The organism is Solwaraspora sp. WMMA2101 (genome assembly GCF_049179175.1).
GTDB lineage: Bacteria > Actinomycetota > Actinomycetes > Mycobacteriales > Micromonosporaceae > Micromonospora_E.
Map to the genome: position 1 here is coordinate 6,818,937 of NZ_JBMHMA010000006.1, position 55,362 is coordinate 6,874,298.

Below are 55,362 nucleotides of genomic sequence, written 5' to 3' on the forward strand. Positions count from 1 at the left end.
GCGGGTGCGGCAGTTGACGACGGGGCCGACGGTCCTGCTGTTCGGTGCCTCCGGGCTGCTCGGCCGCAGGGTGCACGCCGCGCTCGGTGTCGACCTGTGGGTGTGCGCACCGGCGCGGGCCGGCTGCGACCTTGCCGCCGCCGACCCGGTGGCCCTGGCCGACCTGCTGGCCACGGTCCGCCCCGACGTGGTGGTCAACTGCGCCGGCCGTACCGACGGTGGTGGCACCGACCTGCTGCGGATCCACGTTCTGGCGCTCGCCCGGCTGATCGAGGCGATGGCGACGACCGTACCCGGGGCGCGGTTGATCCGGCTCGGTTCGGCGGCCGAGTACGGCATCGTCGCATCCGCGACGCCGGTGGCCGAGGACCATCCGGCCCGTCCGGTCAGCGCCTACGGTCTCAGCCACCTGACCGCCACCCAGCTGGGGGAGCTGGCCGGCCGCGAGGCCGGGGTGGAGGTGGTGACCCTGCGGGTGTTCAACCCGGTCGGGCCGGGGCTGTCCCCGCAGAGCGTCCTGGGCCGAGCCGCGGCCCTGCTGCGGGTCGGCGACGGCGCGCCGCTGGAGATCGGGTTGACCGACAGCGTGCGGGACTTCGTCGACCTGCGCGACATCGCGTCCGCGGTACGGGCCGCCGTACTGGCCGGCGCGCTGCCGGTGCGACTGTTCAACGTCGGTTCCGGGCACGCCGTCGACGTCCGCGACGCCGTGGTCGCCCTGGCCCGTATCGCCGGCCACAGCGGTGAGCTGCGGCCCGGCGCGTTCACCGCGACGGCGGGCCGCTCAGCGGCGGTGCCGTGGATGTGCGCCGACACCAGCCGCATCCGGCAGGTGCTCGGCTGGTCACCCAGCTACGACCTGGCGGACTCGTTGAAGGCACTCTGGGTCGATCACCAGGACGCCGGCCCCCACAGTCGCAGGTAACGGCTGATCATCGCGTTGGTCTGCCGGGGCACTTCGAACTGGAAGAAGTGGCCGGAGCCGGCGACCTGGCCGATCACGGCGTCGGGCACCAACTGCCGCAGCCGGCCGTAGTCGCCGAACGGGGCCGGACCGCCGATGTAGAGCAGCCGCCGCCCCCATGCGGTCAGCGCCGCGTCACCACCTGCCTCCACGAAGCCGGCGAGCCCGTCGAGGGTCGCGGCGGCCACCGTGTCGCTGGGACGCAGCATCTGGTCGATCGTCCAGTCCACCAGCCGCGGGTCCGACTCCGGGATGAAGAACGACCGGATGATGTCGATGCGAGCCTGGCGGGGATCGTCGCCGCGGATCGACTCGGCCAGCGCCGCGACCTGTTCCGAGGTGCCGGGCGGCACCGCCACCGACGCGTCGAGCAGCAGCAGCGCGGCGACCCGGTCGGTCGCCTCGGCGGCGGCGGCCAGCGACCAGACCCCACCCATGCTGTGCCCGATCAGTACCACGTCTGTCATGTCCAGTTCGACCATCAGTTGCCGCAGGTCGGCCCCGAGCTCGGCGACGGTGAAGCCGCGGTCACCGGCCGGGCTCGCGCCGTGGCCGCGCATGTCGACGGAGATCACCCGGCGTCGCCAACTGGCCAGGTGGGCTGCGATCGGCTTCATGAACCGGTGGTTGCAGCACCATCCGTGCACCAGTAGGACGTCCTGACGGCCCCGGCCGGTCTGCCAGTAGCGCATCCCGGCGGCGGTACGGTCGTGAGTCACGTGGTCCTCCTCGCGTTGACGTCCAGGATTCGATGACTTTCAGTAGTCATTGTGCCGCATTTGGTGACGGTGGGCATCCGGGGTTCAGGTGGTGCGACATCCGATCGCCCCGCCGGGGCACGTTCACCCTGACCGGGTGATGACCGCTGCCCGTCGCGGCGGTGATGCTGTCGCCATGACCGACGCGCTCGACACCTTCTTCGACGCGATCGGCGACGACCGGCGGGTGCCGCCGCCGGCCAGCGGCACCATCCAGTTCAACCTCGTCGACGACGAGCAACGGGTACGTACCTGGGCGGTCACCTACCGCGAGGGCAGAGCGGTGGTCGACCATCGGCCGCCGCAGCGGGTCGACTGCACGATCGACGCGCCGCAGCGGACCTTCCAGGCACTCATCGAGGGCCGCGAGAACGTCATCTCGCTGTTGCTGCGCAACGGGGTGTCGGTCCGTGGCCACCTGCCGCTGTTCCTGATCTTCCGGCGACTGCTGCCGCCGCACGCCGACACCGCCGGCGCGCCGTCGCGGGCCAGGCCGATCGAGGCCGGCCAGCGGGCCGCCACCGCGGTCGACCGGCCGGTGAGCATTCTCTACGGCAACCTGTTCATGATCAGCGACCGACGGGGCGACATCGCGCCGACGCCGTACGCGCCGTTCGGCCTGTTCTTCTACGACACCCGGTTCCTGTCCCACTGGCGGCTGACCGTCGACGGGCAGCGGATGCACACCCTTTCCATCGACGATCTGCAGTACTTCGAGTCGCGGTTCTTCCAGGTGCCCGGCGAACCGACGCACTACGTCGACGCCGACCTGTCGGTGTTCCGCCACCGCTGGGTCGGCGACGCCTTCACCGAACAGATCGCGGTGTTCAACCACCGGGAGGAGCCGGTGCGGCTGCGGCTGCGGATCGAAGCCGCCGCCGACTTCGCCGAGGTGCTGGAGGTCAAGGACGGCTACCACACCGACCGGGAGATCGTCGTGACGGTCGAGCAGGACGCGCTGCGGTTCCGCTACGAACGGGACACGTTCTTCCGCGAGACGATCCTGTCCAGTAGTGTCGCCGCCCAGGTCGACCCGGGTGGGATGACCTTCGAGCTGTCCCTCGACGCCCACGACACCTGGTGCACCGACCTGACGGTGAAGACCTTCATCCGTGGGGCCGGCAACCGCGACCTGCGGGAAAGCCTGCGCAGCTACGCCGAGCGGCCCAAGCCGCAGGTGCACCAGGAACTCGACGAGTGGGTAGCCAGCGCGCCGACGCTCACCTGCGACTACCCGCCGCTGCGCGACGCGTACCGGCGCAGTGTGGTCGACCTCGGTGCGCTGCGTTATCCCGGAGTGAACTTCCGCGAGATGCTGCCGGCCGCCGGGATGCCCTGGTTCATGACCTTCTTCGGCCGCGACAGCCTGATCAGTTGTCTGCAGTCGTTGCCGTTCGTTCCCAGCTCGTCCGTTCCCGCGCTGCGCATCTGCGCCCTGGCGCAGGGCACCCGGGACGACCCGTTCCGTGCCGAGCAGCCGGGGAAGATCCCCCAGGAGAGCCGCTACGGCGAGTCCGCCCTGTTCGACGAGGTGTCCCACGCCGCGGACTTCTCCGCCGCCGACACCACCCCGCTGTTCGTCGTGCTGCTCGACGAGTACGAACGGTGGACCGGTGACACCGCGCTGGTGCGTAGCCTGGAGTTCGAGGCCCGGGCCGCGCTGGACTGGATCGACCGGCACGCCGACCTGGTCGGCACCGGCTACGTCTGGTACGGGCCCCGCGAGACCCGCACCGGGTTGCTCAACCAGAGTTGGAAGTGCTCACCCGGATCGGTCGCGTTCCAGGACGGGCGGGCGGCGACGTTCCCGCAGGCGACCTGCGAGATCCAGGGCTACGTCTACGACGCCCGGTTGCGCGGTGCCCGACTCGCCCGGACCTGCTGGGGCGATCCGGAGTTCGCCGAGCGGCTCGAACGTCAGGCGGCGCAGCTGCGGCAGCGGTTCAACCGGGACTTCTGGATCGCCGACCGTGGCTACTTCGCACATGCCCTGCAGGCCGACGGCGCCCAGGTGGACGCGCTCACCTCGAACATCGGCCACCTGCTGTGGAGTGGCATCGTCGAGCCGACCAAGGCCCGATCCGTGGTGCGCCATCTGATGAGCCCGCAGCTGTTCTCCGGCTGGGGGGTGCGGACCCTGGCCACCACTGCCCAGGGGTTCAACCCGGTCGGCTACCACACCGGTACGGTGTGGCCGTTCGACAACTCCCTGATCGCCTGGGGCCTGCGCCGCTACGGCTACCGTACGGAAGCCGCCCGGGTGGCCTGCGCGGTGCTGGAGGCGGCCCGGTACTTCGAGGCGCGGCTGCCGGAGACCTTCGCCGGCTACGACCGTTCCCTGACCAAGTATCCCGTACCGTACTCGGCCGCCGGCACCCCGCACGCGACGTCGGCCGGCGCGACGCTGCTGTTCCTGCGGGTCCTGCTCGGCCTGGAGCCCTACGAGGGGGACCTGATCGTCGACCCCGCCGTGCCGGAGGAGATGGGGCACATCGAACTGCACGACATCCCGGGCCGGTGGGGACTGGTGGACGCGCTCGGCCGGGGCCGGCACGACCTGGGCCGCCCCCGCCGGCGCAGCCGCCGGCCCGGTGATCCGCTGCGGGCGGCGTTGTGACAGCCGGTGCGACGACCACCCGGGCGACCTGGCGCAACTGGTCCGGGGGCCTGTGCTTCACACCGGACACCGTCGCCCGGCCGGAATCGGTGGCCGCGGTGAGTCGGACACTGCGTGCGGCGGCGGCCCGGGGCATGACGGTACGGCCGGTCGGGGCCGGGCACTCCTCCGCCCCGTTGGTGCGCACCGACGACGTGCTGATCCGGGTCGACGGGCTGCCGACGGGGGTGCTGGCACCGCCGGTCGACGGCCAGGTCTGGGTGGGTGCCGGTACCCGGCTGCACGAGCTGGAGGAGATACTGCGTCGGCACGGTCTGACCGTGCCGAACCTGGGTGACGTGGACACCCAGGCGATCGCCGGCGCGGTCGGCACCGCCACCCACGGCAGTGGTCTGGGGCTACCGAGCCTGTCGGCGCAGGTCACCGGGGTACGACTGGTGGGCGCCGACGGTGCGGTGCGGCAGATCGACGCCGCGAACGATCCGCACCTGCTGCGGGCCGTGCAGGTCTCGCTCGGCGCTCTCGGCGTGTTCACCGCCGTCCGCACCAGGGTGGTGCCCGCCTTCCACGCCCGGCGCCGTGAGTGGGGACTGCCGGTCGAGGAGTGCCTGGCCACCTTCGACGAACTGCTGAAGGTCAACCGCAACGTCGACTTCTACTGGTATCCCCGCCGCGACGACGCGCACCTGCGTACCGTGAACCCGGTGGCCGACGACCCTGGGCCGAGCCCGCCGCCGCCCAGCGGATGCAGTGAGGACCGGACCGGTTCCAGTGGCGCGGCGCTGATCAAACGGCGCTCGTTGCGGTTCCACGAGATGGAGTACTACGTCGCGGCGGAGGCGGGCCCGTCCTGTTTCCAGGAGGTCCGCGACCGGATTCGTGCCCGGCACCGCCAACACGCCGCCTGGCGGGTGCTGTACCGCTACGTCGCGGCGGACGACGCGTACCTCAGCCCGGCGTACCGGCGCGACTGCGTCACCATCTCGGTGCACCAGAACGAGACGGTGCCCTACCGTGAGTTCTTCGCCGACATCGAACCGATCTTTCTCGCCTACGGCGGCCGGCCGCACTGGGCGAAGATCCACCAGCTGCAGGGCTCCGAGCTGCGGGCACGGTACCCGCAGGCGGACCGGTTCCTGGCCGCGCGTGACCAGCTGGATCCGGACGGTCGATTCCTCAACGACTATCTGCGACGGTTGCTGGGCCTGTGACGGATGCCGCCACCCGCGACGGTCCGGCTCGTGACGGTCCGGAATAGGTGCCCCGGCCGGCCCGGGCACCTATGATTGCCCGGTCGCGCCGCCGGGTAGGACCGGTACGCGCGGTGCCACGCGCTGGTGTCGGACCGCGCTGGTCGACCGCCAACCGGGAACGAGGTATTCGTCGGTGTCGTCATCCATCGCCAGCCAGCCGGCCGGGTCGCAGTCCGTCTCCGGACCGGGCCGCAGGCCGTCGCGGCGTACGCTCTGGATCGTCGTCGCCGTGGTCGCGGCGCTGTTGGTGTCGGCGACGATCGTGGCGGTGGTGGTCGAGAGCCTGGGCTCGCGTACCGGCAGTGACGACGTCCGGGTGGTCCAGGTGCAGCGGGGCGACCGCGACCAGGCGCGACTGGAGGTGCTCGACGGCGCCACCGACCTGCGGATCGTCGCCGACGACCTGGGTGACCAGTTGGTCCGGGCCGAGACGCCGGCCGACGGCGCGGTGCTGCCGCAGCTGACCGAGGCCGACGGCGCGGTCCGGATCGGGCTGGTGGACAGTGGCGACGGTGGCGCCGCTGTCCTGGAGATCCGGGTGCACCGCGACGTGCTCTGGTCGATCCGGATCGCGGGCGGTGCGACCAGTCAGCGTGTGGATCTCGGTGCCGCGCGTGTCTCGGAAGTGGACCTCGCCGGTGGAGCAAGCACAATGGATCTTGTGCTGCCGGTCCCGGACGGCACGGTCGCCGTCCGGATGTCCGGTGGTGTCAGCACCTGGCGAGTGGCGGTGCCGGCCGACGTCGGAGTGCGGGTGCGGCTGGGCTCCGGCGCGGGTGGCGTCAGCCTGGACGGTGCCCGTCGCGACGGCGTCGCGGGCGGCGAGACGCTGACGACGACCGGGTGGGAGCAGTCGACCGACCGTTACGACATCGACGCGGTGGCCGGCGTCGCCGAACTGACCGTCACCAGCGGGCGGTAACGGGCCGACGGAGCCGTCACCCGGCGTGGGCGCCCTGGACGAGTGCCTCCGCCGGTTCGCCCCGCTGGGCCGGCTCCTCCGGCGCCGGGAAGGCCGGCAGGTGCCGGTCGGCCCGCCCGGCGAACAGCGCCACCTCGTAGGCGACGGCGTCCATGTCGGATCCGGCGTCGAAGACCGCGGCGATGATGGCCCCACCAGGCGTGGCGGCGATGAAGAGAAACGCCGTCCCCATCTGGATCACGATCTGCCGGACCCGGCCGGTGCCGGCGTGCTGACCCACCGCGACCGCCAGGGCGCGTAGTCCCGCCACGACACCGGACAGCTGTTCGCCCAGCTCGTGGTCCACCCCTTTGGACCAGGCCAGGAGGATGCCGTCGGGGGAGAGCGCCACCGCCTGCTGTGCCTGCGGCACCCGTTCCACCAGGTCGTCCAGCAGCCGGGAGACGTCACCAGTGGTGACCACGGGGTATGCCATGAAGGAACTCTCTTTCGGTTGGTGCCCGTTCCCGCGCAAACAGTACCCCCGACCGGACCTTCCGGGTGGTTACGGCACGGACCACCCGAGGAGATTTCTACTCCATGGTGGACGCGCGTGCGGCGCCGCCGGCGAGTGGGACGACCAGCGGCGTGCCGCTGGCCGGGTCATCGATCACCATGACACGCAGGCCGAACACCTCCTCGACCAGTTCGGCGGTCAGCATCTCTGCGGGCGCTCCGGCCGCCAGCACCCGGCCGTCCTTCATCGCGACCAGGTGCCGGGCGTACCGGGCGGCGAGGTTCAGATCGTGCAGCACCATGACCACCGTGCGGCCCCGTTCCCGGTGCAGCCGGTCGACCAGGTCGAGTACGTCGATCTGGTGGGCCAGGTCGAGGTAGGTGGTCGGCTCGTCGAGCAGCAGGATGTCGGTGCCCTGCGCCAGGGCCATCGAGATCCAGGCCCGCTGCCGCTGCCCACCGGAGAGGGTGTCGACCGGTCGTTCGGCCAGGTCGCTGAGCCCGGTCCAGGCCAGTGCCTGGGCGACGATCTTCTCATCGGCCCGGGACCATTGCCGCAGCCAGCTCTGATGCGGCTGACGGCCCCGGACGACCAGGTCGGCGACGGTGAGTCCGTCCGGTGCGCTGGGTGCCTGCGGCAGGATACCCAGCCGGCGGGCGACCTCCCGGGTCGGCATCCGCTGGATCTGTTCCCCGTCGAGCAGGACGTCACCGCCGGTCGGGCGCAGCAGCCGGCCGAGCGCCCGCAGCAGCGTCGACTTGCCGCAGCCGTTCGGGCCGACGATCGCGGTGACCGCGCCGTCGACGACGTCGAGGTCCAGCTGCGGTACGACGACCCGGTCGCCGTAGCCCAGACGCAGGGACCGCGCCCGCAGCCGGGTCGCGCCGGGTGGATCGTCCGCCCTGCTGCCCGCAGGGACGCTCACCGGTAGCTCGGCCAGGCTGGTCAACGCTGCTCCTCGGGTCGTGTGCCGTCGACGACGCTCGCATGAAGGGTAGCCTTACCAAACGGTGGGCTCCAGGTGGTAGGTGGATCCCGGGTGTTTTCTCCGGGTTGCCCCGCCGGCCACGACCGCCGTGCCGGCCATGACCGCCACCGGCCGCAGGCGCGGCGGGCATCGACGGATGGCCATGGTGCGGCAGGATGGTCCCGGGCGGTGCCGCCCGGGACCGACGACCACTGCCGGAGATTCCGTGACCATCGACGTTCACCCGTACGCCACTGGGACCGACCGGTTCGCCGTACCGGCCGGCCTGGAGACCCCGAACCTGCTGCTCGACCTCGACGTGCTGGAACGCAATCTCGACGAGATGGCCGGGCACTGCCGGCTGCACCAGGTCGCGCTGCGCCCGCACGCCAAGACGCACCGGGTGCCGCAGTTGGCCCGGCTGCAGCTCGACCATGGTGCCGACGGCATCTGTGTGGCCAAACTCGGCGAGGCGGAGGCGTTCGCCGCCGCCGGCGTGTCCCGGATGACGGTGGCGTACCCGCTGGTCGGCACGGACAAGGCGCAGCGTGCGGTACAGCTGGCCCGCCGGTGCGAGCTGACCGTCGGTACCGACAGCGTGGCCGGTGCGCGTACCCTCAGTGACGCCTTCGTGGCCGCCGGCCGGCTGTTGGACGTGTTGCTGATGGTCGACAGCGGCTTCGGTCGCTGCGGGGTGGCTCCGGCCGACGCGGCACGCGTGGCCTGGGACGTCGCCGAACTTCCCGGCGTACGACTGACCGGGGTGATGACCTTCGAAGGGTCGGTGTACGGGGCGGTCGACCGGGCCGACCTCGTCGCCCGGTCCCGCGCGGCGGCCGCCACCACGCTGGCGGCGGCCGAGGCGATCCGGGCCGCCGGGCTGAGCCTGTCGACGGTCTCGCTCGGTTCGTCCGCGGCGGCCCGTACCGTCGTCGCGGAGCCGGGGGTGACCGAGGTCCGGCCCGGTGTCTACGCCTTCAACGATCTCGGGCAGATCGCGCTCGGCAACGCCACGGTCGCCACCTGCGCGGTGCGGGTGCTGGCCACCGTGGTCAGCCATCCCGCGCCTGACCGGGCCTGCATCGACGCGGGGTCGAAGTCGCTGGGCCTCGACGGGCTGCCGGCGACGGGGCGGGCCGCCGACTACCCGGGGTACGGGCTGCTGGCCGACCTGCCGGGCTGGCGCATCGTGCGACTGTCCGAGGAGCACGGTTGGCTGCGGTGGGCCGGGTCGGGCGAGCCGGTCCCACTGGCGGTCGGTCAGCGGGTGCAGGTCGTCCCTAACCATGTCTGCATGGTCTTCGCCGGGTTGGGCGAGGTGACGGCGCTGCGTGGCGGCGAGGTGGCGGCCGTCTGGCCGACGATCGGGCCGGGGGCGTCGCGGTGACCGGCTGACCCTGTGCGCCGGCGTGCGTGCGCCGGTGCCAACGTTGTCGGATGGACGATCCCGTGGCGGCCACCCTGGTGCGGGTCCCGGCCGGCCGGGTCGCCCTGTCGGACCGTCGCACCCGGTCCCAATGGACCGTCGAGGTCGCCGACTTTCACCTCGGCGAGGCAGCGGTGACCGAAGGCCAGTACCGCGCCGTCGTCGGCACCGGTCCGGTCGGCACCGTCGGTGGCGGCGGGTCGAGCGACGCCGACAGCCGGTTGCCGATGGTCGAGGTCTCCTGGTGGGACGCGGTGCGGTTCTGCAACGCGCTGTCGGAGCGCGCCGGCCTGCCGCCGACCTACCGGGTCGACGTCGCCGCCGGGCGGATCGAGTGGGACACCGGTGCCGCCGGCTACCGGCTGCCGACCGAGGCCGAGTGGGAGTACGCCTGCCGGGCCGGCACCAGCGGCCCCCGGTACGGGCCGATCGACGAGATCGCCTGGTACCGGGACAACTCCGGGGACCGTCGCCGTCCGGTCGGTGGTCGGCGGCCCAACCCGTGGGGTCTGTACGACATGATCGGCAACGTCTGGGACTGGTGCTGGGACCACTACGACCCTCAGGTGTACGGCGACTACCGGGTGCTGCGCGGTGGCGGCTGGGCCGACCCACACTGGAGTTGCCGGGCCTCGGTCCGCCGGCGCAGCCACCCCGCGTACGCCATCGACGACGTCGGCTTCCGGGTGGCCCGCGCGGCGTGATCCGGCCCACTGCCGGCGTAGGCGTCGGTGCCGCCGGGTCGGCTACCCGGCGGCACCGACCCCGCTGTTCGTGCTCACCGACGCGCCCGGGTCCGCGTCGATGGCCGGTCCACCGGCCGGTCCGGCGCCGGTGCCGGCCCGGTGGACGGACCGACCCGCGCCGGTGGGCACCGGCGCGGGTGCGCAGAGCGCCGCGAGGTCGTCGACCAGGTCGTCGCTGCGCCCGTACGGGTCGAGCAGGTGCACGTGGACCGGGTCGAGGGCGGGCACGGCCACCTGGGAGATCAGCGGGTGCAGAGGTCGGGTGTCCTGCTCGCCGGCACCGAGCAGGTCCTCGTGCAGCTTCTCGCCGGGGCGCAGTCCGGTGTAAATGATCTTCACCGGGTTGTCGTACTGCTCGGCGATGGTCCGGGCGACGTCGGCGATGCGGACCGGCTCGCCCATGTCCAGCACCAGGGCCTCACCGCCCCGGCCGATCGCCGCTGCCTGGATGACCAGTTGCACGGCCTCCTGGATGGTCATGAAGTACCGGGTGACCTCGGGGTCGGTGACCGTGATCGGCTTGCCGGCGGCGGCCTGGGCCATGAAGGCGTGCAGGACCGACCCTCGGCTACCGAGCACGTTGCCGAACCTGACGCTGAGGAAGGTCCCCTCGTTGGCGCCGGCGGCGAACGCGGTCAGCCGTTCGGTGATCCGCTTGGAGTAGCCGAGGACACTGGTCGGGTCGGCGGCCTTGTCGGTGGAGATGTTGACGAACCGCTCCACCGAACGGCACGCCTCCAGCAACGTCTGGGTGCCCCAGACGTTGGTCTTCACCGCTTCGCCCGGATGACGCTCCAACAGGGTGAGGTGTTTGAGCGCGGCGGCGTGGAAGACCACCTCCGGGCGCCGGCTCCGCATGATCTGCCGGACGGTGTCGCTGTCGCGCAGGTCGGCCAGGATCAGGTCGGGGCTGTCCAGCAGGGCCCGGCCGCGCAGCGACAGCTGTACGGCGTGCAAGGCGGACTCGTCGCGGTCGAGCATCATCAGCTCGCCCGGCTGGAACCGCATGATCTGCCGGCACAGCTCGGAACCGATGGACCCACCGGCCCCGGTGACCAGCACCCGTTTGCCGGTCAGGTAGCCGGCGATGGTGTCCAGGTCGGTCTCGATCTGGTGCCGGCCGAGCAGGTCACGCAGGTCGGGATCGCGTAGGTCGGTGACGGCGGGCGCGTTCTCCAGCAGTTCGCTGACCGACGGGACCACCTTGAACCGCGCACCGGCCCGGTGGGCGAGCTGGCGGATCTCGCGGATGAGAGCGGCGTCGGCGTTGGCGACCGCGGAGACGACAGTGGTGGCACCGGTACGGGCGGCGACCGCCGGGATGTCGTGCCGGCCGCCGAGCACCGGTACGCCGTGCAGCCACAGCTGCCGTTTGGCCGGGTCGTCGTCGAGCAGCCCGACCGGCAGGTACCGCCCACCCGGCTCGTCGAGCATCGCCCGCAGCAGCGAGGCGCCGGCGGCACCGGCACCGAACAGCAGCACCCGCTGGGTGTGCCGCCCGACGGGCCGCCGGCGGCGTTCGTGGCGCAGCCGCCGCAGGTACCGCACGCCCAGCATCTGGGTCAGGGCCAGGCAGCCGCCGACCAGCGGCGCGCTGGCCGGTACCGGCCGTTGCGGTGCCGCCAGGTCGGCCAGGAGCAGCACCCCGATGGTGGCCAGCACGCAGCGCGACACGGCCCAGACCTCGTCGAAGCTGCCCAGCGGGTAGCGGTCGCGGTAGAGGTAGCTCAGGTGCGAGGCGGCGGTGTGCAGCACGACCGCCGCGAGGATCGCCAGCACGAGTCCGTTGAGGTGGATACCGGCGATGGCGAACTCGTAGCGGGTCCAGACGGCGACGACCAGCCCGATGCTCCAGGCGGCGAGGTCGGCCAGCCATAGTGGCGCGACGGCGCGGTCGCGAGGGCGCCGGGCCGTGGCGTCGTCGGTGAGTCGGGTCGATGGCTCCATTCCAGCCCCGTTCAGTCGGCAGCGCCCGTGGCGTCCGGCGGCGTGCTCTGGTCTCGTCCACTGACTACTGACAGCAGCAGCAATGCCACTATTTGACCAGAAATAGCCTGTTGACGCCGTAGATTGGTACAAGATGGTGCTGACTATGACGTAGCGGAATTTCGGGAGGCCGTACCGATGGAACTGCGGGACTACTTCGACGCGGTGCGGAAACGGTGGCTCTGGGTGATAGCGGCGATGACCGTCACGGTGGGCGTCGCGGTCGTCGTCAACGTGCGGGCGACCCCGCAGTACGCCACCTCCGTGACGTTCTTCGTCTCGACCTCCAGCGCCCAGGGGGTGACCGACGCCTACCAGGGCGGACTGTTCTCCCAGCAGCGCGTCAAGTCCTACAGCGGGCTACTGGCCAGCGACCGGCTCGCCGACACCGTGGTGAACCGGCACAGCCTCGGGCTGACCGCCGGGGAGGTGCAGGCCCGGATCAGCGCCCGCCCGGTGCCCGACACCGTCCTGTTGCAGGCGACCGTCACGGACAGTTCGCCGAACCGGTCGGAGCGCATCGCCACGGCGATCGCCGGAGAGTTCGTCGACCTGGTCCAGCGGCTGGAGACCTCACCCGGCGCCGACCGCCCGGCGGTCAAGGTCGAGGTCGTCTCCGGGCCGCTGCTCAATCCCACCCCGGTCTCGCCCCAACCGGTCCGCAACGTCGCACTGGGTCTGCTGCTGGGCCTGCTGGCCGGCGTCGGTCTCGCGCTGCTGCGCGGCCTGCTGGACAACACCGTACGCAGCGTCGAACAGATCCAGGAGGTGACCGCCGCACCGCTGCTGGGCACCATCCCGCTGGACAGCACCGCCCGTCGGGAACCGCTCATCATCGGCCGGCAGACCCACTCCCCGCGCGCGGAGTCGTTCCGCCAGCTGCGGACCAACCTGCAGTTCGCCGACGTCGACAAGCCGATCCGCAGCCTCCTGGTGACCAGCGCGATGCCGGAGGAGGGCAAGACCACCACCGCCACCAACCTGGCGCTGACCTTCGCCGAGGCAGGCAGCTCGGTGGTGCTCGTCGAAGCCGACCTGCGCCGGCCGCAGGCCACCTCCTACCTGGACATGGAGGGCGCCGTCGGTCTGACGAACGTCCTCGCCGGGCACGCCGAGCTCGACGACGTGCTGCAGCCCTGGGGCGACAGCGGGATGACCCTGCTGCCCAGTGGGTTCATCCCGCCGAATCCGAGCGAACTGCTCGGCTCCCAGCAGATGGCGGACCTGCTGACCAGTCTCCGGTCGCGGTTCGACATCGTGATCGTGGACACCGCGCCGCTGGTGCCGGTGACCGACGCGGCGCCGATCGCCGCGCAGGTCGACGGTGCCATCCTGGTGGGCCGCTGCGCCAAGACCACCGAGGCGCACCTGCGTGCCGCCACGGCCGCGTTGCGGGCGGTGGATGCCCGGCTGCTCGGCTGCGTACTGAACATGACGCCGCACCGCAGCGGCTCCCACCACTACTACTACAACGACCGCGGCCGCGGCCGGCGCGGCAGCCGTACGTCGGCTCCGGCCCGCCAGCGGCAGGCCGCCGTCGACACCGCCGTGCCGGTCGCCGATCAGCCGACGCCGACCGGTGGCGCCGCCGTCAAGGCTTCATGATGAGGTCCAACATCGTGTCGACCGTCAGACTGATCTGCCGGGCACAGCCCCGGAAGTCGTCGAGCGGTCGCCGCACCGGGTCGGCGAGGTCGTCGGCCTCCGCGGAGACCGGCTGGACCCGCCCACGTGCGGCGGCGGCGTCCCGCACCAGGGCGCGCGCCCGGTCGACCAGGTCCGGCTGCGCCGGCCCGGTCGCGGCGGGCACCGCGCGGGCCAGCCGGCCGAACTGGCGGACGGTGAAGGTCCGACCCACGGTACGTGGCGCCAACGCCACGCAGTGCGCCCGGTGCCGTCGACTCGCGGTCAGGATCAGATCCGCGTCCTCGAGCATGGCCGCCTCCACCTGCCGACTGACGAACCCGGTCGGATCGGCCTGGCGTTCCCGTAGCACGGTCTCGGTGTGTGGGTGCATCGGGTGGGCGACCAACGCATGGGTGCCGGCGCTGTGGGTGACGAAGACCGTCGCGTCGGGCCCCAACCGGGTGGCGAACTCGTGCCGGGCCAGCCGTTCGGCCATCGGCGACCGGCAGATGTTGGCCCGACACACGAACAGGGTGGTGAACCGGTTAGTGGACATTCTCGCAACCAGCCATTCTGATCGGCCGTCGACCGCCCGGACGGGCGGGTGGCCGCCGCCGTCCGTCCGGCCGCGACCCGGTCAGCCTAGCGTCCGATTGGCCCGGTTCGGTGGAGCACCACGATGACCGGGCAGATCCATCTGTCGGCGCCGGACGTCACCGGACTCGAGGAGGAGTTCCTGGTCGCGGCGGTGCGGTCCGGCTGGGTGGCACCGACCGGCCCGGACGTCGACGCCTTCGAGCGGGAAATGGCGCAGCGGGTCGGGGTGCGGGACGCGGTCGCCGTCAACGCCGCTACGTCCGGGCTGCACCTGGCGTTGCTGGCACTCGGCGTCGGCCCTGGTCACGCGGTCGTGGTGCCGACGATGACGTTCGCCGCCGCCGCGAACGCGGTCGCCTACACCGGGGCCGAGCCGGTCTTCGTCGACTGCGAGCCGTCGACCGGCAACATCGACGTCACGCTGCTGGCCGAGCTGCTCGCCCGGCGAACCCCGCACCGGCCGCCGGTCCGGGCGGTGATCGCGGTCGACATGTTCGGTCGCTGCGCCGACTACGACACCCTGCTGCCGTTGTGCGCGCGCCACGGGGTTCCGGTCGTGGAGGACGCGGCGGAGGCTGTCGGGGCGACCCTGGCGGGCCGTCCGGCGGGCGGGTTCGGCCGGGTCGGTGTCTTCTCCTTCAACGGCAACAAGATAATGACCACCTCGGGCGGTGGCATGGTACTCACCGACGACGTCGAGCTGGCCCGGCGCTGCCGGTACCTGGCCAGCCAGGCCCGCCAACCGGTGCCGCACTACGAACACACCGAGGTCGGCTACAACTACCGGCTCAGCAACCTGCTCGCCGCGTTGGGCCGGGCCCAGCTGCGTCGGTTGGACTCGATGATCGACCGCCGCCGGGAGACCCGGGCCCGGTACGCGAAGACCTTCGCCGACGTCGCCGGAGTGCGACTGCTCGGTGCCACCGGGGACGCGCCGGACCAGGGCAGCAACGCCTGGCTCACCGTTGTCGTGGTGGACCGGCCGACGGCCGGCTGGGCGGCTGCCGACCTCGGTCGCTACCTCGCCGACCACCGGATCGAGACCCGTCCGGTGTGGAAACCGATGCATCAGCAGCCGGTCTTCGCCGACGCCCGGCGGGTACTCACCGGGGCCGCCGACCGGCTGTTCGCCACCGGACTGGCACTGCCGAGTGGCTCGGCGCTCAGCGACGGCCAGATCGACCGCGTGCTGGCTGCCATCGACGCGTTCCTCGACGGCGACCGGAGCCCCCGGTGAGCGCCCGGGACCTGGTGATCGTCGGCTGTGGTGGGCACGGCCGGGAGGTGTTCGGCATCGTCGCGGCGATCAACGCCGCCGGCGCGACACCCCGCTGGCGCGTCGTCGGTTTCGTCGACGACGATCCGTCGCCGACGAACAAGGCCCGGGTGGATCGGCTCGGCGTACCACTGCTGGGCGCCCTCAACTGGCTCACCGCCCACGACGCGCCACCGGCGTACGTCCTGGGCGTCGGCGCGCCGACGTCCCGGCAGGCGCTCGATCGGCGGATCGCCGCCGCCACGGCGCGGCGGCTGCGCGCCGCGACCCTGATCCACCCGGGCGCCACCGTCGGCCCGGACAGCACGCTCGGTGCCGGCGTCGTGCTGTTCGCCGGCTCCCGGGTCACCACCAACGTCACCCTCGGCCGGCACGTACATCTGAACCAGAACAGTGTGGTCGGCCACGACACGACGGTGGGTGACCACTGTTCGGTCAATCCGCTGGCGGCGGTCTCCGGTGACTGCCAGGTGGCCGAGGCGGTCCTGATCGGGACGACGGCGGCGGTGCTGCAAGGGCTGCGCGTCGGCGCGGGCGCGACCGTCGGCGCCGGGGCCTGCGTCGTGCGCGACGTGCCGGCCGGCGCGGTCGTCAAAGGGGTCCCCGCGCGATGACGGACCCCGGGGTGGACAGTCAGCGAGTACGGAAGGGTCAGTGACTGTGCGGATCGTGGTGATGCTCAAGACGACGGAGGGCGGCCGGTGGATCGTGCCGCAGGTCGAGGAGCTGCGCCGGCGCGGCCACGAGGTGACGGTGGTGCTGCCGGCCGGGCCCGGCCGGCTGCGCGACCTCTTGCGGCGCGGCGGGGTGTCGATGGTGGACTCACCGTTCCGGTTCCGCTTCCGCCCGGGGATCGCGACGCTCGTGCAGCTGTGGCGACTGCGCCGGTTGATCCGACGGCTCCGCCCCGACGTACTGCAGTACCACCACTACCACGCCGCGCTGGCGGCCCGGCTGAGCACGCTGGGTCTCGGCGTCGCCCGGGTGTTCATGGTGCCGGGCCCACTGTTCCTGGAGTCCCGGCTGATCCGCGCGAGTGAACGGTTCCTGGTCCGTCTCGACGACGTGGTGATCGCCGGCAGCGGTTGCACCGCCGCGCGGTACCGGTCGCTCGGCCGCGCGGACCGGAGCCTGCCGGTCGTGCCGTACGGCGTTGACACCCGGACGTTCCGGCCGCCGGACGTCGCGACCCGGCTGGCGGCCCGCCGCCGCCTCGAGCTGCCGGACGACGTCTTCGTGGCGATCATGGTCGCCTACGTCTACGCGCCCAAGAACCTCGTGCACCGGGGCACCGGCATCAAGGGCCACGACGTACTGCTGCATGCCTGGCGGACGTTCCACCGGGACCGTCCGCAGTCCCGGCTGATCCTGGTGGGGGCGGGGTGGGACGCTGCCGGCGAGGAGCACCGCCAGGCGCTGATCCGGCGGTTCGACATCGCGGGCGATCCGAGCATCGACTGGTACGCCGGTGTCGTCGACGTCAGCCGGTACTACGCGGCCGCGAACGTCAGTGTGAGCCCGTCGCTGTCGGAGAACCACGGCGCGGCGTTGGAAGCGGGCGCCGTGGCCGTACCGTCGATCGTCTCCGACGCCGGTGGGCTGCCGGAGACCGTCGTCCCCGACAGCGGCTGGATCGTCCCGGCCGGGGATGTCGACAGCCTCGTCGCCGCGCTGCACACCGCGTACGCGGAGTTCCGCTCCGGCGGGCTGCGGCGACGCGGGTTGGCAGCCCGTGAACTGGTCGAACAGCGCTTCGACAGCGGTGACTGCGCGCGGGCCGTCGCAGACGTGATCGAGGTGACCGGCGGGCTCCATCCGGTGCCCCGTCGGCACCGGCGGTTGGCGGGCTCGGCCACCGGCTGAGCATCCGGCAGCGTACCGGGACATTCAGTGACAGCGACCTTTCCCGACAACGGTGTTGACGACGGTAGATGGGGGCACGGTGGACAGATGGTCAGGCTCCGCTACGGGCACGATCGCGGTCAGTACGGAAGCACGGTTGCTCCGCACGCCCGACGGCGCGGTTTGGACGGTGTCCGGACCGGCCCACTCGTTCTGGACCCGGTACCTGTCCGCGTTCGAACGGGTGCGGGTGATCGCCCGGACCTGTTCGGTGACACAGCCGCCACCCGGTGCGGCCAGGGTGGACGGGACCGGTGTCGAGGTCTGGCCGTTGCCGTACTACGTCGGACCGGTCCGGTACCTGCTGCGCCGTCGGGCCCTGCGCCGGTCGCTGTCCGACGCGGTCCGTGACGTCGAGGGTGTTCTGCTGCGGGTGCCGTCGCCGCTGGCCAACCTCCTGGTGCCGGTGCTGCGCCGGCAGCGCCGGGGCTACGCACTCGAGGTCGTGGGTGACCCACAGGACGTGTTCGCCGCCGGGGTGGTGCGCCATCCCGGCCGGCTGCTGATGCGTTTCTGGGCGGTTCGCGCGCTGCGCGAACAGTGCCGGCGGGCCGTCGGCGCGGCCTACGTCACCGAGACCCACCTGCAGCGCCGCTATCCGCCCGGACCCAACACGACCGCCACCTGGTACTCCAGCGCCGACCTGCCGGCCGCGGCGTTCGTCGACCAGGCGCGGACCCCACCGCCCCGTACCGCACCGGTGACCCTGATCTCGGTCGGCGCGCTGGAGCAGATGTACAAGGGCGTAGACGTCCTGCTGTTGGCGATGTGCCGGCTCAACGGCCGCGGAGTCGCGGTCCGTCTCGTGCACGTGGGTGACGGTCGGCTCCGCCCCCGCCTCGAACGCCTCGCGGCGCAGCACAACCTGACCGACCAGGTCACCTTCACCGGTGCCCTGCCCGCTTCGGCGGTGTTCGAGCAGCTCGACCGGGCCGACCTGTTCGTCATGCCGTCGCGTACCGAGGGGTTGCCCCGCGCGATGATCGAGGCGATGGCGCGTGGCCTGCCGGTGATCGGGACATCGGTCGGTGGCGTCCCGGAGCTGATCGGTCCCGACTGTCTGGCTCTGGCGGGCGACCCGGCGGCCCTGGCGGAGGCGATCGCGGCGCTGCTGGCGGATCCGCAGCGGATGGCCGATGTCGCGTCGGGGAACCTGGCCAGGGCGCGCGACTACCGCGTCGAGGCGTTGGCCCCGCGCCGGGCGGCCTTCTACCGGACGTTCCGGGTCGCCTGCCGACCGGCCACGGTGTCGCCAGCGGTGACCCCGCGGGAACCTGCCGCCACCCGCTGAGGCACGTACCGGCGTGGGCTGACCTGACGTGGCTGATCTACGGGCCCGGGTACCCGGGCGGGGCGTGACACGTCCCGCGCGGCCCGGAAGTCAGAGCAGACCGGCCCGGAAGTCAGAGCAGTTCGGTGCCGGCGGTGGCGGTGAGCCGCCGCCGGGTGTCGAGCACCAGCGGCGCGGTGGCCAGCAGGTCGTAGTCGATCCCGTCGTGGTCGGTCAGCACGATCACCGCGTCAGCGGCGGCGACCTCGTCGGCGGTGAGCGGCGCGGCGTGGACGAACGGCGGCAGCTGCGCCGGCTGCAGGTACGGGTCGACCACCCGGACCCGCGCACCGGCCAGGTGCAGCAGTTCGGCGACCCGTACGGCTGGTGACTCCCGGCAGTCGCCGCTGTTGGGCTTGTACGCCAGCCCGATCAGCAGCACGGTGGCGCCCCGGACCGCCCGGCTGCGCCGGTTCATCGCGCTGGTCAGCCGTTCCACGACGTACGTCGGCATGTAGTTGTTGACGTCGTTGGCCAGTTCGACGAACCGGAAGCTGCGGCCGAGGCTGCGCTTGACCTCCCACGACAGGTACGACGGATCGACCGGCAGGCAGTGTCCGCCGACGCCCGGCCCGGGGGTGAACCGCATGAACCCGAACGGTTTCGTGCTGGCCGCGTCGATCGCGTCCCAGATGTCGATGCCGAGCATGTGCGCGTACATCGCCAGTTCGTTGACCAGGGCGATGTTGACGTGCCGGAAGGTGTTCTCCAGCAGTTTGGTGGTCTCTGCCTCCCGGGTGCCCCGGACCGCGATGGTGCGTTCCACCAGGCCGTCGTAGAAGGCCTGCACGGCCCGCAGCGACTCGGTGGTGATCCCGGAGACGACCTTGGGGGTGTTGACGAACGTCCACTCCCGGTTGCCCGGGTCGATGCGTTCCGGGCTGTACCCCAGGTGGAAGTCGAGGCCGGCCTGCAGCCCGCTGCCTTTTTCCAGCAACGGGCGCAGCAGTTCGTCGGTGGTTCCCGGGTAGGTGGTCGACTCCAGTACGACCGTCGCGCCGGGGGTCAGACGCGTGGCGAGTGACCGTGCGGCGTCCTCGATGTAGCGCAGGTCGGGTGCCCCGTCGCGCAGCGGAGTGGGGACGGTGATGACCGCCGTGCCGAAGCCGGCCGTGTCGGCGTAGTCGGTGGTGGCGGTGTACCGGCCGGTGGCCAACGCCACGCGTACCTGGTCGTCGGGGATGTCCTCGACGTACGACGTGCCGCAGCGCAGCATGGCGACGCGCTCGACGTTGGTGTCCACCCCGATGACGTGGTGGCCGACCTGTACGGCCCGCATGGCCACGGGCAGACCGACGTATCCCTGGCCGACGACGACTACCGGAGCGCTCTCCATGGCCTCGTACCCCCGCACAATAGTGCAATAACTGGACAAATGATATCTAAGCACTCGATCTCAGACGGGGAGGCCTGTTTGCCGATCACCGTCGACGACGCGGCCGAATCCAGTGGCACCGGTGACCGGCCACGCCCGACAATCGGTCGGTGTCCACCACCACCGACGCTCCGACCCTGCCGGCGGGCTACGTAGCACGTCCGCCAACGGCTGCCGACGCCCCCGAGATATTCGCCCTGATCGCGGCCTGCAACTCGGCGGTCGTCGGCCGGCCCGACTACACTCTCGCCGAGGTGGCAGACGAGCTGGCCGAGCCCGACTTCGACCCGGCACGCGACGGCTGGCTGGTCCACGACCAGCAGGGCCGCCTCGTCGGCTGGGGCTGGTCGTGCCGCAAGGGCGACAGCGACACGGTCGACATCGACGCCTACCACGTCCCGCACGAGCCGCAGGTGGGGCAGTGGCTGTGGCACCGGGCGCAGCACCGGGCCGTCGCCATCGCCGCCGAGCGCGGTCACCGCCGCGCCGTGCTCGACGTCGGGTGCTACCGCGAGGACACCGCGACGGCCGCCCGGCTCGCCGGCTACGGGTTCGGCGTCGCCACGGTGTTCAACCGGCTGTTCATCGCCCACGACCCGACGAACGTCCCTGCGCTGCCGCCGCCCGGCGACGGGGTACGCATCCGCGACATGGCGACCGATCCCGGGTCCCGCCGCGACGCGTGGACAGTGCACCAGGCGGCGTTCGCCGACCACTTCGGCTTCGCCGCCAAGAGCTACACCGACTGGACCGCCCATCTCGAGTCGCAGAGCAGCCACGACTGGAGCCTCGGCGAGGTCGCCTACCTCGGCCCGACCCCGGTCGCGATGGTGCTGCGCTCACATGCCTTCGTCGCCGACGAGCGCAGCGGCTACGTCTGGCTGCTCGCCGTGCATCCGCACTGGCAGGGCCGCGGCCTCGGTCGGCTGCTGCTGCGCCGGGCGCTCGCCGCCGACGCCCACGCCGGCCGGCGGGGCACCTTCCTGCACGTCGACACCGATCCGCGCCGGCCGGCGCTCGGGCTGTACCTCGCCGAAGGGATGCGACCGGTCCAGGTGATCGACGCCTGGCGGCGGATCGTCGCGCTGCCCGGCGAGGTCGGCGGCGGTACGGCGTAGCACCTCGTCGACCAGTGGGCCGTCGACCGCCGTCAACGACGCCGTCATCGTCACCACCACCAGGGTCCTGTCCACCTGGGCCACCCCCAGGGCCGTCGTCTCGGTGACCCGTCCCGATCCCTGGCCGAGGGTCTGGACCAGGTCCAACCGCCAGGCGCGGTCACCGGCCATCGGAGCCGCCCGGGTGAACGCCTGGACCCGTAGTCCCGCGCCGTGGTCGGTGAAGTCCCGGCACGCCGCACCGGCCCGGTCCGCCGCGGCGAACACCAGGTCGACCGGCCGCCGGTAGGACACCACATCGATCTGCAGGGTGACCCGACCGAGCCCGCCCGCGTGCGGCGTACCGGGTGCGGCGTACCGGGCGACAGCATGACCGGTCCGGTGTGCGGCCAACCGGCGCAGGTAGCTGTCGATGACCGAGGGATGACAGCGGCCGGCCGCGATCGGCCCGGCGGACGCCGGCGGTAGCGGCTCGGCCCGCCACACCGGGTCGAGCACCTCCTCGATCGCCCGGGCGGCCCGGTTCGCCGTGTCGGTGTCGATCTGTGCGACCGTGCCGTCGACCCGGCCGGGTCGCGGGGCCCGCGCCGACGGCACGGCGCCCACCTGAGGTGGAGCGCTGCGCCCACCCGGGGCCGTGGCGGCGACCGCACCCGGCCGCTGCGCCGCGCCGTCCGGCGTCGGTGCCAGCGCCGGCGCCGACGGATCCGGCGCGATCACCGGGGCGGCGACGAGGAACGCCACCGCGCCGACGGAGAGGCCGGCCAGCAGCCCGACGGCGGGGCCGAGCCGGCGGACCGGTCGTCGGTGCGCCGGCCCGGCGGCGTCACGGGTCGCCGCGAACGCGGCCAGTACCGCGCCAGCAGCCACCACGGCCAGCGTCGCCGGCACCGTACGTGTGCCCGACGGCACCAGATGCCAGCCGATCGTCGCCAGCACCGTGGCGCCGCCAACGGCGACCACCCCGGTGGCCGCCGCGGTGACACCGGCGTGTCCCCGAACGGTCCCGCCGAGTCCCCGGGTGACGACGGTGACCACGAGTGCCAGGGCCACCAGCCGTAGCTGGTCGGCCGACGACCCGCCGAGTCCGGCACCGGACCCGAGCGCAGCACCGGACCCGAGCGTGGCGGCGACCGGGACGCCGGCGGCCGACCCGATGGCCGCCACGGCGACCAGCCATGGCCAGCCGCGCAGGGCGCAGGACCGCGCGGTGCGCCCGTCGGCGATCCGGTCGAGTTCGCTGCGGACCACCGGGTCGAACTCGGCCGGGCACAGCGGGGTCGCGGCGAGTACCGCCGGCAACACCACGGTGTCCGGTCGGCCCGGCCCGCCGTGACCGGCCACGCGGAGTCCGCCGACCCGCAGCCGCGCCCACCGGGTACGGGTGCCGCCGTGCTGCCGGCACAGCTCCCGGAAGCGGGCCTCGACCAGCGGATGTGCCGGCCGGTAGCGGGCGATCCGCCGTTCGTCGGCGAGCGCGACCAGCAGCGCGCCACCGAGGCAGAGGCCCATGGTCACCAGCGCCGCAGCGATCATCAGCAGACCGACCGGGCGGGTCGCCGGGGTCAGACAGTCCGGGACCGCCGCCGGCCGACCCGGGCAGTGTGGTACGCCAAGGCGATCGGGCGGTACGCCAGCGCCTGGGCCGCACCGACGGTGGCACCCACGGCGGCCACGGCGGCCACGACGATCACCAGCGGCCACGGTCCGCTGCCACTACGTACCATGCGAGACCCCTTCGCGGACTACTCTAAGTGGTCTTACGAATGCTCTCCGTTAGACATCATGAGGTACGCGGTCTGGTGGATCCAGTCCCGGCAAGCGTCTGAACTGCACTGACGTGCATGAGGTACGGTGCCGGCAAGGGCTCGGGGAGGCGCAGCATGACGCAACGAGTAGGTGACACGCACCGCAACCAGGTCACCGGGCTGCTCACCGAGGCGGTCGGCGAAGGCTACCTCGATCTGGTCGAGTACGAACGGCGGCTGGTCGAGGTGACCGGTGCCCGGACCGCCGCCGACCTCGCCGCCCAACTCGCGGATCTTCCACCGAAGTTCCGCTGGGATCCCCGCACACCCGCGGTGACCGGTGCGGACCGTGCCGTCGCCACCCGTACCACGGTCGCCCTGGTGACGGCCATCGCCGCGTTGCCGCTCACCGCCTGCTACGGCGCGGGTGCCCTGCCGGCCGCCGTGGCGGTACTGCTCGCCCGATCCGGGCGGCACCAGCCGGATCAGCGGGCCAAGGCGGTGGCGGCGACGGTGCTCGGGCTGACCGGCGTCGCACTCGCGGTGGCCGTCGTCGTCGTGTTGGTCGTCGTCGGCTGACCCGGACGGCTCCGCTGCGGCGCCAGCGCCGATCAGCCGGACGGCTCTCCCCGGAAAGTGCCAGCTTGGCCCGCGCCGAGTCCACGATCCGGCGCGGTCGGTCACCGTCGTCGACATGCGCCAGCCACGAACGGTCCTGCGGGTCGTCCTCGTCCTGTCGACGCTGCTGGGCCTCACCGCCTGTGCCACGACGAGCGCGAGGTGCCGCGACGACCGGTGCACGGTGGCGGTGAAGACCACCGCCACGGCCAGTGTCGAGATTCTCGACCACCAGCTCACCTTCGACGACCTGGTGGACGGCTCCGTGACGGTGGTCTACGCCGGTGCGCCGTACCGCGTCGGGGTCGGACAGACCGCCGTGGTGGGTCCGCTGTCGGTGACCGTACTGTCGGCCACGCCGGGCCGTGCGAAGTTGTCGGTCAGCGTTGAATCCACAGTCGCAGATCCTGGGGCTCCAGACAGGTGACGACGGCTTCGTGCAGCAACATGCTGGCGGCACGGGCGAGTAGCAGGTCAAACTGGCTGGTAGGCCCGTCGCCCAGTCGTAACCGGACGATTCCCCGGCGCCGGTCGACGGCGCATCGTAGCGGTAGTTCGTGGGGGCGTCCGCCGGCACCTCGGACGAACACCCGTAGCTCCACGACGTGCTCGGTGCCTCTGGCCTGGGCCGCGGCTGGAGGCCGCGGCCCAGGCCCGGTGGTGCCGGTGCCAGCCGGTTGTCGCTGCGGTCGGGGCGGTGCGGGGGGTGGTCCTGCGCGGGGAACTGGTCGCGGTGCCCGGACGGACCGGTGCGGTGTTGGTGGCTCCGGTGGTGGTGCCGCGCCGGCACGCGGGGCAAGTTCCGGTCTACCCAGGAGTACGGTGTCCACCCCGGTGCCTTCGGATCCGGTGACGCGGTACCGGATGGTGACGGCCGTGGGGGAGTGGGCCAGCACCACGCCGGTGCGCCAGGCCCCGGACCGGTGGATCCAGATCTGATCGCCTGGTTGGTAGGGCGGGGTCTCCGTACGTGTCTGCTCGAACGAGCGTGAGCTGCTTGCCATCGGCGCTCACCGCCGGACCGTACGCATTATTCGTGATTTGCCTTTGGTCGGGGGTGGATGGTGCCTGCCGTCAGCCGACGATACTTGTCCGGCGCCGACGGCGGCGACCGTCGATGCCAGGTGCTCATTCGGATATTGCGGACCTGACGCTGCTGTCCAGTGCTCGAAATGGCAGTTCCGCCATGTTTTCGGGGTACCGACGACGGTCGTCGTCGGTACCCCGAAAACATGGCGGTGGACGCCGTCACCAGTAGTGTTTGCGCCCGCCGACCGGCCGACCGACGGCACCGAGGATGTAGAGGACCGCACCGACCAGCAGCAGGATGATGCCGAGCGTGTAGAGGATGGAAATGTTCAGCACCAGGCCGAGGACCAGCAGAATCAGGCCGAGCAAGAGCATCGAGGGCTCCGTTTCTCACCGGGGTTCGGGGACGGCGTCTGATACCCGGGGCACCGGGGTCCTCAAACGCCCCCGGTGCTGCTGCCGCCCGGCGGCAGCAGCACCCTGAGGGCGACCAGCAAACCAGCCTCCTAGGATGCGCTATACAGTGTGACAGCGCCGCTCGTACGTCCACGAACTACCATCATCGCAATCCGTCTTATGTAGACAACGAGAGAAGGTGCCGCAACCAGTCGGAGCCGGGCCGGTCAACCGCCTCGGTCAACCGCGCCTGCTGTCTGGCGGGCGGGGGTCGCGGATCAGCCGCGAGTGGCGATACCGTCGAGGAAGATCTTGGTGCAGTCGTCGATCAGACGGTTCACCGAGGATCGGCCGCCGGGCTTGAACCACCGTACGGTGAGCCAGATGGCGTCCCGGGTGAGCCGGTAGAACGTTCGGGCGTCGACGTCGGAGCGCAGTGTGCCGTCCCGGCGCCCGGCCTCGATCACCGTCAGCCACACGTCCTCGACCTCGCGGGAGACTCCCTTGAGGTAACTGAACCGGGACAGGGTCCGGAGATAGTTCGCGTCGTTCTGGTAGATCTCGGTCGCGTGTGGGTTGGCCGCCGCGCACTCCAGGGATGATCTGATCAGCTCACGCAGTTGCTGGGCCGGGGGAGTGGGGGCGTTCAGTACCTGCTGGTACCGGCTGCGGAGGTCGGCGAGATAGGACGAGATGATTTCGTCCACCATCGCCTCCTTGGATTCGAAGTGGTGGTAGAGGCTGCCGGACAGGATCCCGACCTCATCGGCGATTTCGCGGACCGTGGTGCCGGCCACTCCGCGGCTGGCGAACAGCGCTCCGGCGCGGTGGAGAATGTGGTCTCGGCGGCTGCGGGAAGTCAACCTTGTCTCCCAGATACGGTGTCGAACGATCGGACATTTGCTTGGCACCCTTCCGCGACGGGCGGTCAGCGTGACGCGTCGCCGGATCCGGCGGTCGACCATCTGACCTTCTGACCTATGTGACCGGTGACCATGGGTGGTCTGTCGAGGGGCGGAGGAGGTACGCCGCCAGTGTAGGACCCGGTCCGTCCACCTTCTCCGGGTGTGCTGCTAATCAGTCCAGTGTGCTGCGTCGTGTCCTCGGGGCGCTGTCCGGGCGCTCAGCCGTCTCAGCGGTTGGGGTGACGTGGTTGCCGCCGCGTCGGCGTACCGTCACGCCGGAGTAGTGCAGTCTGCGGTGTACGTAGCTGTAGGAGACGCCGAGGTCCGCGGCGATCCGCCGGATCGGTGCCCCGGCGAGATACCGGGCGACGATCTGATCGGTGCTCGGACGATCTGCTGGCGGGCTGGCCGGCATGGCTGCTCCCTGCGTCACGGCGACGGGAGTCGCCGCCGGTTGCAGGTGTGTCGCGCTCCCCGACCAGCTGGTTGACCTGCCGGCGCTGTCGGATCAACGGCAAACGGCCCGGTGCCGGCAGGTCAGCCGACGCTGACGCGGCTGGTCGCGCCGGTCGAGTGGTCGTACCGGAAGACGTCCCGGGCGGCGTTGGTGTCACCAGGGACCAGGTTGGTGGCGTCGGAGCCGAACAGGACGAACCGGCCGTTGCCGCTGAGCAGGGCGGTACGCGAGGCGCCGTTGGCGGGGGTCCCGTCGGCCCCTGCGCTGACCAGCCAGGTCCGGCCGGCTTCGCGGTCGCGCAGGTAGACCTGTCCGATGACGTCGTCGGGCCCGGGTCCACCGGTCAGGTTCGTCGACGTCGACTCGAAGGCGACGTAACGCCCGGTCGCACTGAGGTGGCCCGCGCCGGCGCCACGGTCGGCCTCGCCGCCGCCGTCGGCCAGGCTCACCCGTACGGTGCGGCCGGCCGCAGGGTTGTGGACGAACAGGTCCGCCGCGTCGTTGGTGTCCGCTCTGACGAGGTTGGCGGCGGTCGACTGGAACAGCACGAACTGGCCACCGCGGCTGATCGCCTGGGCGAAGGTGGTCGCGTCGGCGGCGTCGCCGACGGTGCTGGTGCCCACCGGGGTGGTCCCGCCGGTGACGACGTCGTGCAGGTAGGTGATCCACCTGCCGTCACCGGTGCGCAGGTCGTAGCCGACGAACAGGCCGTCCGGGCTGGCGACCGGGGTCCAGCCGGGAGCCAGTGAGTCGGCGGGAATCGCGGTGATCATGCGGGTGGTGGCCTCGGTCCGGTCACGGACGTACAGGTGACGTGCGCCGGTGGCGGTGCCGCCGGACACCAGGTTGGTGGCGGTCGACTGGAAGACGACGTACCGACCGTCGGCGCTCACCCCGACCGCGGTCGACCACCCGTCAGCGGCGGTGCCGTCGGCGGCGACACTGATCAGGTCGGTCGCCTGCAGGTGCAGATCGCGCAGGTAGACGTCGGTGGTGCCGGCACCGTCGCCGACAGCGAGGTCGTCGGCGGCGCTGGCAAAGACGGCGTAGCGGCCGGACAGGCTCAGTTGCGCGGGGCCGGTCACCGCCGCCGTCGGGACCTCGCCGGTGGCGGTCACGTCGACCAGGCTGGTCACCGCTTGGTCCAGGTCCCGTACGAACAGGTGCCACTGGGCGGTGCCGTCGCTGGCGACCAGGTTCGCGGCGGTGGAGGTGAACAGGGCGTAGCGGCCGTCCGCGCTGATTCCGGCCGGTGTGGAGTGTCCGTCGGCCTGGATGCCGCCGCCGGGCGCGGCGTCGGCAGGAGCGGCGGACACGAGTACGCACACGATGCTGGACAGCAGTCCCGCCGTCAGTCGTCGGGGGGCTGGCAGTGCCATATGTACTCCGCAAGGGGACGTGAGGTGAGCGGGCCGGCTGGCGACGCCCGCGCGGCAAGCTACCCTAAGTCATCTATCGGATTCTGTCTGTTGCCTGACAGCTGTCCGGGTTGTGGGGATCGGCACCGGACCGGATCAGGCGGCGCGGTCGCGCTGTCGGTCCGGCCGGACCGACAGCGAGGCGTCGCCGACCAGCCGCAGCGGCACCCGCTGGCTGGCTGCGGGCGTCTCGTCGTCGAGGTGCACCCGCCACCGGGACCGCCCCCGTGGCGTACCGTGCACCGGCGTGTCGGGGTCGCGTCCGAGCCGGCCGAGCGTGAGCAGCAGCAGATAGCCCATGACCACCAGGCCGTGGCTGAGCAGCCGGGGGTAGTCGACCCGGCCGGTGATCGCGTCGTTGACCGACAGCAGTGCCAGCACCGCGACGAACGCGGTCAGGGTGGGCAGGATCCCCGCCGGCCGGGTCCGCCGCAGCGCGATCCAGGCGAACCCGGCACCCAGCGCGACGTTCCAGGCCGCCGACTCGTGCCACAGGTGGTTCGGCGCGGTCCCACCGACCGCGTCTGGTACGTGCAGGTGGCCGTCGGCGACCCCACCGATTTGGGCCGCGCCGAGCAGGAACTGGGCGACACCGAGAAGTCCCAGGGCGTACCGCAGGACGAGGGTGAGGTGGTCAGCGGTCAGCCGCCGGGGCGTCGGCAACGCCGCCAGGACTGCGTCGTCGACCACGCCGAGCGGCAGCGGTCCGGTACGGCGGGCGAGGACCGTCACCTCGCTGGCGTCGGCGTACCAGGTCCGGCACTGCGGGCAGCCGGCCAGGTGGCCCTGGGCCGCTGCCGTCTCCGCCTGGTCGGCCTCCCCGTCGAGTTCAGCCGACAGCAACTCTCGATAGTCCGCGCACCCCACATGTCAATAGTCGGCCCACCGGCCGGGACGGTTCCCGGCGGGGTCAGGTTTCCGCCCGCCGACAGGTCCCGGCGAGGCGGTCTGTCGCCGACGGTGCGGTGCGGATACCCTTGCGGTCATGCCGCACGCCGGATCGGACGACGACCAGGTGACCAGGTGGGCTCTTGCCGCCCGCGACGGGGACCAGGCCGCAGCCACCGCGTTCATCCGTGCCACCCAGCCGCACGTGCAGCGGTTCCTCGCCCACCTGGCCGGCAGCGGCGACGCCGAGGACCTCACCCAGGAGACCTACCTGCGGGCGATGCGGTCGTTGCCGAGGTTCGCCGCCCGGTCGACCGCGCGGACCTGGCTGCTGTCGATCGCCCGCCGGGTCGCGGTCGACCACGTCCGGTCGGCGATGGCCCGGCCGAGGGTCGCCGACCTCGACGACTGGCAGGCGGTCGCGGAGAGCACCACTGCCGGGCGCGGCGCACGCTTCGAGGACGCCGTCGTTCTCGAGCAGTTGCTCGCCACCCTGGAGGTGGACCGTCGGGAGGCGTTCGTGGCCACCCAGGTGCTCGGGCTGAGCTACGCGGAGGCCGCCGAGGTGTGCGACTGCCCGGTCGGCACCATTCGGTCGCGGGTCGCCCGGGCCCGGGAGGACCTGGTCGCGGCGATGGCCGCACCGGGCCGCGGCGACCGGCGGCACCTACGGGCGATCAGCTGACCGCTCACAGGTGCGTCGCCGGTGGTGCCGGTCAGTGCCCGCGGGCGAGCCATTCGTCGAGCTGGGGTGCCTCGGCCCCGATCGTGGTGCTGTCGCCGTGCCCGGTGTGCACCACCGTTGCGGCGGGCAGCCCGAGCAGCCGATCCTGGATCGACGTGACGATGGTGCCGAAATCGCTGTAGGAGCGGCCGGTGGCACCGGGTCCGCCGGCGAACAGGGTGTCCCCGGTGAAGACCACGCCGAGGTCGGCGGCGTACAGGCAGCAGGCCCCGGGACTGTGCCCCGGGGTGTGCAGCACCTGCAGGACGGTGCCGGCGACGGCGATGAGCTGACCGTCGGCCAGTTCACCGTCCGGCGCGCGGCCCGGGTGGACCTGGTCCCACAGCACCCGGTCGGCGGGGTGCAGCAGCACCGGCGCGCCGGTGACGTCGGCCAGCGCCGGCGCCTTCCGAACGTGGTCGTCGTGGGCGTGCGTGGCGATGATCGCTGCGACGGTGCGGTCGCCGATCACGGTACGGATCGCGTCGACGTCGTGTGGCGCGTCCAGGACGACGCATTCGGTGTCGTCGCCGATCACCCAGACGTTGTTGTCGACGTCGAAGGTCTGCCCGTCGAGGCTGAACGTCCCCGAGGTGACGGTGTGGTCGATCCGGGCCGGCATCAGAAGATCACCACCGAGCGCAGCACGTCACCGTGGTGCATCTTGGTGAACGCCTCCTCCACCTGGTCGAGGGAGATCTCCTCGGTGACGAAGGCGTCCAGGCCCAGCCGCCCCTGCCGGTACAGCTCGGTGAGCATCGGGAAGTCACGCGAGGGCAGGCAGTCGCCGTACCAGCTGGACTTGAGCGCGCCGCCGCGACCGAACACGTCCAGCAGCGGTAGCTCGACGCGCATCTGCGGGGTGGGCACACCCACCAGGACGACGGTCCCGGCCAGGTCACGGGCGTAGAATGCCTGTTTCCAGGTTTCCGGTCGCCCGACGGCGTCGATGACGACGTCGGCACCGTGTCCGCCGGTCAGCGCCTGGATCCGGGCGACCACGTCCTCGGTGCGGGCGTCGACGGTGTGGGTGGCGCCGAAGCCGCGCGCCCAGTCCAGTTTGCGGGGGTCGGTGTCGACGGCGACGATCGTCGTCGCGCCGGCGAGCGCGGCACCGGCGATGGCGCCGTCGCCGACCCCGCCGCAGCCGATCACCGCGACCGAGTCGCCCCGGTCGACGCCGCCGGTGTTGATCGCCGCGCCGAGGCCGGCCATCACCCCGCAGCCGAGCAGCCCGACGGCGGCCGGCCGGGCTGCGGGGTCGACTTTGGTGCACTGGCCCGCGTGGACCAGCGTCTTCTCGGCGAACGCGCCGATGCCCAGCGCGGGGGACAGGACCGTGCCGTCGGTGAGGGTCATCTTCCGGGTCGCGTTGTGGGTGGCGAAGCAGTACCAGGGCCGGCCCCGTAGGCAGGCCCGGCAGGTGCCGCAGACCGCCCGCCAGTTGAGCACCACGAAGTCGCCGGGGGCCACGTCGGTGACTCCGTCGCCGACCTGTTCAATCACGCCGGCCGCCTCGTGGCCGAGTAGGAACGGGTAGTCGTCGCTGATGCCGCCCTCGCGGTAGTGCAGGTCCGTGTGGCAGACCCCGCACGCCTGGATCCGTACCACCGCCTCACCCGGTCCGGGATCGGGAACGACGATCGTGGCGACCTCGACCGGGATGCCGGTGCTCCGGGAGATCACCCCCCGTACCTGCTGGCCCATCGGAATCCTCCTGGAACATCGTCGTAACCCAGGTGTCGAACCTACCGCCGCCCGGGCCGGTGCGGAACCGGGTCGGGCGGTTCGTTGGCGGCAGGGGGTCCGCTGGTCGACGAGCGGGCGGCGGCCGCCTCGCCGGCCTCGACCGCCCCGCCGCTGACCGCCTCACACCACGCCGATCGGCCCTTCCCGGGGCCCTGCCTCCTGGGCCGGCTGTACCGCCAGCGAGGGGAAGTCCGCCAGATCGCCGTCGGGCTCGGCGTCCCACTCGGGGAACACCAGCTCGCTCTGCAGGTACAGGCAGAGCAGTTGGGTGAGATGCCGCAGCCCGTCCAGGTGGGTGCGTTCGTGACCGTGGGTGGCGTCCACCCCGAAGCCCAGCAGCGCGACACGGGCGTGCGCGCCGGCCTCCACCGCCGCCGCCACGTCGGAGCGGTAGTAGTCGAACACGTCACGAACGAGGTCGACGTCGTGTTCGGCGGCGAGCCCGGCCAGCTTGCGGGTCAGGTGGTAGTCGAACGGGCCGACGCCGTCACCCATCGCCAGGGTCGCGGCGTCCTCGCGGGACTGCTGCCCCGGGGCGACGACCGCCGCGTCGACCGAGACGATCTCAGCCACGTCGGGGTCGAGACCGTGGCTGGCCCCGTGGCCGACCTCCTCGGTGCAGGTGATCAGCAGGTGTGCGGTCACCGGTGGCTGCCGGCCGGCGTCGACCATCGCCTTCACGGCCGTCAGTACCGACGCGACGCCGGCCTTGTCGTCGAGGTGCCGGGACTTGACGTACCCGCTCGGGGTGATCGTCGGCACCGGCAGGATCGCGGCGAAGTCGCCGACGTCGATGCCGAGGGCCCGCAGCCCGGCGATGTCGTCGACCGGTTCGTCGATGCGGACCTCGACCTGCTCCCAGCCGACGCCCTGCAGGTCGACACCCTCGTTGTAGCGGTGCCCACTGGCCTTCAACGGCAGCACCTGACCGGTGATCACCCGGTCCAGTTCGTCGGTGAAGATCCGCACGTGGGCGCCTTCGGCGAAGCGGGCGCTGTGGGTGCCGATCTGCTTGAGCTCGAGCCGGCCGTTTTCCTTGAGCCGTTTGACCATTCCGCCGATGGTGTCGGTGTGCACCACGATGGCCCGGTCCGCGCCGGTGGTGCGCGGACCGCACAGCGAGGCGCTGAGCGCGCCGCGCCGGGTGACGGTGAACGGGATACCCAACGCGGACAGCCGCTCCCCGACGTACTGCTGCACATGATCGGTGCGGCCGGACGGGCTCGGGATGTCCAGCAACTCGAGCAGCACCTGCTGCAGGTAGTCCAGGTCGAGTTTCAGTGGGGCGGGGGCGTTCGGGTCGGCCGGCATGCCAAGACCGTACCGTCGCCGATCACGGCGTCGCCGCCGCCCCGCCGGGCCCGGCCGGCGACCATCTGCGCTGCGGTGCGCTGGTGCCGGGGAACAGCAGGTCGATGAAGCGTTCGGCGGTCGGTTGCGGCTCGTGGTTGGCCAGACCGGGGCGTTCGTTGGCCTCGATGAACACGTGATCGGGCTGATCGGGAGCGGACACCAGCAGGTCCATTCCGGTGACCGGGATGGCCAGGGCCCGGCTCGCCGCGACGCACGCCTCCGCCAGGACGGGGTGCAGCCGGTCGGTGACGTCGTGGATGGTGCCACCGGTGTGCAGGTTCGCGGTACGCCGTACGGTGAGCACCTCACCGGCTGGTAGCACGTCGTCCATGGCGTAGCCGGCCTCGGCGACCACCTCCCGGGTGAGATCGTCCAGTGGGATCTTCGACTCGCCGCCGGTGGCCGCCGCCCGCCGCCGGCTCTGCCGTCGGACGAGCTCGGCGACGGTGTGTACGCCGTCGCCGGTGACCGCGGCGGGTCGCCGGACCGCCGCCGCGACCACCTCGTGGTCGATCACCAGCACCCGCAGGTCCTCGCCCCGGTGCCGCTGCTCGATCAGCACGTCGGGGCAGTGCCGGCGGGCCAGGGCGACCGCGTCGCGTAGCGCGGCGGCGTCGGTCACGCCGACGGTGATACCGGTGCCCTGTTCGCCACGGGCGGGTTTGACCACGACCTCGCCGACCTCGGTGAGGAACGCCTCGTCGGCGGCGTCGGCGGTGGCGGTGCGACCGCGCGGTACCCGCAGCCCGGCGTCGACGAGCACCCGACGGGTCACCCGTTTGTCGTCGCACCGGCTCATCGCCACCGCCGAGGTGAGCTCGGACAGTGACTCGCGGGTGACCACGGTGCGGGCACCGTGGGTCAGTCGCAGCTCACCCCAGGGGGCGTCGATCACCTCGACCCGGATCCCGCGGCGCATCGCCTCGTCGGCGACGATCTGGGCGTACGGGTTCAGGTCGTCGTAGCCGTCGGGCATGCTGGCCAGGAACAGCCGTTCGTTGATCGGGTTCTTGCGTTTGACGCACAACGTGGGGGTGCGTTCGAAGCCGAGGCGTTCGTACAGCCGGATCGCACCGTCGTTGTCAGCCAGCACCGACAGGTCGACGTAGCGCCGGCCCCGGTCGGCGAGCCGCCCGGCCAGCTCCAGCAGCAGCGCCTGTCCGGTCCCGGGCGGCGCGTGCAGTGGGTCCACGGTCAGGCACCACAGGCTGGATCCGTTGTCCGGGTCGTCGAAGACCGCGACGTGGTCGACGCCGGTGACGGTGCCGACGAGCTGGCCGGTGACCGACTCGGCGACCAGGTGGACGAACCGGTCGGTGGCGGCGTTGTCCACCAGGGTGTCGACCGGGGCGGTCACCATCCCGTTGTGGGCGTAGATCCGGTTGACGGCGTCGGCGTCGGCGTCGTCGCGTAGCAGCCGGATCCGTAGGCCCGGCTCCGGTGCCGTCGGCGCGCTGATGCCGGTCAGGTCCAGCCGGAAGGTCAACGACGGGTCGATGAACAGCTCGTCGGGCAGCCGCGACACCAGTACGTGTGGGTCGGGCAGGTAGATGCAGATGTCACGGGATCCGGCGGCCTCGGAGCGCAGCACGTCGGCGACCTCGGCCGGGTCGTCGAAGGTCTGGCCGAACACCAGCCGGCCCCAGCCGCACTCGAGGATGACGTCGGCGCTGTCGGCGTCGGCGGGCGTCGACGCGGCTGCGGTGCCGTCGGGCGCCGGTGGGTCGCCCGCGACGATCGGGTCCCCGCCGGGGCCGATGCGTTCCCGTCGGGGTGGTGCCGGGTCACTGTCGGGTCGGGCGGTGTTCGTCTCGTCAGTCGATGCCATGACTCTGCAGCCACATCTCCAGCAGTCCGAGTTGCCACAGCTTGTTGCCGCGCAGCGGGGTCAGTTCGGCGTTGGGGTCGCGCAGCAGCCCGTCGACGTAGGCGTCGCGGAACAGGCCGCGGTGGCGGGCCGCCGGGGCGTGCAGCGCGTCGCGGACCCGGTCGAGCAGTTTGCCCTCCAGATGGGTCAGGCCCGGCACCGGGAAGTAGCCCTTCGGCCGGTCGATCACCTCCCACGGCAGCACCCGACGTCCGATGTCCTTGAGGACACCTTTGCCGCCCTGGGCGAGTTTGAGCTCCGGTGGGCAGGTGGCGGCCAGCTCGACGAACTCGTGGTCGAGGAACGGCACCCGGGCCTCGAGGCCGTGCGCCATGGTCATGTTGTCGACCCGTTTGACGGGGTCGTCGACGAGCATCACCGTGGTGTCGATCCGCAGTCCGGCGTCGACGGCCTGCTGCGCACCCGGGCGGGCCAGGTGGGCGGCGACGAACTCGCGGGCCGGGTCGCCGCCGGTGAGGTGGTCGGGGTTGAGCACCCGGGCGAGCCCGGCGGCGTCGCGGTCGAAGAACGACCGGGCGTACGTGTCGAGCGCGCTGTCGCGGCCGACCTCGGCCAACGGTGGGTACCAGTGGTAGCCGCCGAGGATCTCGTCGGCACCCTGTCCCGACTGCACCACCTTCAGGTGTTCGGCGACCACCTCGCTGAGCAGGTAGAAGGCGACGCAGTCGTGGCTGACCATCGGTTCGCTCATCGCCGCGACCGCTGCCTCCAGTGGCGGCACCAGGTCCCGTGCGGCCACCCGGATCTGGTGGTGGTCGGTGTCGAACCGCTGGGCGACCAGGTCGGAGTAGACGAACTCGTCGCCCTCGCGGCCGCCGACGGCGTCGAAGCCGATGGAGAAGGTGGCCAGGCCGCGTTGGCCCTGCTCGGCCAGGAGCGCCACCACCAGGCTGGAGTCCAGTCCACCGGAGAGCAGCACACCGACGGGTACGTCGGCGACCATCCGGCGCCGGACCGCAGTGGTCAACGAGTCGAGCAGGGCGTCCTGCCAGTCCGTCGCGGACCAGTCGGCGCGCGCCGGGTCGCGGGTGAACGGCGGGTCCCAGTAGACCCGTTCGTCGACGCGGCCGTCGGGCTGGTAGACCCGGACCGTCGCCGGCGGTAGCTTGCGGACGCCGGCGAGGATCGTCCGCGGCGGCGGTACCACGCTGTGGAAGCTCAGATAGTGGGCGAGCGCGACCGGGTCGATGCTGGTGTCGACGTCGCCGCCGGCCAGCAACGCCGGCAGGGTGCTGGCGAAGCGGACCAGGCCGGGGCGTTCGTCGACGTAGAGCGGTTTGATGCCCAGCCGGTCCCGGGCCAGCACCAGCCGGCCGGTGTCGCGTTCGGTGATCGCGACGGCGAACATCCCCACCAGGTGGTCGACGAAGTCGACGCCCCATTCGGCGTACGCCTTCACGACGACCTCGCTGTCGCCCTGGGAGAAGAAGCGGTGACCGCGCGCCTGCAGCTGTTCCCGTAGCTCACGGTAGTTGTAGATGCAGCCGTTGAAAATCGCGGTCAACCCGGCGGCGGAGTCGACGATCGGCTGGTTGCTGGCCGCCGACAGGTCAATGATCTTGAGTCTTCGATGCCCGAAGGCCACGCCGCCGTTCGACCACGATCCGCCTTCGTCGGGTCCGCGGTCACTCATCGTGGCCGCCATCCGTTCCACCGCGCCGATGTCGGCACGGGACCCGTCGCGGCGCAACTCTCCCGCAAGTCCGCACATGCGAACCCATCCTGCCAGATCAGCCACGGCTCGCCCAGTTGAGCCGGCACCGGGTACCCGGCACGGTTGGTCGCCGGGGAGCCCGGTCGTTCCGTACAGCGAGATCCCGCCCCGACCCGCGCAGTGGATCTCGCTACGCTGTCGGCGGACCCGCCCTCGGGTGACGGATCAATCAAACAGTTGGTTGCTGAACCGATCCCGGCGTTCCGCCGGACATGCGGTACGCGGTACCGTTCGGGTCTGATTTGATGAACGGTCGGCGGATACCGCCCCCGCTGTCCGGCGTGGGCTTTCCGTCCGGTTCCGGCGGGCGTCGTCCGGGGAGGGCACGAAGTTGCTGACCACGCTTGAGGGCTACCACCTGCGCGCCTCGGTACTCGGGCACTCCTGGCTCACCGCACAGCTCGAACGCCGGGGTGCCGGAACGGACCCCACCGCCCTGTTCGGCGTCGTCGAAGGCGCGTTCGTGACCGTCATCGACCAGTTGACCCGCAGCGGCTTCCAGCCCACGGAGCTGCGCTTTTTCGCCGACGCGGCGGCCCGGCTGACCGCCGGCGGACGCGAACCGGTCACCGCCGACGAGGTCGACCGCATCGTCCGGTACGAGTTCGGCGAGGCGGTCGACGTCCGCGACATCGAGGCGCGCCGCGCCGTGCCGGTCCGCCGCGCCGTGGTCGGCACCGCCGTACGCCGGTTGAAGTTCACCCTGCACGACGTGGACAACCTGCTGCGGCGCGCGGAGAACCTGGCGGCGCAGTGGGGCTTCGCCACCACCGGCTACCACCCCGGCCTGATCACCACCGGCTACCTGCTCGTAGTGGAGACCCGCTGGTCCCGCAAACGGCTGCGACACCGGCACACCCAGCTCGGGCAGGTGCTCTGACCCTCGGGCGCCGTCGTGGCGGCGCCCGAGGGACTCACCTCGGAACGGCCGGGTCGGTGACCGACGCCCCGGCGGGGAACCCGAACAGCCCGAGCAGACCGGTCGCCCACAGCTGCCGACGGGCGAACCCACTGAGGTTCTCCAGCTCGAGCCGACTGCCACTGACCGAGGCCGCCTGATGACAGGCGACCAGACTGCCGATGCCGGTCGAGTCGATGAAGCTGACCAGTTTGAGGTCGAGCACGATCCGGGCCGGCGTGGACCGGGCCAGGATCGCGGTGACCGCGTCACGGACCTCGCCCGCTGTGGCGAGATCGAGCTCGCCGTGCAACGCGAGTCGTACCGTGGGCCCCTGAAAACTCTTGGTGATGACGAAATCCACGTCGGGCCTCCGGTCGGGTGGCGACGGGTGCGGGGAGGGATACACCGGAGGACATCGGTGACCGACGCCCAGGGCGGTGTGTGAGCCGTCACGTTACGGTATGTACGTTCGTTGTGCCACCCCTGTCGCGCAGTGTGCGGACATCGCCGTCGACCGGCGCGGCCGCACGTCTCGACGGACCCCCACGGCGCGGACTACCACGGCTCGGCCGGTTCGTCGGCGAGGCCGTCGTCCGGTGCCGCGTCGCCGGTGTCGGCCGGTTCGACCGCCCCGGCGTCGTCCTCACCCGAGGTGACGTTGTCGTCGGGCCCACCCACGGTGTCCCCGCCGCCGCCCTCGTCGTCGGCGTCGCTCATCTACGTGCCCCCCCTTGTCGGTGTCTGACGCCCGGGCGGTGGGGACGTCCGCGCCCCACCGCCCGGGCGATGACCGCTCACACCCGGACCGGACCAGCCCTGTCACACCCGGACCGGCCGGTCGGTTCAGCTCTGCGCCGGGACCGGCGTACCGGGACTGTCCGTCGGTGCCGGCAGCGTCGGCTCGACCGTCGGCTGCGGCGACGGCGTTCCAGGCGCCGTCGGGCTCACGGTCGGGCTCACCCCGGGGCTCGGCGACGTCGGCAGCCCCAGCTGCGCGGCCAGGTTCTGCAGCGCCGCGTACAGCTCGTTGAGCACCGGCAGCGCCTCCTGCGCCAGGTTGACCACCCGCTCGTCGGAGCCCTGGGCGATCTCGGCGTTGGTCAGGTCGACGGCGGCGGCGTAGCCCACCAGTTGACTCTCCACGAACGCCGTGTCGAACTCGCTGGCGTCCAGGCCCTGCAGCCGCGAGATGAGGTCCTGCTGCTGCTGGGTGGGTGTGTCCGGCAGCGTCACGTCGACCTCACCGGCGACCCGGGTGACCTCCTCGTCGAGCTGCGTGTGGTCGGTGACCATCTCACCGCCGATGTCCTTCACGCCCTGGTCGGCGCCCTGCTCGTCCTGAGCCAGCTGCCCGGCTTCGATGGCGGTCAGGTTGACCTGGTGAATGGTGCGCAGGTACTCGCTGTCGGCTTCGGAGGGGGCCGCCGCGCCGGCGGTGGCCGGCAGCAGTGCGACGGCGGTCAGTCCCGCCAGCAGGCCTGCCCGGGTGAGCACGGACCTCTTCATCATGTTCCTCCTCGCTGAGGGGCTCGTCGGGGCACCGAGGTACCCGGCCGCCCCGACGACACACCCGGGGCCCCGGATGACGCCCGCCGGGCCGTCCCGGATGAGCCACACCGCTCGGCGGGTCAGCCCGGGGTTAGCCCGTACTGGGTCGGGGACACACGCGCATGCCCGCTCGCCCGGCGGGTAGCCCCTCCAGGTATGCAGACCTTCCTGCCGTATCCGGACTTCGCCGCCACGGCCGCTGTACTCGACCGTCGCCGCCTCGGCAAGCAGCGGGTCGAGGCGTTGCAGGTCCTGCGTGGTCTGACCGTGCCCGGCTACGGCTGGCGGCACCATCCGGTGGTGCTGATGTGGCGTGGCCACGAGGAGGCCCTGGTGCGGTACGGGTTGACGATCTGCCACGAGTGGACCCGCCAGGGGCACTCCGACACGGTGGCGGACACGTTGCGCCGGGAGTTGGCCGCTACCCGGGGCGTCGTCACCGTCCGCCCCCAGGCCCGGCTCGCCGCCGACGGCGACCTGCCGGACTGGCTCGGCCGGGCCGACCTGCACCTGAGTCACCGCAGCGCGTTGCTGCACAAGGACCCGCAGCACTACCGGCCGCGTTTCGGGGACCTGCCGGCGGTGCCGTACGTATGGCCTACGCGGCGTCCGTCGCCGTCGCCGATCGGGCCGTCGGGTGCAGAAATTCTCGGCGCGGATTGAACCATCCGGCCCGGGTGTGCGAACCACCTACTGGTGGATCAGGTTTCGGCGGCCGGGAGCAGCCGCCGTCGTACGGGAGGCAGGGCTGATGGTGAGTGGTCGACGCGCGGTCGGGGCGCTACGCGCGGGTGTCGTACGGGGCGGCGCCGCGCTGGTCGCCACGGCGGCCCTGGTCAGCCTGACCGGCACCGTCGCCGTGGCGGCCGACGTCGTGATGGAGCCGACCTCGGCACCCCGCGGTGCCGGGATCATGCTCTCCTTCGCACTGCCGCAGGAACGGCCGGCGGCGTACACGACGCAGGTCCAGCTGGACCTGCCGGCGGATCTGCCGATCGCCGAGGTGTACCCGATGTCCGTCGACGACTGGGCACCACGGATCACCAACCGGACGCTCGCCGAACCGCTGCCGGCCCTGCACGGCGGGATGATGACCGATGTGACCGAGAGCATCGTCTGGCAGCGGGTCGCCGCGGCACCGGTCGCGACGGACCCCGTACGCCTGTCGGTGTCGATCGGGCCGCTACCCGACGCCGACCGGGTCGACTTCACGCTCACCCAGACGTACTCCGACGGCACCGTGGTGCGTTGGGGCGGTCCGGACGGGCAACGGCCCGGCCCGGTCCTGACCTTGACCGCGGCCGACCCGGCAGCCGCCGCCGGGCACGGCGGACACTCCGGCGGTCAGCCCGGCGGCACCACCGACGCGGCGGCGGCACCACCGGTGGACCCGTCGGGCGGCGGCACCGGGTGGGCCCTGATGCTTGCCGGTCTCGCCGGCGGCACCCTGCTCGGCGCCGTCGGCGTCTGGTGGCGCGGCCGCCGGTCGACCACCGCAGCGGGCTCCGGCGACGACGCCGACCAGCTGGTCGGGCCCGGTGCCAGCGGCTGGCGGCTGACCGACTGACCGCCTGTCGGACCCCGGCGGCTCACCGCACCGGCACCGTCGTGGTCACCGTCGCCTGGTCGATGTCGGACAGCCGGATCGTGAACCGGACCTCCCAGTCACCCGGCACCGGGAAGGCGACCGACCCGGCGGCGTGGTTGTCGTCGATGGGCAGCAGCAGCGTGGTGACCGGTTCGACCCCGACCGCCGGCAACGCCGTGGTCATCGACCACTCCTCGACCGGTAGCGGCGCACCCTCGGCCGTGTACACGTAGGCGTGGACGGTGTTGTACTCGCCGAGCTGCACCGGGTAGATGTCGAACTGCAGCGTGTAGAGCGAACTGGTCAACGTCTGGGCGAAGCTGTCCTGCCCGAGGGCCTGCGCCTCGACGGCGGCGGTGCGGCCCGGGGTGGTCTGCACCAGCACGGCGCTGACCCCGAGCGCGGCGACGGCCACGGCGACCTCGATGCCGACCAACCCGCGCAGCCGGCCGGACCGGGCCGTCGGCCACCGGTTGACCAGCCGACGTGCGTACCCGGCGGTCAGCAGCAACGCCACCGTCAGGGCGACCTTCGCCAGTAGCAGCCGGCCGTAGGTGGTGTCACGCAGCGCGGTCAGGCTCGCGGTTTCCATCAGCCCCTGGACCGCGCCGGCGAGCACCAGCCAGCAGACCGCGACGGTCGCCCACCGTGACCAGACCGGCAGGATCCGGCCGAGCACCCGGGGATGGGCGTGGCGCAGCAGGACAGCGCCGAGCACGGCCAGCCCACCCACCCAGATTCCGACGGCGGCGACGTGCACGGTGTCGGCGACGACGCTGACCGCCGGCACCGGTGCGGCGACGGCATGTCCCGCCAGCGGCCAGGTGACCAGGCCGACGGCGCCCACCGCGCCCACCGCTGCGTGCCGCCGCCGACCGCCGGCACCGGCCAGCACCGGCGCGATGAGGAGAGCGACGACCGCCGTCACCGCCAGCCGGGCCAGCAACGCCAGCCCGTACCCGCTGGTCAGCACCGCCGTCAGATCGCCGACGGTGACCTGCCACAGCGCGCTCGCGGTGGCGTACGGCGCCTGGACCCACAGCCCGGCGACGCCTGCCGCCGCGATCAGCCCCAGCCCGACGCGGACCATCAGCACCGCCGGCCGCCGCCGCACCCCCGGCGGCCACAGCGCGGCGAGCAGCAGCGTCGGGCCGAGGACCAGCACCACGCCGAGGTAGCCGACGTACTTGCTGACCGCGACCGCCACGGTGACCGCCGGCTGCTGCCCGTCGGCGTCGATCTCCGGTACGGTCGCCGACGGCGCACCCACCGAGTAGGTGTACCCGCTGCCCACCGGATGGCTGTCCGCGGAGATGATCCGGTAGCTGACCAGGTAGGTGCCGAGCGGCCGGTCCGGGACCCGTACGGGGATGACGACGGTGTTGCCCTCGGCCCTCGGCGTGCCGTCGGTGATGCGTTTGCCGTCGGGCGCGAGCACCTGAAGGCGGTCGGTCACCGGCCGCACCGGTTCGCTGAAGGTCAGGACGATCTGGCGCGGTGCGCTGCCCAGCACCGACCCCGGCACCGGGTCGGCCGTCACCAGGACGGCGTGCGCGGCGGCCGGACCCGCCGGTGCGGCGAGGACCAGCAGCCCACTGACCACCAGCACTGCCAGGCCGGAGGCGCCGTGGCGCCACCAGCGGTCGACCCGTCGTCGCATCGTCCCACTTCCCACCCCAGATAGTTCGTCGCGGACGGGAGAATGGTTCATCACCCCGCCCGCAGACGCACACGGCGGGGTCGTGGCGGTGACGTGACGTCAGACCAGCGGCGCCACCGTCGTACCGTCGCGGTCGCGGACGGTGATCGCTTCGACGGGGCACGACTCGGCGGCGTCGATCACCGCGTCGTCGGGGGAGACGTCGGTGGCCGTGGCCCGGGAGACGCCGTCGACCATGGCGAACCGCTGCGGCGCGAGGCCGGCGCAGATGCCGGCGCCGACACAACGTCGCGGGTCGACGTGCACCAGCCAGGTCGTCTCGGCGGCGCTCATCCCCAGCTCACCGGCATGCTGCGCAGCCCCCGCACGATCAGGCCGCTCTTCCAGACCAGCTGCTCCTCGGGTACGGCCAGACGCAGCCCGGGCAGGTGCCGCAGCACGGCCTCGACGGCCACCTGCAACTCCATCCGGGCCAGCTGGGCACCCAGGCAGTGGTGGACTCCGTGGCCGAAGCCGATGTGCGGGTTGGGTTCCCGTGCCAGGTCGAGTGCGTCGGGGTCGGGAAAGACCGCCGGGTCGCGGTTGGCCGCCGACAGGGAGCAGATGACGGGTTCGCCGGCACGCACCAGGGTCCCGCCGACGTCGACGTCGGCGGTGGCGTACCGGGCGAAGGCCGCGGCGACGCCGAGTGGGACGTAGCGCATCAGTTCCTCGACGGCGGCCGGCACCCGGTCGGGGTCGGCGCGCAGCGCCGCGAACTGCTCCGGGTTGGTCAGCAGCAGATAGACGAAGTTGGGGATCTGGGTGACCGTCGTTTCGTGCCCGGCGGCCAGCAGACCGGCGGCGAGCTGGACCAGTTCGGTCTCGGTGAGCCGGTCGGCGTCGGCGTCGCGGGCCGCGACCATGGCCCCCAGCAGGTCGTCGGTGGGCTGGCGGCGGCGTTGGGCGACGAGCCCGGCGATGTAGCCGTAGAGGTTGTCCAGGTAGTCCTGCACCTGTTGCGGGGTCAGCGAGGTGGTCGAGACGATCGCCTCGGACCAGACGTGGAACCGGTCCCGGTCGGCGTACGGCACTCCGAGCAGTTCACAGATCACCCGGATCGGCAGTGCCGTGGCGAACTCGGCCACCAGGTCGGCGGGTGGGCCCTTGTCGACCATGTCGGTGAGCAGTTCGTCGGCGAAGCGGACCGCCTGCGGGCGCAGCTGCTCGACCCGGCGGGCGGTGAACGCCTTGGCGACCAGCCGCCGCAGCCGGGTGTGTTCGGGGGGATCCATCGACAGCACCCCGCCTTCGATTCGTCGAGGGATGATCCGTGGCTCGTCGCGGGTGACGCTGGCGGCGCGGGAGAACCGGGGGTCGCCCAGGACGAAGCGGACGTCGGCGTAGCGGGTGGCCAGCCAGGCGGGTTCCCCGAAGGGCAGCTGCACCCGCAGGAGCGGGAGCCGTTGACGTATCTGCTGGTAGCTGGGGTCGAGCCGGAGCCGGTCGGGTGGCGCGAAGGGGTAGGCGCGGGGCGGTTCGGATCGGGCGTCGGTCACGGTACGCCTCCTCGGCGGGCGTCGGTCACTGACGGTGTCGTTGTGGGTACTCGTCCACCGATCGCCGATCGTAGTGAGATTCATCGATCATTTACAGCCATGGTGTCACCCGGTCGACTGAGGTGTCTTCGTGTTCCTGTGTGGAGAATCCGCTTCGCGGCTACGCTCGATCCGTACGCGGCACCCCCCGCTCGTGTGTCGAGGGGGAGTCGATGGCGGTCGTAGGTCGGTGGTTCGCCGCCGTGGCGGTGCTGGCACTGCTGTCGGCAGGTACGGCGTGTGGTGGCGCGACCCGGTTCGGCACGGCACCGGTCGGTGGTCCGTCCGTTGCGGCGGACCAGGTGGCTCACGGCCCGAGCCCGGCCGACGTCCGGTTCCTCCACGAGATGATCGTCCATCACCAGCTGTCGGTGGACATGGCGGCGATGGTCGACGTCCGGGGCAGTCGGTACGAGGTGAAGACGCTCGCCGCCGAGCTGGGGCGCGTCCAGCGGGACCAGATCCGGATCATGCGCGGATGGTTGCGTGAGTGGGAGTCGGCCGCGAGCGCCGAGCCGTCGGCATCGGCGTCGCACCTGCTCCGCACGCCTGCCACCGCTTCGCCGGCGTCGTCGGTGAGCGGGTCGACGCGGCCGCCCGTACCGACTCCGGGGGTGGCGACGCAGGCGCAGTTGTCGGCGTTGGCGCGGGCCGGAGGAGCAGCGCTGGACCGGTTGTTCCTCGACCTGCTGATCAGTCACCACCAGCGGTCGGTGGACCTCGCGACGGCGTACCAGCGGGTCGGCGACCCCCCCGCCGTCCGGAGGCTGGCGCAGCAGATCGCGGCGACACACCAGGAACGGCTCGAACTCAGTCGGTCGTTGCTTGCCGCCAACTGACAGCCGACAACCTATCGTCCTAGGACGCGCTACAGGGTGTGCACCACCGAAAGAAAGGTCGACCCGACACCACCGCCATCAACGACAGAGAGGGTTCAGCTCTCGTCGTCTGGCTGAGCGTGCGAAAAGATCACCGGAGTTACCGGACGGACGGCGGCAGCTGACGTGTCGACCCGGGTCGGGGCCGTCGTCATCGGCACGTGTTCACCGGTCAGTACCAGCAGCTGGTACGCGCGTTCCGCAGGCAGCCGCCCGGTGACGATCGCGACCCGCAACGGTACGGGTGGTCCGCCTGCGACGACCTCGACCGGCAGGTCGAGCACCCGGGGGTCGACCTGCCGGTCGGCGAGGTGCCCGGCGGCAGCGGGCGGCAGGTCCCGCCACGGCCGTACGGTGTGCTCGGTGAAGCCGTGACCGGCCCACTGCTCGGCCTGCGCGCTGACCCGGTCGGCGACGTGCTGGGGCACGACGTCGCGCCCCCCGAGGTCGTCGCTGAGCAACGCCCGGGCCAGCGGGCTGAGGTCGGCGACCGGGCACCAACGGGTGCGCCTGCCCCGACGGGCGGCCGTCGTCGCGCCACCCGGGGTGTCTGAGTCGAGGTCAGGCGGCATGACGACCATCCAAGCATGATCGATTGAGGTTCCGTGGCAAGGGGTCGCAGGTGACCTGGCTCCGCCGCCCGGGGCGGCGGCGGTTTGCCGACTGGTCCGGCGGGTAGCCCCGTGGGGTGTCTGACGACGATCGACAGCGGTTGGCGCCGCCGGCGGGGGTCGGCACACCGACGGAGGAACGCTGGGAGTACGGCTACCTGTACTTCGTCCACACGGTCGCACCAGCGCAGGGGTCGCAGCCGCCGGTCGCCGGTCCGACGGTGACGGTGGTGGCCGACGGCGCGGGGCACCGGTGCGCGGTGCTGGCGGGGCGTCGGCTGGAGGTGCTCAACGAGTTGGGCGGTGCGGGCTGGGTGATCAGCGACGGGTTGTGGAATCCCGAGCAGGTGCGGTGGCTGGCCGAGGCGGTGGGGGCGGTGGACGGGGTCGACCGGATGGTCGGGTACTGGCAGTCGTTCATGCGTCGCCGGGTGGGCGGGGACCCGGACGGCGACGGTGAGTCGCCAGGGGGGCGTTGAGGGGCGCGTTATAGTGGCGCTCGCCAGGTGACAGCACCCGATGGGGGCCGTCGGCTCGCTCGCCGCCGCTGTGTGTCCGCTCCGGGGGGACGGCCGGTCGGGGCGGGGGAGAGGAAGTGTCGGTGTCGCGTCCGTCCGCGCAGTCCGCGTCGACGCGGGCCGATGTGGCGTCGCGCGTGGTGACTGTTCCCAACTTCATCAGTTTTGTCCGCTTGCTTGGTGTTCCGCTGTTCCTGTACCTGTTCCTGGTGCAGCGGGCGGACGTCGCGGCCGTCGTGGTGCTCGCGGTCGGTGGTACCACCGACTGGGTGGACGGGTTCGTCGCGCGCCGGATGCGGCAGGTGTCCCGTCTGGGGGAGCTGCTCGATCCGCTCGCTGACCGGCTGTACATTCTGGCCACGTTGGTGGCGTTCACCGTCCGTGAGGTGATGCCCTGGCAGTTCACCGTGGCGCTGCTGGGCCGTGAGGTGCTCTTGGCAGGGAGCCTTGTGGTGCTGCGCCGGTTCGGTTACGGGCCTCCGCAGGTGCACTACGTCGGCAAGACCGCGACCTTCGTGTTGTTGGCGGCCTTCCCGATCCTGTTGCTGTCGGCGGTGCTCGGCTTCACCACCCTGGCGACGGTCGCGGCAGCGGTCGGCTGGGGGCTGGCCTGGTGGGGTCTGGTGCTGTACTGGCTGGCCGGCCTGCTGTACGTGTGGCAGACCGCCGCGTTGGTGCGGTCGATCCGGGTGACAGGGACGGAGCGCGCATGAGTGGCGTCGATGGTGGCCGGGGCCGGGGCTTCGTGCCCGACCTGCTGACGGAGCTGTTCCAGACACCGCTGGATCCCGGCTACGCCGATGCCGCAGCGCGGCGGGCGGCGGTGGGTCCACGACGGGGCTGGCGGCGCAGGGCCGCCCGGGGACTGACCGCCGTGTCGATGGCCGCCGTGGGCTTCCTTCTGGTGTTGGCGTACCAGAAGACGGTCGAGGAGGAGCCGAGCCGGTCGCAGGCACGCGCCGGCCTGGTCGCTCAGGTCACCCAACGGCAGGCGGAGACCGACGAGCTGCAGGCACGGGCGGACACGTTGCGCGACGAGGTGGCCCGTCAGCGCGACGCCGCGTTGGAGGGTTCACAAGCGGCTGACCTGCGTGACCTTGAGGCTGCGGCCGGGCTGGCCCGGGTCCGTGGCGACGGGGTGGTGGTGCGGTTGGCGGACGGTCCGGAGACGGTGGATCCGGTGACCGGTCAGGGGCAGGTGAACGAGTTGGGCCGGGTGCTCGACCGGGACCTGCAGGATGTGGCGAACGCCTTGTGGGGTGCTGGGGCGGAGGCGGTGTCGGTCAACGGCCAGCGGTTGACGTCGACGTCGACGATCCGGGCGGCGGGCAGCGCTATCCTGGTGGACTTCCGGCCGTTGACGGGGCCGTACGAGGTGTCGGCGATCGGGCCGGGGCAGCTGGCCGACGATTTCCGGTCCAGCCAGGTGGCGGCGTTGCTCAGGATGATCTCGGCGGAGCATGGTTTGTCGATCGAGGTACGTTCTGCCGAGGATCTGGTGTTGCCGGCGGCGGGGGAGCCGCAGCTGCGGTACGCCCGGGCGGCACCGTCCGGTCCGCCTGCCGCCGATGGCGCTGATCCGTCCGTGACGACTTCGGGAGGCCCTCGATGACCGCCGTGTTGGCGTTGCTCGCCGGGATGCTGCTGGGTGTCTATTTCGATCCGGTGGTGCCGGCGGTGTTGCAGCCGTATCTGCCGATCGCAGTGGTGGCGGCGTTGGACGCCGTGTTCGGTGGGGTGCGGGCCAAGTTGGACGGGATCTTCGACGACAAGCAGTTCGTGATTTCGTTCATCTCGAATGTGCTGGTGGCGGGGCTGATCGTGTACCTGGGGGACCAGTTGGGCGTGGGTGGGCAGCTGTCGACCGGGGTCGTGGTGGTGCTCGGGGTGCGGATCTTCGGCAATGTCGCGGCGATCCGTCGGCATCTGTTCCGGGCGTGAGGCGGGCGATGACGCCACGTAGGCAGACAGGGACCGGTTGGCCGCAGGAGGATGCTCCGGTGTCCGGGGCCGCCGCCACTGCCGCGCCGCCGGTTGTGCCGGGTGAGGGTTCGGTCGCAGCGGGTGGGGCGGTGCCTTCCGATGGCGGTGGTGATGGCGGTAACGGTGGGTCGGTGCGGGCGCGGTGGTCGCGGATGGCGGCCTCACCGGCGGGGTTGATCATTGTGGGGCTGTTGGTGCTGCTCGGGTTCACCCTGGTGGTGCAGGTGCGGAGTAATTCCACGGATCCGACGTTGACGGCCGCCCGTCAGGAGGACCTGGTGCGGATCCTGTCGGATCTGGAGGCGCGTGAGGAGCGCCTGCGGCAGGAAATCGCGGAGCTGGAGGAGAGCCAGCGGCAGTTGACCTCGGGTGCGCAGGGTCGGGCGGCGGCATTGGCGGAGGCGTCGCGGCGGGCGGACGAGTTGGGTGTGCTCGGCGGTGGTCTGCCGGCGCAGGGGCCGGGTCTGCGGGTGCGGTTCGTGGCGGGTCGGGAGCCGATCCGGGCGTCGGAGTTGTTGGACGCGGTGCAGGAGTTGCGTGGGGCGGGTGCGGAGGCGATGCAGATCGGTGGGGGTGACGGCCGGTCGGTGCGGGTGGTGGCGAGTACGTACTTCCTGGATGGCGATGGTGGAGTGGAGGTCGACGGGGTGCGGTTGACCGGCCCGTACGAGGTGGTGGCGATCGGGGATCCGTCGACGATGCGCACGGCGTTGAACATTCCGGGTGGGGTGGTGGCGTCGGTGTCGGGTGACGGCGGTACGGTGATCGTCGAGGAACGCGATGTGGTCGATGTGTCGGCCACGAGCGCCCCGATCCAGTTGCGTTACGCGCGTCCGGTCTCCTGACCGGGCGGGTGCCCCGCTCCGGTGGGGGTTGTCAGTGGTGTGCTGCTCAGAGGTGAGGGACCGGCCGTGATTCCAGAGGATCTGCGGTATACCGCGGAGCATGAGTGGGTGGCGGGCGACGACGCCGGCGCCGTGCGGGTGGGGGTCACTCATTTCGCGCAGGACGCGTTGGGTGACATCGTGTTCGTCGAGTTGCCGGCGGTCGGTTCCGAGGTTTCGGCGGGTGAGCCGTGTGGCGAGATCGAGTCGACCAAGAGTGTGTCTGAGATCTACGCGCCGGTGAGTGGCACGGTGGTGGCGTGCAACGAGGCGCTGGTGGACGCGCCGGAGACGGTCAATTCGGACCCGTACGGGGCGGGTTGGCTGATGCGGGTGGAGCCGTCGGATCCGCAGGCGTTGGGCGGGTTGCTCGACGCGGCGGCGTACCGGGAGCTCACCGAGCGCTGACGGGTGTCCGGGGGGCGTTGTATCGTGTGCCCGCGAGTCTTGTTGACCCTAGTTTTCGGCGCTGGCTAGGCTCGCCCAGTCGTCCGAGAAGCCAACTACAGTCGAGCGTTGCGGAGTAATTGCCGTACCGGCATGGGGGAGCTTGCGCCTTGCGATCCATCAAGGGTTGGTGGCTTGCCCGACAGACCCGACGCGAACCGAACAACAGATCCGTGAGGTGGTCCATGACTCGCCCAGACGACGAGTTCCCCCCGCTCGACGTCACGTCGACGTTGAATCTCGGTTCGCTCGATGAAGTGTTGGAGGGGCCGGACGCCGATGTGGTGCCGAGCCGGATGTCGGGTTCGCTGCCGCCGGGGATGGCGTTGCTGGTGGTGCGGCGGGGTCCGAACGCGGGGGCCCGGTTCCTGTTGGACCATGATGTGACGACGAGCGGCCGGCATCCGGACAGTGACATCTTCCTGGACGATGTGACGGTGTCGCGGCGGCACGCGGAGTTTCACCGTGACGTCGGTACCTTCACCGTGCGCGATGTGGGTAGCCTGAATGGCACCTATGTCAATCGTGAGCGGGTGGAAGCGGCGACCCTGAGCAATGGTGACGAGGTCCAGATCGGTAAGTTCCGGCTGGTCTTCATCGCTGGTCCGCGGCCGGACGAGGAGGCTGGCCGCGGCTGATGCCGGGGTGCGTGCGGAGGTGGTGCCGTGCGTGGTGTGGCTGACGCCGGTGGTGAGCCGGGGGTGTCGTGGTGAGTGAGCAGGCGGCGGCCCGGGATGGTGTGACCTCGGCGCCGTTGATGAGTATCGGTGAGGTGCTGGCCGAGTTGCGTCCGGATTTTCCGGACACGACGATCTCCAAGTTGCGGTTCCTCGAGGCTGAGGGGCTGGTGGAGCCGCGGCGTACCCCGTCGGGTTACCGCAAGTACAGCTGGGAGGACGTGGCCCGGCTGCGGTTCGTGTTGACGGCGCAGCGGGACCAGTATCTTCCGTTGCGGGTGATCCGGGAGCAGTTGGCGCGTCAGGATGCCGAGGCGGGTCCGGCGGCGGGTCGGACCCGGCCGGCGTTGGTGGCGGTGGGGCCGTCCGGTGAGGTGCCGGGTCGGCCGCCGCCGGAGCCGGCACCGGCGGCGCAGTCGCGGTGGAGCCGCACGGAGCTGTTGGAACGTAGCGGTCTGGAGTCGTCGACGCTGGCTGAGGTGGAGCGGCTCGGTCTGGTCGTGGCGGATGCGCCCGGCTGGTACGACGCGGACGCGGTGGTGATCGCGTCGGCGGTGGCCGGGTTGTTGCGGCACGGGTTGGAGGTGCGGCACCTGCGGGCGGTGCGGGCGGCGGCGGACCGGGAGGTCGGGCTGTTCGCGCAGTTGGTGGCACCGTTGGCGCGGCAGACCGATCCGGCGGCGCGGGCGCGGGCGGCGGAGACGGCCACTGAGCTGGTCGGTTTGTCGCAGCGGCTGCATGCGGCGTTGGTGCGCTCGGGGTTGCGCCCGACGGTGGGCCGGTGAGCTGGCGGGCGTGGCCGGACGGTTGCGCGGTGGTCCGTGTACCGTGCAGGGAGGGCCGGAAGCGGGTTTGGTGACGACGACACGGAGGCGGCGGTGCGTGAGCTGAGCGTGGTCGGGGTGCGGGTGGAGTTGCCCACCAACCAGCCGATCGTGCTGCTGCGTGAGGTCGACGGGGACCGCTATCTGCCGATCTGGATCGGTGCGGTGGAGGCCACTGCGATTGCCTACGAGCAGCAGGGGGTGAAGCCGGCCCGGCCGTTGACGCATGATCTGTTGCGGGACATCCTGGCGGCGTTGCGGGCGCCGTTGCAGGCGGTGGAGATCACCGAGTTGAAGGACAACGTGTTCTACGCGGATCTGGTGATCGGTGACAGTGTGCGGGTGTCGGCGCGGCCCAGCGATTCGATCGCGTTGGCGTTGCGGGTGGGTGCCCCGATTCGTTGTGCTGAGCAGGTGCTCTCCGAGGCGGGCATCGTCATTCCGGATGAGCAGGAGGACGAGGTCGAGAAGTTCCGGGAGTTCCTGGATCAGGTGCGTCCGGAGGATTTCGCGGGGTGAGGTCGTGCACCGGGTCGGGTGATCCGGTGTACGGGTGCGCGGGGCGTGGCCGCGGGTGTGCGGCGTGTCGCGTGGTCAGTTGCCTGGTACGGCTCCCAGCTGGCGTTAGGCTGGCCTTGTCGATGGGCTCATGTTCCGTCCCGGGTGTGGGCCGCACTGACGGGGAGGTTTCGGTATGCCCGCGCAGCGAGAGCCGGATCCGGGGTCGTCTGATCATGTGGACGGTGTCGGGCCGGATGAGGATCTGGTCGGCTACCGCGGCGTGACGGCCTGCCACGCGGTCGGCATCAGTTACCGGCAGTTGGACTACTGGGCGCGTACGGCGTTGGTGGTGCCGAGTGTGCGTGACGCGGCCGGGTCGGGTTCGCAGCGGCTGTACTCGTTCCGCGACCTTGTGGTGTTGAAGGTGGTCAAGCGGCTGTTGGACGCCGGGGTGTCGTTGCAGAACATCCGGAAGGCGATCGACACGTTGCGGTCGCGGGGGGTGGCGGATCTGGCCGGGATCACGTTGATCTCGGATGGGACGACGGTGTACGAGTGCCGGTCCCCGGAGGAGGTCGTGGATCTGCTGCAGGGCGGCCAGGGCGTGTTCGGGATCGCGATCGGCGGTGCGTTCAAGGAGATCCAGGGGTCGTTGTCGCAGTTGCCGGCGGAGCCGGCGGTGACGGAGCCGGCGCAGGAGCCGCCGGTGGCCGCCGGTGACGAGTTGGCGGCGCGGCGGGCGCGCCGGCGGGCCGGCTGAGTGGCCCCGCAGGGGTTGTTTTCGTGGTGGTGATCGAGGTCACCGCAGCGGCGTCGGTAAGTTGCCGGTAGCGTAGGTGCCGCTGTGCACCCGTGTGGGAGAGATCGTCCGCTGGTTCGGCGGGCGGCGCCGAAGGGGCAAATCCTCCCCGGAACCTCTCAGGCAGAAGGACCACGCGGGTTGGCGACTCTGAAGGCGGCGTAGCTGACAGAGGGGGAGGTTGCGTGTCGACCTCTGCCCCGGGAGCCGCCTGGTGTCTGTTTCGTTTCCGTACCCTGACCTGTCGGCGACGGTGTCCGAGCCGGCGGGGGAGTTGACGTTCGCCGATCGGCACATCGGCCCGGATCCGGCGGCGCAGCGTCGGATGCTCGACGTCGTCGGGTACGCCAGTGTCGACGATCTGATGGACGCGGCGATCCCGGAGGTGATCCGGTGGCGGGACCGCCTCGACCTGCCGGAGCCGCTCAGTGAGCCGCAGGTGACGGCGGCTCTGCGGGCGATGGCGCAGGCCAACACCCCGGCGGTGTCGATGATCGGTCTGGGGTGTCACGGCACCCACATGCCGGCGGTGATCCGCCGCAACGTGTTGGAGAACCCGGCCTGGTACACGGCGTACACGCCGTACCAGCCGGAGATCAGCCAGGGCCGGTTGGAGGCGTTGCTGACGTTCCAGACGATGGTGTCGGAGCTGACCGGGCTGGCGACGGCGAACGCGTCGATGTTGGACGAGGCGACGGCGGCGGCGGAAGCGATGACGGTGGCGCGGCGGGCGTCGAAGTCCACCAGCGACGTGTACGTGGTGGACGCCGACGCGTTGCCGCAGACGGTCGCGGTGCTGCGGACCCGGGCGGAGCCGCTCGGTATCGACGTGCGGGTGTGCGATGTGGCGGCGGGTCTGCCGGCGGAGTTCTTCGGTGTGCATCTGCAGTGGCCGGGGGCGTCGGGCCGGGTCCGTGACGACGAGGCGGTGATCGCGGCGGCGCACCGGGTGGGTGCGCTGGTGACGGTCGCGGCGGATCTGTTGGCGTTGACGCTGCTGCGTCCGCCGGGGGCGTGCGGCGCCGATGTGGCGGTCGGCACGTCGCAGCGGTTCGGGGTGCCGATGGGGTTCGGTGGCCCGCATGCGGGCTATCTGGCGGTGCGGGCCGGGTTGGAACGGATGCTGCCGGGTCGGCTGGTGGGGGTGTCGCGGGACGCGGCCGGCGACCGGGCGTACCGGTTGGCGTTGCAGACCCGGGAGCAGCACATCCGGCGGGAGAAGGCGACGAGCAACATCTGTACGGCGCAGGTGCTGCTGGCGGTGCTGGCGGCGATGTACGCCGTGTACCACGGGCCGCAGGGGCTGCGGGCGATCGCGGCGCGCACGCACGCGTCGGCGGTGCGGCTGCGCGCCGGGTTGGCCGCCGGTGGGGTACGGGTGGGCGACTGGCCGCTGTTCGACACGGTGACCGCGACGGTGCCCGGCGAGGCGGCGCGGGTGGTGGCGCGGGCGGCGCAGCGGGGCGTGAACCTGCGGCTGGTGGACGCCGACACGGTGGCGGTGTCGTGTGACGAGACGACGACGCCGCAGCACCTGGCGGTGGTGTGGGCGGCGTTCGGGGTGGCCGGCCACGACGGTGACGTGGCGGCGGCGATTCCGCCGCAGTGGCGGCGTACCGACGAGTTCCTCACCCACGAGGTGTTCCACGCCTACCGCAGTGAGACGGCGATGATGCGGTACCTGCGGCGGCTGGCGGACGTCGACTACGCCCTGGACCGGGGCATGATCCCGCTGGGGTCGTGCACGATGAAGCTGAACGCGGCGGTGCAGATGGAGCCGGTCAGTTGGCCGGGGTTCGCCGAGGTGCATCCGTTGGCGCCGGCGGAGCAGACGGCCGGGTACCGGCAGCTGATCGGCGAGTTGGAGGGCTGGCTGGCGGAGGTGACGGGCTACGACGCGGTCAGTGTGCAGCCGAACGCGGGGTCGCAGGGGGAGTTGGCCGGGTTGCTGGCGATCCGCGCGTACCACCGGTCGCGGGGGCAGGGGCAGCGGACGGTGTGTCTGATTCCGTCGTCGGCGCACGGCACGAACGCGGCGAGCGCGGTGATGGCGGGCATGCGGGTCGTGGTGGTGGGCTGCGATGTCGACGGCAACGTGGACGTGGCCGACGCGCAGCGGCTCATCGACGCGCACCGGGACACCTTGGCGGCGATCATGGTGACGTATCCGTCGACGCACGGGGTGTACGAGGACGGCATCGCGGATCTGTGTGCCCGGGTGCACGACGCCGGCGGCCAGGTGTACGTCGACGGGGCGAACCTGAACGCGTTGCTGGGGTACGCCCGGCCGGGCCGGTTCGGCGCGGACGTGTCGCATCTGAATCTGCACAAGACGTTCTGCATTCCGCATGGTGGTGGCGGCCCGGGGGTGGGTCCGGTGGCGGTGCGGGCGCATCTGGCGCCGTTCCTGCCGGCGGATCCGCTGGTCGAGGGTGCGGGGCCGGTGATTTCGGGGTCCCGGTACGGGTCGGCGGGGATTCTGCCGATTCCGTGGGCGTACCTGCGGTTGATGGGTGCCGACGGGCTGGTGCGGGCGACCGGTTCGGCGGTGTTGGCGGCGAACTACGTGGCGGCGCGGCTGCGGGGACATTTCCCGGTGCTGTACGCCGGTAACAAGGGTCTGGTGGCGCACGAGTGTGTGTTGGATCTGCGGCCGTTGACGAAGGCGACCGGGGTGACGGTGGAGGACGTCGCAAAAAGGCTGGTCGACTACGGGTTCCACGCGCCGACGATGTCGTTCCCGGTGGCGGGCACGTTGATGGTGGAGCCGACCGAGAGTGAGGACCTGGCGGAGCTGGACCGGTTCTGCGCGGCGATGATCGCGATCCGGGCGGAGATCGACCAGGTGGCGCAGGGGGTGTGGCCGGTGGCGGACAGTCCGTTGCGGCAGGCGCCGCACACGGCGGCGATGGTGGTCGCCGATGACTGGTCGCTGCCGTATCCGCGGTCGGTGGCGGCGTTTCCGGCCGGTCAGGCCGCCGGTGGCAAGTACTGGCCGCCGGTGCGGCGGGTCGACGGCGCCTATGGCGACCGGAATCTGATGTGTGCGTGTCCGCCGCCGCAGGAGTACGGCGATTGACGCCGGTGTCGCGGCGGGTGGGCGCGGTCACCGGGCGGCGGGTTCGCCGCCCGGTGCGGCACCTGAGGGGAGGATCGGCTCGACGGTGAGCCTTCGAGGGGCGGCGCGGTCAGGCGGCGAGAGCGTGCCGGGCGGGGCCGCGGTGTGGGGCGATGCTGCTGCCGTCGGGGAGCAGTTCGCCGGTGTCCTCGAACACGATGACGCCGTTGCAGAGCAGGCTCCAGCCCTGCTCGGGGAAGCAGGCGATCACGCGGGCCGCTTCACGGTCGGTGGCGTCTGACGAGGGACAGGTCGGTTGGTGCTGGCACATCGGGATCTCCGGACTGTGGGGGCGCTGTGTCATGGTTCACATGACCAGTGATGAACGTTACCAAGCCGAACGACACCGTTCCGGGCCAGTGACGGCCTGCCGACGCAAGAATCCACCCTTCGGCCGAGGCAGGTCGAACCGATCGGCCTGGAAGCGCTCCCATGAAGACCCGTCGCCAACCTGCACACACCCGCCCGCGTCGCCGGTGACCGACCGGCCGCCACTAACCTGACAGCCATGACGATGCGCCCGATCCGGATCATCGGCGACGCCGTGCTGCGAAGCCCCGCCGAACCCGTCACCACCTTCGACCGGTCCCTGCGCGACCTCG

Annotated in this window: 57 protein-coding genes and 1 riboswitch (2 of these 58 running past the window's edge); of the genes, 32 read left to right on the forward strand and 25 right to left on the reverse strand. The window is 71.6% G+C overall.

The features are described from left to right. On the forward strand, nt 1–17 hold the end of the coding sequence (locus tag ACN28F_RS31840; protein WP_289206129.1) for a sugar transferase. Its footprint begins 757 nt before the window's first position; 17 of the gene's 774 nt are visible here — the last part of the coding sequence; the start codon falls outside the window, past its left edge; its stop codon occupies nt 15–17. Next, nucleotides 14–925, forward strand: coding sequence for an NAD-dependent epimerase/dehydratase family protein (locus ACN28F_RS31845; RefSeq protein ID WP_421361150.1), 912 nt, complete (start codon nt 14–16; stop codon nt 923–925). Before ACN28F_RS31840 ends, ACN28F_RS31845 begins: the two co-directional genes overlap by 4 nt. Here ACN28F_RS31845 and ACN28F_RS31850 read toward each other — a convergent pair. Then, nucleotides 892–1,683 (reverse strand): alpha/beta fold hydrolase, encoded by a 792-nt coding sequence (locus tag ACN28F_RS31850; protein ID WP_289206131.1) that lies wholly within the window; start codon nt 1,681–1,683, stop codon nt 892–894. The two genes, ACN28F_RS31845 and ACN28F_RS31850, sit on opposite strands and share 34 nt — an antisense overlap. Nucleotides 1,684–1,858: 175 nt before the next feature. Here ACN28F_RS31850 and ACN28F_RS31855 point away from each other — a divergent pair, with 175 nt between their 5' ends. From ACN28F_RS31855 to ACN28F_RS31865, 3 genes are all read left to right on the forward strand, one after another. After that, on the forward strand, nt 1,859–4,339 hold the full coding sequence (locus ACN28F_RS31855) for a glycogen debranching N-terminal domain-containing protein (protein ID WP_421361152.1): 2,481 nt from the start codon (nt 1,859–1,861) through the stop codon (nt 4,337–4,339). Then, complete coding sequence (locus ACN28F_RS31860) at nt 4,336–5,550, forward strand: D-arabinono-1,4-lactone oxidase (protein ID WP_421361153.1); 1,215 nt, start codon at nt 4,336–4,338, stop codon at nt 5,548–5,550. The genes ACN28F_RS31855 and ACN28F_RS31860 overlap by 4 nt, the downstream gene beginning before the upstream one ends. A gap of 175 nt (nt 5,551–5,725) precedes the next feature. Beyond that, nucleotides 5,726–6,514 (forward strand): hypothetical protein, encoded by a 789-nt coding sequence (locus tag ACN28F_RS31865; RefSeq protein ID WP_421361155.1) that lies wholly within the window; start codon nt 5,726–5,728, stop codon nt 6,512–6,514. Between the two features lie 16 nt (nt 6,515–6,530). Here ACN28F_RS31865 and ACN28F_RS31870 read toward each other — a convergent pair whose 3' ends face one another. Then, nucleotides 6,531–6,989: a roadblock/LC7 domain-containing protein gene (locus ACN28F_RS31870; protein WP_289206135.1), complete on the reverse strand. Its 459-nt coding sequence runs from the start codon at nt 6,987–6,989 to the stop codon at nt 6,531–6,533. 97 nt (nt 6,990–7,086) lie between these two features. Beyond that, nucleotides 7,087–7,950 carry an ABC transporter ATP-binding protein gene (locus tag ACN28F_RS31875; protein ID WP_421361584.1) on the reverse strand — a complete coding sequence of 288 codons (864 nt, stop codon included), beginning with the start codon at nt 7,948–7,950 and terminating at the stop codon, nt 7,087–7,089. A 253-nt stretch (nt 7,951–8,203) separates the two neighbouring features. Here ACN28F_RS31875 and ACN28F_RS31880 point away from each other — a divergent pair, with 253 nt between their 5' ends. Together ACN28F_RS31880 and ACN28F_RS31885 are read left to right on the forward strand one after the other, a co-directional pair. Then, nucleotides 8,204–9,364, forward strand: a complete 1,161-nt coding sequence (locus ACN28F_RS31880) for an alanine racemase (protein WP_289206136.1) — start codon at nt 8,204–8,206, stop codon at nt 9,362–9,364. 50 nt (nt 9,365–9,414) lie between these two features. Further along, nucleotides 9,415–10,107: a formylglycine-generating enzyme family protein gene (locus ACN28F_RS31885; RefSeq protein ID WP_289206137.1), complete on the forward strand. Its 693-nt coding sequence runs from the start codon at nt 9,415–9,417 to the stop codon at nt 10,105–10,107. A 42-nt stretch (nt 10,108–10,149) separates the two neighbouring features. Here ACN28F_RS31885 and ACN28F_RS31890 read toward each other — a convergent pair whose 3' ends face one another. Beyond that, nucleotides 10,150–12,096: a nucleoside-diphosphate sugar epimerase/dehydratase gene (locus ACN28F_RS31890; RefSeq protein WP_289206138.1), complete on the reverse strand. Its 1,947-nt coding sequence runs from the start codon at nt 12,094–12,096 to the stop codon at nt 10,150–10,152. 177 nt (nt 12,097–12,273) lie between these two features. On the opposite strand from ACN28F_RS31890, the gene ACN28F_RS31895 reads away from it, so the two are divergent. Further along, entirely contained in the window at nt 12,274–13,740 is a 1,467-nt protein-coding gene (locus tag ACN28F_RS31895; RefSeq protein ID WP_289206139.1) for a polysaccharide biosynthesis tyrosine autokinase, read from the forward strand. Here the strand turns inward: ACN28F_RS31895 and ACN28F_RS31900 are convergent. After that, a complete protein-coding gene (locus tag ACN28F_RS31900; RefSeq protein ID WP_289206140.1) occupies nt 13,727–14,317 on the reverse strand; it encodes a low molecular weight phosphatase family protein in 591 nt (196 codons plus the stop codon). The two genes, ACN28F_RS31895 and ACN28F_RS31900, sit on opposite strands and share 14 nt — an antisense overlap. 123 nt (nt 14,318–14,440) lie before the next feature. Here ACN28F_RS31900 and ACN28F_RS31905 point away from each other — a divergent pair, with 123 nt between their 5' ends. The 4 genes from ACN28F_RS31905 (at nt 14,441) to ACN28F_RS31920 (ending at nt 18,827) form a co-directional block, all read left to right on the forward strand. After that, on the forward strand, nt 14,441–15,595 hold the full coding sequence (locus tag ACN28F_RS31905; RefSeq protein WP_421361158.1) for a DegT/DnrJ/EryC1/StrS family aminotransferase: 1,155 nt from the start codon (nt 14,441–14,443) through the stop codon (nt 15,593–15,595). After that, nucleotides 15,592–16,248 (forward strand): NeuD/PglB/VioB family sugar acetyltransferase, encoded by a 657-nt coding sequence (locus ACN28F_RS31910; RefSeq protein ID WP_289206142.1) that lies wholly within the window; start codon nt 15,592–15,594, stop codon nt 16,246–16,248. The genes ACN28F_RS31905 and ACN28F_RS31910 overlap by 4 nt, the downstream gene beginning before the upstream one ends. A gap of 40 nt (nt 16,249–16,288) precedes the next feature. Further along, nucleotides 16,289–17,497: a glycosyltransferase family 4 protein gene (locus ACN28F_RS31915; protein ID WP_289206143.1), complete on the forward strand. Its 1,209-nt coding sequence runs from the start codon at nt 16,289–16,291 to the stop codon at nt 17,495–17,497. 169 nt (nt 17,498–17,666) lie between these two features. Beyond that, on the forward strand, nt 17,667–18,827 hold the full coding sequence (locus ACN28F_RS31920; protein ID WP_289206144.1) for a glycosyltransferase: 1,161 nt from the start codon (nt 17,667–17,669) through the stop codon (nt 18,825–18,827). Between the two features lie 112 nt (nt 18,828–18,939). On the opposite strand, the gene ACN28F_RS31925 is transcribed toward ACN28F_RS31920, so the two are convergent. Continuing rightward, nucleotides 18,940–20,202 (reverse strand): nucleotide sugar dehydrogenase, encoded by a 1,263-nt coding sequence (locus ACN28F_RS31925; protein WP_289206145.1) that lies wholly within the window; start codon nt 20,200–20,202, stop codon nt 18,940–18,942. Between the two features lie 149 nt (nt 20,203–20,351). Here ACN28F_RS31925 and ACN28F_RS31930 point away from each other — a divergent pair, with 149 nt between their 5' ends. After that, nucleotides 20,352–21,359: a GNAT family N-acetyltransferase gene (locus ACN28F_RS31930; RefSeq protein ID WP_289206146.1), complete on the forward strand. Its 1,008-nt coding sequence runs from the start codon at nt 20,352–20,354 to the stop codon at nt 21,357–21,359. A gap of 1,565 nt (nt 21,360–22,924) precedes the next feature. Here ACN28F_RS31930 and ACN28F_RS31935 read toward each other — a convergent pair. Continuing rightward, entirely contained in the window at nt 22,925–23,086 is a 162-nt protein-coding gene (locus ACN28F_RS31935; RefSeq protein ID WP_421361161.1) for a hypothetical protein, read from the reverse strand. Nucleotides 23,087–23,242: 156 nt separating this feature from the next. Between ACN28F_RS31935 and ACN28F_RS31940 the strand changes: the two genes are divergently transcribed. Next, nucleotides 23,243–23,686 carry a DUF1707 SHOCT-like domain-containing protein gene (locus ACN28F_RS31940; protein ID WP_289206147.1) on the forward strand — a complete coding sequence of 148 codons (444 nt, stop codon included), beginning with the start codon at nt 23,243–23,245 and terminating at the stop codon, nt 23,684–23,686. A gap of 115 nt (nt 23,687–23,801) precedes the next feature. Beyond that, complete coding sequence (locus ACN28F_RS31945; protein ID WP_289206148.1) at nt 23,802–24,152, forward strand: hypothetical protein; 351 nt, start codon at nt 23,802–23,804, stop codon at nt 24,150–24,152. Between the two features lie 821 nt (nt 24,153–24,973). Here ACN28F_RS31945 and ACN28F_RS31950 read toward each other — a convergent pair. From ACN28F_RS31950 to ACN28F_RS31970, 5 genes are all read right to left on the reverse strand, one after another. Continuing rightward, complete coding sequence (locus ACN28F_RS31950; protein ID WP_289206149.1) at nt 24,974–25,129, reverse strand: DUF6131 family protein; 156 nt, start codon at nt 25,127–25,129, stop codon at nt 24,974–24,976. Nucleotides 25,130–25,428: 299 nt separating this feature from the next. After that, entirely contained in the window at nt 25,429–26,013 is a 585-nt protein-coding gene (locus ACN28F_RS31955) for a TetR/AcrR family transcriptional regulator (RefSeq protein WP_421361164.1), read from the reverse strand. 214 nt (nt 26,014–26,227) lie between these two features. Then, nucleotides 26,228–26,470, reverse strand: a complete 243-nt coding sequence (locus ACN28F_RS31960; RefSeq protein ID WP_421361166.1) for a helix-turn-helix domain-containing protein — start codon at nt 26,468–26,470, stop codon at nt 26,228–26,230. A 122-nt stretch (nt 26,471–26,592) separates the two neighbouring features. Continuing rightward, complete coding sequence (locus ACN28F_RS31965; protein WP_289206152.1) at nt 26,593–27,891, reverse strand: hypothetical protein; 1,299 nt, start codon at nt 27,889–27,891, stop codon at nt 26,593–26,595. A gap of 135 nt (nt 27,892–28,026) precedes the next feature. Next, entirely contained in the window at nt 28,027–28,797 is a 771-nt protein-coding gene (locus tag ACN28F_RS31970) for a zf-HC2 domain-containing protein (protein ID WP_289206153.1), read from the reverse strand. A 118-nt stretch (nt 28,798–28,915) separates the two neighbouring features. On the opposite strand from ACN28F_RS31970, the gene ACN28F_RS31975 reads away from it, so the two are divergent. Then, nucleotides 28,916–29,503 (forward strand): sigma-70 family RNA polymerase sigma factor, encoded by a 588-nt coding sequence (locus tag ACN28F_RS31975; protein WP_421361168.1) that lies wholly within the window; start codon nt 28,916–28,918, stop codon nt 29,501–29,503. A gap of 31 nt (nt 29,504–29,534) precedes the next feature. Here the strand turns inward: ACN28F_RS31975 and ACN28F_RS31980 are convergent, their stop codons facing one another. The 5 genes from ACN28F_RS31980 to ACN28F_RS32000 form a co-directional block, all read right to left on the reverse strand. Further along, nucleotides 29,535–30,164: an MBL fold metallo-hydrolase gene (locus ACN28F_RS31980; protein WP_289206155.1), complete on the reverse strand. Its 630-nt coding sequence runs from the start codon at nt 30,162–30,164 to the stop codon at nt 29,535–29,537. After that, nucleotides 30,164–31,249, reverse strand: a complete 1,086-nt coding sequence (locus ACN28F_RS31985) for an S-(hydroxymethyl)mycothiol dehydrogenase (RefSeq protein WP_421361170.1) — start codon at nt 31,247–31,249, stop codon at nt 30,164–30,166. Before ACN28F_RS31985 ends, ACN28F_RS31980 begins: the two co-directional genes overlap by 1 nt. Nucleotides 31,250–31,411: 162 nt before the next feature. Beyond that, nucleotides 31,412–32,602, reverse strand: a complete 1,191-nt coding sequence (locus ACN28F_RS31990; RefSeq protein WP_282227292.1) for an osmoprotectant NAGGN system M42 family peptidase — start codon at nt 32,600–32,602, stop codon at nt 31,412–31,414. A gap of 22 nt (nt 32,603–32,624) precedes the next feature. Then, complete coding sequence (gene ngg, locus ACN28F_RS31995) at nt 32,625–34,472, reverse strand: N-acetylglutaminylglutamine synthetase (protein WP_289206157.1); 1,848 nt, start codon at nt 34,470–34,472, stop codon at nt 32,625–32,627. After that, on the reverse strand, nt 34,459–36,243 hold the full coding sequence (locus tag ACN28F_RS32000) for an N-acetylglutaminylglutamine amidotransferase (RefSeq protein WP_289206158.1): 1,785 nt from the start codon (nt 36,241–36,243) through the stop codon (nt 34,459–34,461). The genes ngg and ACN28F_RS32000 overlap by 14 nt, the downstream gene beginning before the upstream one ends. 334 nt (nt 36,244–36,577) lie before the next feature. Between ACN28F_RS32000 and ACN28F_RS32005 the strand changes: the two genes are divergently transcribed. Further along, on the forward strand, nt 36,578–37,126 hold the full coding sequence (locus ACN28F_RS32005; RefSeq protein WP_289206159.1) for a hypothetical protein: 549 nt from the start codon (nt 36,578–36,580) through the stop codon (nt 37,124–37,126). A 34-nt stretch (nt 37,127–37,160) separates the two neighbouring features. On the opposite strand, the gene ACN28F_RS32010 is transcribed toward ACN28F_RS32005, so the two are convergent. From ACN28F_RS32010 to ACN28F_RS32020, 3 genes are all read right to left on the reverse strand, one after another. After that, nucleotides 37,161–37,508, reverse strand: coding sequence for an STAS domain-containing protein (locus tag ACN28F_RS32010; protein ID WP_289206160.1), 348 nt, complete (start codon nt 37,506–37,508; stop codon nt 37,161–37,163). Nucleotides 37,509–37,702: 194 nt separating this feature from the next. Next, nucleotides 37,703–37,864 (reverse strand): hypothetical protein, encoded by a 162-nt coding sequence (locus ACN28F_RS32015; RefSeq protein ID WP_289206161.1) that lies wholly within the window; start codon nt 37,862–37,864, stop codon nt 37,703–37,705. Nucleotides 37,865–37,990: 126 nt separating this feature from the next. Next, nucleotides 37,991–38,653, reverse strand: a complete 663-nt coding sequence (locus ACN28F_RS32020; protein WP_421361174.1) for a DUF4142 domain-containing protein — start codon at nt 38,651–38,653, stop codon at nt 37,991–37,993. 198 nt (nt 38,654–38,851) lie between these two features. On the opposite strand from ACN28F_RS32020, the gene ACN28F_RS32025 reads away from it, so the two are divergent. Beyond that, complete coding sequence (locus ACN28F_RS32025) at nt 38,852–39,358, forward strand: MSMEG_6728 family protein (protein ID WP_289206163.1); 507 nt, start codon at nt 38,852–38,854, stop codon at nt 39,356–39,358. 88 nt (nt 39,359–39,446) lie between these two features. Further along, nucleotides 39,447–40,262: a DUF1775 domain-containing protein gene (locus tag ACN28F_RS32030; protein WP_421361176.1), complete on the forward strand. Its 816-nt coding sequence runs from the start codon at nt 39,447–39,449 to the stop codon at nt 40,260–40,262. A gap of 22 nt (nt 40,263–40,284) precedes the next feature. On the opposite strand, the gene ACN28F_RS32035 is transcribed toward ACN28F_RS32030, so the two are convergent. The 3 genes from ACN28F_RS32035 to ACN28F_RS32045 form a co-directional block, all read right to left on the reverse strand. After that, nucleotides 40,285–41,943: a copper resistance CopC/CopD family protein gene (locus ACN28F_RS32035; protein ID WP_289206165.1), complete on the reverse strand. Its 1,659-nt coding sequence runs from the start codon at nt 41,941–41,943 to the stop codon at nt 40,285–40,287. A gap of 99 nt (nt 41,944–42,042) precedes the next feature. Then, nucleotides 42,043–42,276: a ferredoxin gene (locus ACN28F_RS32040; RefSeq protein WP_289206166.1), complete on the reverse strand. Its 234-nt coding sequence runs from the start codon at nt 42,274–42,276 to the stop codon at nt 42,043–42,045. After that, the gene (locus ACN28F_RS32045; protein ID WP_289206167.1) at nt 42,273–43,481 is read right to left on the reverse strand and encodes a cytochrome P450; all 1,209 of its coding nucleotides are present in this window, start codon (nt 43,479–43,481) and stop codon (nt 42,273–42,275) included. The genes ACN28F_RS32040 and ACN28F_RS32045 overlap by 4 nt, the downstream gene beginning before the upstream one ends. Before the next feature lie 212 nt (nt 43,482–43,693). Between ACN28F_RS32045 and ACN28F_RS32050 the strand changes: the two genes are divergently transcribed. After that, on the forward strand, nt 43,694–44,359 hold the full coding sequence (locus tag ACN28F_RS32050) for a DUF305 domain-containing protein (protein WP_289206168.1): 666 nt from the start codon (nt 43,694–43,696) through the stop codon (nt 44,357–44,359). Between the two features lie 95 nt (nt 44,360–44,454). Here ACN28F_RS32050 and ACN28F_RS32055 read toward each other — a convergent pair whose 3' ends face one another. Continuing rightward, nucleotides 44,455–44,979 carry a hypothetical protein gene (locus ACN28F_RS32055; protein ID WP_289206169.1) on the reverse strand — a complete coding sequence of 175 codons (525 nt, stop codon included), beginning with the start codon at nt 44,977–44,979 and terminating at the stop codon, nt 44,455–44,457. A gap of 107 nt (nt 44,980–45,086) precedes the next feature. On the opposite strand from ACN28F_RS32055, the gene ACN28F_RS32060 reads away from it, so the two are divergent. From ACN28F_RS32060 to gcvP, 11 genes are all read left to right on the forward strand, one after another. Beyond that, on the forward strand, nt 45,087–45,488 hold the full coding sequence (locus tag ACN28F_RS32060; RefSeq protein WP_289206170.1) for a hypothetical protein: 402 nt from the start codon (nt 45,087–45,089) through the stop codon (nt 45,486–45,488). A gap of 122 nt (nt 45,489–45,610) precedes the next feature. After that, nucleotides 45,611–46,240 (forward strand): CDP-alcohol phosphatidyltransferase family protein, encoded by a 630-nt coding sequence (locus ACN28F_RS32065; RefSeq protein ID WP_289206171.1) that lies wholly within the window; start codon nt 45,611–45,613, stop codon nt 46,238–46,240. Next, on the forward strand, nt 46,237–47,139 hold the full coding sequence (locus ACN28F_RS32070; RefSeq protein WP_289206172.1) for a DUF881 domain-containing protein: 903 nt from the start codon (nt 46,237–46,239) through the stop codon (nt 47,137–47,139). The genes ACN28F_RS32065 and ACN28F_RS32070 overlap by 4 nt, the downstream gene beginning before the upstream one ends. Beyond that, a complete protein-coding gene (locus tag ACN28F_RS32075) occupies nt 47,136–47,468 on the forward strand; it encodes a small basic family protein (protein WP_282227308.1) in 333 nt (110 codons plus the stop codon). The genes ACN28F_RS32070 and ACN28F_RS32075 overlap by 4 nt, the downstream gene beginning before the upstream one ends. An 8-nt stretch (nt 47,469–47,476) precedes the next feature. Next, nucleotides 47,477–48,355: a DUF881 domain-containing protein gene (locus tag ACN28F_RS32080; protein WP_421361180.1), complete on the forward strand. Its 879-nt coding sequence runs from the start codon at nt 47,477–47,479 to the stop codon at nt 48,353–48,355. 66 nt (nt 48,356–48,421) lie between these two features. After that, the gene (gcvH, locus tag ACN28F_RS32085) at nt 48,422–48,802 is read left to right on the forward strand and encodes a glycine cleavage system protein GcvH (RefSeq protein ID WP_289206174.1); all 381 of its coding nucleotides are present in this window, start codon (nt 48,422–48,424) and stop codon (nt 48,800–48,802) included. 224 nt (nt 48,803–49,026) lie between these two features. Beyond that, nucleotides 49,027–49,479, forward strand: coding sequence for an oxoglutarate dehydrogenase inhibitor Odhl (gene odhI / locus ACN28F_RS32090; RefSeq protein ID WP_289206175.1), 453 nt, complete (start codon nt 49,027–49,029; stop codon nt 49,477–49,479). Between the two features lie 119 nt (nt 49,480–49,598). Beyond that, the gene (locus ACN28F_RS32095) at nt 49,599–50,303 is read left to right on the forward strand and encodes a MerR family transcriptional regulator (RefSeq protein ID WP_421361586.1); all 705 of its coding nucleotides are present in this window, start codon (nt 49,599–49,601) and stop codon (nt 50,301–50,303) included. A 93-nt stretch (nt 50,304–50,396) separates the two neighbouring features. Further along, the gene (locus ACN28F_RS32100) at nt 50,397–50,861 is read left to right on the forward strand and encodes a bifunctional nuclease family protein (RefSeq protein WP_289206176.1); all 465 of its coding nucleotides are present in this window, start codon (nt 50,397–50,399) and stop codon (nt 50,859–50,861) included. A 175-nt stretch (nt 50,862–51,036) separates the two neighbouring features. Then, nucleotides 51,037–51,603 carry a MerR family transcriptional regulator gene (locus ACN28F_RS32105; RefSeq protein ID WP_289206177.1) on the forward strand — a complete coding sequence of 189 codons (567 nt, stop codon included), beginning with the start codon at nt 51,037–51,039 and terminating at the stop codon, nt 51,601–51,603. Between the two features lie 85 nt (nt 51,604–51,688). After that, nucleotides 51,689–51,787, forward strand: a riboswitch (glycine riboswitch). Nucleotides 51,788–51,916: 129 nt separating this feature from the next. After that, nucleotides 51,917–54,721 (forward strand): aminomethyl-transferring glycine dehydrogenase, encoded by a 2,805-nt coding sequence (gene gcvP, locus ACN28F_RS32110; protein ID WP_289210960.1) that lies wholly within the window; start codon nt 51,917–51,919, stop codon nt 54,719–54,721. 109 nt (nt 54,722–54,830) lie between these two features. Here the strand turns inward: gcvP and ACN28F_RS32115 are convergent, their stop codons facing one another. Next, nucleotides 54,831–55,031 carry a DUF5999 family protein gene (locus ACN28F_RS32115; RefSeq protein WP_282229304.1) on the reverse strand — a complete coding sequence of 67 codons (201 nt, stop codon included), beginning with the start codon at nt 55,029–55,031 and terminating at the stop codon, nt 54,831–54,833. Nucleotides 55,032–55,268: 237 nt separating this feature from the next. Between ACN28F_RS32115 and def the strand changes: the two genes are divergently transcribed. Further along, a protein-coding gene (gene def, locus ACN28F_RS32120; RefSeq protein WP_289206178.1) for a peptide deformylase crosses the window boundary here: on the forward strand, nt 55,269–55,362 show its 5' end (the start). 410 nt of this gene lie beyond the right edge of the window; only the first 94 of its 504 coding nucleotides appear in the window; it begins with the start codon at nt 55,269–55,271; its stop codon lies off the right edge, out of view.

Excerpts from the sequence above, each read along its gene's own strand:
- ACN28F_RS31990 (WP_282227292.1), bottom strand. The coding sequence starts at position 32,602 with ATGCCGGCCGACCCGAACGCCCCCGCCCCACTGAAACTCGACCTGGAC.
- ACN28F_RS31945 (WP_289206148.1), top strand. The coding sequence starts at position 23,802 with ATGCGCCAGCCACGAACGGTCCTGCGGGTCGTCCTCGTCCTGTCGACG.
- ACN28F_RS31900 (WP_289206140.1), bottom strand. The coding sequence starts at position 14,317 with ATGTCCACTAACCGGTTCACCACCCTGTTCGTGTGTCGGGCCAACATC.
- ACN28F_RS31940 (WP_289206147.1), top strand. The coding sequence starts at position 23,243 with ATGACGCAACGAGTAGGTGACACGCACCGCAACCAGGTCACCGGGCTG.
- ACN28F_RS32115 (WP_282229304.1), bottom strand. The coding sequence starts at position 55,031 with ATGTGCCAGCACCAACCGACCTGTCCCTCGTCAGACGCCACCGACCGT.
- ngg (WP_289206157.1), bottom strand. The coding sequence starts at position 34,472 with ATGGCATCGACTGACGAGACGAACACCGCCCGACCCGACAGTGACCCG.
- ACN28F_RS31895 (WP_289206139.1), top strand. The coding sequence starts at position 12,274 with ATGGAACTGCGGGACTACTTCGACGCGGTGCGGAAACGGTGGCTCTGG.
- ACN28F_RS31890 (WP_289206138.1), bottom strand. The coding sequence starts at position 12,096 with ATGGAGCCATCGACCCGACTCACCGACGACGCCACGGCCCGGCGCCCT.
- ACN28F_RS32040 (WP_289206166.1), bottom strand. The coding sequence starts at position 42,276 with ATGAGCGCCGCCGAGACGACCTGGCTGGTGCACGTCGACCCGCGACGT.
- ACN28F_RS32015 (WP_289206161.1), bottom strand. The coding sequence starts at position 37,864 with ATGAGCGACGCCGACGACGAGGGCGGCGGCGGGGACACCGTGGGTGGG.
- ACN28F_RS32020 (WP_421361174.1), bottom strand. The coding sequence starts at position 38,653 with ATGAAGAGGTCCGTGCTCACCCGGGCAGGCCTGCTGGCGGGACTGACC.
- ACN28F_RS32075 (WP_282227308.1), top strand. The coding sequence starts at position 47,136 with ATGACCGCCGTGTTGGCGTTGCTCGCCGGGATGCTGCTGGGTGTCTAT.
- odhI (WP_289206175.1), top strand. The coding sequence starts at position 49,027 with ATGACTCGCCCAGACGACGAGTTCCCCCCGCTCGACGTCACGTCGACG.
- ACN28F_RS32025 (WP_289206163.1), top strand. The coding sequence starts at position 38,852 with ATGCAGACCTTCCTGCCGTATCCGGACTTCGCCGCCACGGCCGCTGTA.
- ACN28F_RS32000 (WP_289206158.1), bottom strand. The coding sequence starts at position 36,243 with ATGTGCGGACTTGCGGGAGAGTTGCGCCGCGACGGGTCCCGTGCCGAC.
- ACN28F_RS32080 (WP_421361180.1), top strand. The coding sequence starts at position 47,477 with ATGACGCCACGTAGGCAGACAGGGACCGGTTGGCCGCAGGAGGATGCT.
- ACN28F_RS31885 (WP_289206137.1), top strand. The coding sequence starts at position 9,415 with ATGGACGATCCCGTGGCGGCCACCCTGGTGCGGGTCCCGGCCGGCCGG.
- ACN28F_RS31925 (WP_289206145.1), bottom strand. The coding sequence starts at position 20,202 with ATGGAGAGCGCTCCGGTAGTCGTCGTCGGCCAGGGATACGTCGGTCTG.
- ACN28F_RS31905 (WP_421361158.1), top strand. The coding sequence starts at position 14,441 with ATGACCGGGCAGATCCATCTGTCGGCGCCGGACGTCACCGGACTCGAG.
- ACN28F_RS31870 (WP_289206135.1), bottom strand. The coding sequence starts at position 6,989 with ATGGCATACCCCGTGGTCACCACTGGTGACGTCTCCCGGCTGCTGGAC.
- ACN28F_RS32050 (WP_289206168.1), top strand. The coding sequence starts at position 43,694 with ATGGCGGTCGTAGGTCGGTGGTTCGCCGCCGTGGCGGTGCTGGCACTG.
- ACN28F_RS31975 (WP_421361168.1), top strand. The coding sequence starts at position 28,916 with ATGCCGCACGCCGGATCGGACGACGACCAGGTGACCAGGTGGGCTCTT.
- ACN28F_RS32095 (WP_421361586.1), top strand. The coding sequence starts at position 49,599 with ATGAGTATCGGTGAGGTGCTGGCCGAGTTGCGTCCGGATTTTCCGGAC.
- ACN28F_RS32030 (WP_421361176.1), top strand. The coding sequence starts at position 39,447 with ATGGTGAGTGGTCGACGCGCGGTCGGGGCGCTACGCGCGGGTGTCGTA.
- ACN28F_RS31935 (WP_421361161.1), bottom strand. The coding sequence starts at position 23,086 with ATGGTACGTAGTGGCAGCGGACCGTGGCCGCTGGTGATCGTCGTGGCC.
- ACN28F_RS31855 (WP_421361152.1), top strand. The coding sequence starts at position 1,859 with ATGACCGACGCGCTCGACACCTTCTTCGACGCGATCGGCGACGACCGG.
- ACN28F_RS31950 (WP_289206149.1), bottom strand. The coding sequence starts at position 25,129 with ATGCTCTTGCTCGGCCTGATTCTGCTGGTCCTCGGCCTGGTGCTGAAC.
- ACN28F_RS31980 (WP_289206155.1), bottom strand. The coding sequence starts at position 30,164 with ATGCCGGCCCGGATCGACCACACCGTCACCTCGGGGACGTTCAGCCTC.
- ACN28F_RS31960 (WP_421361166.1), bottom strand. The coding sequence starts at position 26,470 with ATGCCGGCCAGCCCGCCAGCAGATCGTCCGAGCACCGATCAGATCGTC.
- ACN28F_RS31965 (WP_289206152.1), bottom strand. The coding sequence starts at position 27,891 with ATGGCACTGCCAGCCCCCCGACGACTGACGGCGGGACTGCTGTCCAGC.
- ACN28F_RS32070 (WP_289206172.1), top strand. The coding sequence starts at position 46,237 with ATGAGTGGCGTCGATGGTGGCCGGGGCCGGGGCTTCGTGCCCGACCTG.
- ACN28F_RS32035 (WP_289206165.1), bottom strand. The coding sequence starts at position 41,943 with ATGCGACGACGGGTCGACCGCTGGTGGCGCCACGGCGCCTCCGGCCTG.
- ACN28F_RS32105 (WP_289206177.1), top strand. The coding sequence starts at position 51,037 with ATGCCCGCGCAGCGAGAGCCGGATCCGGGGTCGTCTGATCATGTGGAC.
- ACN28F_RS31985 (WP_421361170.1), bottom strand. The coding sequence starts at position 31,249 with ATGGGCCAGCAGGTACGGGGGGTGATCTCCCGGAGCACCGGCATCCCG.
- ACN28F_RS32055 (WP_289206169.1), bottom strand. The coding sequence starts at position 44,979 with ATGGTCGTCATGCCGCCTGACCTCGACTCAGACACCCCGGGTGGCGCG.